Annotated in this window: 44 protein-coding genes (1 of these 44 only partly in view); 21 read left to right on the forward strand and 23 right to left on the reverse strand. The window is 44.0% G+C overall.

The genetic code is table 11. The annotated features are described in order from the left end of the window. Both ACHLI0_RS03835 and ACHLI0_RS03840 read right to left on the reverse strand, forming a co-directional pair. Positions 1–889, reverse strand: partial view of a PspC domain-containing protein gene (locus ACHLI0_RS03835; protein WP_022471437.1) — the 5' portion only. It extends 206 nt beyond the left edge of the window; the window shows 889 of its 1095 coding nt (coding positions 1–889); the start codon lies at positions 887–889; its stop codon lies beyond the left edge, outside the window. Positions 890–910: 21 nt separating this feature from the next. Continuing rightward, the gene (locus ACHLI0_RS03840) at positions 911–1237 is read right to left on the reverse strand and encodes a PadR family transcriptional regulator (protein ID WP_032813353.1); all 327 of its coding nucleotides are present in this window, start codon (positions 1235–1237) and stop codon (positions 911–913) included. 167 nt (positions 1238–1404) lie between these two features. Here ACHLI0_RS03840 and ACHLI0_RS03845 point away from each other — a divergent pair, with 167 nt between their 5' ends. Beyond that, positions 1405–1902, forward strand: a complete 498-nt coding sequence (locus ACHLI0_RS03845) for a GNAT family N-acetyltransferase (protein WP_250698744.1) — start codon at positions 1405–1407, stop codon at positions 1900–1902. A gap of 90 nt (positions 1903–1992) precedes the next feature. Here the strand turns inward: ACHLI0_RS03845 and ACHLI0_RS03850 are convergent, their stop codons facing one another. The 3 genes from ACHLI0_RS03850 to uvrA all read right to left on the reverse strand — a co-directional run bounded on the left by ACHLI0_RS03850 (position 1993) and on the right by uvrA (position 6930). Beyond that, positions 1993–3507 carry a peptide MFS transporter gene (locus ACHLI0_RS03850; RefSeq protein ID WP_117980027.1) on the reverse strand — a complete coding sequence of 505 codons (1515 nt, stop codon included), beginning with the start codon at positions 3505–3507 and terminating at the stop codon, positions 1993–1995. A gap of 75 nt (positions 3508–3582) precedes the next feature. After that, complete coding sequence (ybaK, locus tag ACHLI0_RS03855) at positions 3583–4062, reverse strand: Cys-tRNA(Pro) deacylase (RefSeq protein ID WP_490748486.1); 480 nt, start codon at positions 4060–4062, stop codon at positions 3583–3585. A 42-nt stretch (positions 4063–4104) separates the two neighbouring features. After that, positions 4105–6930 (reverse strand): excinuclease ABC subunit UvrA, encoded by a 2826-nt coding sequence (gene uvrA / locus ACHLI0_RS03860; RefSeq protein WP_032813763.1) that lies wholly within the window; start codon positions 6928–6930, stop codon positions 4105–4107. A gap of 157 nt (positions 6931–7087) precedes the next feature. Between uvrA and ACHLI0_RS03865 the strand changes: the two genes are divergently transcribed. Together ACHLI0_RS03865 and ACHLI0_RS03870 are read left to right on the forward strand one after the other, a co-directional pair. Continuing rightward, positions 7088–8854: a LysM peptidoglycan-binding domain-containing protein gene (locus ACHLI0_RS03865; protein WP_490748488.1), complete on the forward strand. Its 1767-nt coding sequence runs from the start codon at positions 7088–7090 to the stop codon at positions 8852–8854. Positions 8855–8861: 7 nt separating this feature from the next. Continuing rightward, a complete protein-coding gene (locus tag ACHLI0_RS03870; protein WP_055218619.1) occupies positions 8862–9584 on the forward strand; it encodes a porin family protein in 723 nt (240 codons plus the stop codon). A gap of 127 nt (positions 9585–9711) precedes the next feature. Here ACHLI0_RS03870 and ACHLI0_RS03875 read toward each other — a convergent pair whose 3' ends face one another. The 5 genes from ACHLI0_RS03875 to ACHLI0_RS03895 form a co-directional block, all read right to left on the reverse strand. After that, positions 9712–10155: a DUF4293 domain-containing protein gene (locus tag ACHLI0_RS03875; RefSeq protein WP_195591967.1), complete on the reverse strand. Its 444-nt coding sequence runs from the start codon at positions 10153–10155 to the stop codon at positions 9712–9714. Positions 10156–10261: 106 nt separating this feature from the next. Continuing rightward, on the reverse strand, positions 10262–10597 hold the full coding sequence (locus ACHLI0_RS03880) for a DNA-directed RNA polymerase subunit omega (protein ID WP_004299989.1): 336 nt from the start codon (positions 10595–10597) through the stop codon (positions 10262–10264). Positions 10598–10611: 14 nt separating this feature from the next. Beyond that, positions 10612–11415: an outer membrane protein assembly factor BamD gene (locus ACHLI0_RS03885; RefSeq protein WP_008763159.1), complete on the reverse strand. Its 804-nt coding sequence runs from the start codon at positions 11413–11415 to the stop codon at positions 10612–10614. Positions 11416–11647: 232 nt separating this feature from the next. After that, positions 11648–12073 carry an amino acid-binding protein gene (locus tag ACHLI0_RS03890; RefSeq protein ID WP_008763158.1) on the reverse strand — a complete coding sequence of 142 codons (426 nt, stop codon included), beginning with the start codon at positions 12071–12073 and terminating at the stop codon, positions 11648–11650. A 101-nt stretch (positions 12074–12174) separates the two neighbouring features. Next, a complete protein-coding gene (locus ACHLI0_RS03895) occupies positions 12175–13473 on the reverse strand; it encodes a phenylacetate--CoA ligase family protein (protein WP_413554940.1) in 1299 nt (432 codons plus the stop codon). Between the two features lie 135 nt (positions 13474–13608). Between ACHLI0_RS03895 and uvrB the strand changes: the two genes are divergently transcribed. Further along, positions 13609–15642: an excinuclease ABC subunit UvrB gene (gene uvrB / locus ACHLI0_RS03900; protein ID WP_008765082.1), complete on the forward strand. Its 2034-nt coding sequence runs from the start codon at positions 13609–13611 to the stop codon at positions 15640–15642. 277 nt (positions 15643–15919) lie between these two features. Here uvrB and ACHLI0_RS03905 read toward each other — a convergent pair whose 3' ends face one another. Next, the gene (locus tag ACHLI0_RS03905; RefSeq protein ID WP_070749998.1) at positions 15920–16624 is read right to left on the reverse strand and encodes an SGNH/GDSL hydrolase family protein; all 705 of its coding nucleotides are present in this window, start codon (positions 16622–16624) and stop codon (positions 15920–15922) included. 314 nt (positions 16625–16938) lie between these two features. On the opposite strand from ACHLI0_RS03905, the gene ACHLI0_RS03910 reads away from it, so the two are divergent. The 4 genes from ACHLI0_RS03910 to ACHLI0_RS03925 all read left to right on the forward strand — a co-directional run bounded on the left by ACHLI0_RS03910 (position 16939) and on the right by ACHLI0_RS03925 (position 19456). Further along, positions 16939–17607, forward strand: a complete 669-nt coding sequence (locus ACHLI0_RS03910; protein WP_413554939.1) for a DUF4919 domain-containing protein — start codon at positions 16939–16941, stop codon at positions 17605–17607. Beyond that, positions 17604–18248 (forward strand): SanA/YdcF family protein, encoded by a 645-nt coding sequence (locus tag ACHLI0_RS03915; RefSeq protein ID WP_008765079.1) that lies wholly within the window; start codon positions 17604–17606, stop codon positions 18246–18248. Before ACHLI0_RS03910 ends, ACHLI0_RS03915 begins: the two co-directional genes overlap by 4 nt. Before the next feature lie 35 nt (positions 18249–18283). Continuing rightward, entirely contained in the window at positions 18284–18760 is a 477-nt protein-coding gene (locus ACHLI0_RS03920; protein ID WP_490748494.1) for an alanyl-tRNA editing protein, read from the forward strand. Positions 18761–19027: 267 nt separating this feature from the next. Next, positions 19028–19456 (forward strand): Hsp20/alpha crystallin family protein, encoded by a 429-nt coding sequence (locus tag ACHLI0_RS03925; protein ID WP_008763145.1) that lies wholly within the window; start codon positions 19028–19030, stop codon positions 19454–19456. Between the two features lie 103 nt (positions 19457–19559). On the opposite strand, the gene ACHLI0_RS03930 is transcribed toward ACHLI0_RS03925, so the two are convergent. The 5 genes from ACHLI0_RS03930 to ACHLI0_RS03950 are packed head-to-tail and all read right to left on the reverse strand — an operon-like array spanning position 19560 to position 25440. Further along, entirely contained in the window at positions 19560–20675 is a 1116-nt protein-coding gene (locus ACHLI0_RS03930) for an ABC transporter permease (RefSeq protein WP_008765077.1), read from the reverse strand. A gap of 11 nt (positions 20676–20686) precedes the next feature. Next, complete coding sequence (locus ACHLI0_RS03935) at positions 20687–21790, reverse strand: ABC transporter permease (RefSeq protein WP_055218337.1); 1104 nt, start codon at positions 21788–21790, stop codon at positions 20687–20689. A 2-nt stretch (positions 21791–21792) separates the two neighbouring features. After that, on the reverse strand, positions 21793–23262 hold the full coding sequence (locus ACHLI0_RS03940) for an ATP-binding cassette domain-containing protein (RefSeq protein WP_490748496.1): 1470 nt from the start codon (positions 23260–23262) through the stop codon (positions 21793–21795). Beyond that, positions 23241–24155, reverse strand: a complete 915-nt coding sequence (locus ACHLI0_RS03945) for an HlyD family secretion protein (RefSeq protein WP_113748434.1) — start codon at positions 24153–24155, stop codon at positions 23241–23243. The genes ACHLI0_RS03940 and ACHLI0_RS03945 overlap by 22 nt, the downstream gene beginning before the upstream one ends. Before the next feature lie 16 nt (positions 24156–24171). Beyond that, complete coding sequence (locus ACHLI0_RS03950) at positions 24172–25440, reverse strand: TolC family protein (protein ID WP_490748497.1); 1269 nt, start codon at positions 25438–25440, stop codon at positions 24172–24174. A 161-nt stretch (positions 25441–25601) separates the two neighbouring features. On the opposite strand from ACHLI0_RS03950, the gene ACHLI0_RS03955 reads away from it, so the two are divergent. Then, a complete protein-coding gene (locus ACHLI0_RS03955) occupies positions 25602–26495 on the forward strand; it encodes a helix-turn-helix domain-containing protein (protein ID WP_008763139.1) in 894 nt (297 codons plus the stop codon). Positions 26496–26498: 3 nt separating this feature from the next. Here the strand turns inward: ACHLI0_RS03955 and ACHLI0_RS03960 are convergent, their stop codons facing one another. From ACHLI0_RS03960 to glmS, 5 genes are all read right to left on the reverse strand, one after another. Beyond that, positions 26499–27545, reverse strand: coding sequence for a mannose-1-phosphate guanylyltransferase (locus ACHLI0_RS03960; protein ID WP_032840735.1), 1047 nt, complete (start codon positions 27543–27545; stop codon positions 26499–26501). A gap of 260 nt (positions 27546–27805) precedes the next feature. Continuing rightward, positions 27806–31033, reverse strand: a complete 3228-nt coding sequence (gene carB, locus ACHLI0_RS03965) for a carbamoyl-phosphate synthase (glutamine-hydrolyzing) large subunit (protein WP_490748498.1) — start codon at positions 31031–31033, stop codon at positions 27806–27808. Between the two features lie 9 nt (positions 31034–31042). Beyond that, positions 31043–32197 carry a glutamine-hydrolyzing carbamoyl-phosphate synthase small subunit gene (gene carA, locus ACHLI0_RS03970; RefSeq protein ID WP_490748499.1) on the reverse strand — a complete coding sequence of 385 codons (1155 nt, stop codon included), beginning with the start codon at positions 32195–32197 and terminating at the stop codon, positions 31043–31045. 27 nt (positions 32198–32224) lie between these two features. Further along, positions 32225–34108, reverse strand: coding sequence for an amidophosphoribosyltransferase (locus ACHLI0_RS03975; RefSeq protein ID WP_196069071.1), 1884 nt, complete (start codon positions 34106–34108; stop codon positions 32225–32227). A gap of 38 nt (positions 34109–34146) precedes the next feature. Beyond that, on the reverse strand, positions 34147–35991 hold the full coding sequence (gene glmS, locus ACHLI0_RS03980; protein ID WP_008765067.1) for a glutamine--fructose-6-phosphate transaminase (isomerizing): 1845 nt from the start codon (positions 35989–35991) through the stop codon (positions 34147–34149). A 362-nt stretch (positions 35992–36353) separates the two neighbouring features. On the opposite strand from glmS, the gene gltB reads away from it, so the two are divergent. The 4 genes from gltB (at position 36354) to ACHLI0_RS04000 (ending at position 45281) form a co-directional block, all read left to right on the forward strand. Next, positions 36354–40964 (forward strand): glutamate synthase large subunit, encoded by a 4611-nt coding sequence (gene gltB, locus ACHLI0_RS03985; protein WP_490748500.1) that lies wholly within the window; start codon positions 36354–36356, stop codon positions 40962–40964. Positions 40965–41092: 128 nt separating this feature from the next. Beyond that, the gene (locus ACHLI0_RS03990) at positions 41093–42433 is read left to right on the forward strand and encodes a glutamate synthase subunit beta (RefSeq protein WP_490748501.1); all 1341 of its coding nucleotides are present in this window, start codon (positions 41093–41095) and stop codon (positions 42431–42433) included. Between the two features lie 206 nt (positions 42434–42639). Further along, complete coding sequence (gene asnB, locus ACHLI0_RS03995; protein WP_490748502.1) at positions 42640–44319, forward strand: asparagine synthase B; 1680 nt, start codon at positions 42640–42642, stop codon at positions 44317–44319. A 224-nt stretch (positions 44320–44543) separates the two neighbouring features. Continuing rightward, a complete protein-coding gene (locus tag ACHLI0_RS04000) occupies positions 44544–45281 on the forward strand; it encodes a glycerophosphodiester phosphodiesterase (protein WP_016267309.1) in 738 nt (245 codons plus the stop codon). A 125-nt stretch (positions 45282–45406) separates the two neighbouring features. Here ACHLI0_RS04000 and ACHLI0_RS04005 read toward each other — a convergent pair whose 3' ends face one another. Then, positions 45407–45703 (reverse strand): thioredoxin family protein, encoded by a 297-nt coding sequence (locus tag ACHLI0_RS04005; RefSeq protein ID WP_490748503.1) that lies wholly within the window; start codon positions 45701–45703, stop codon positions 45407–45409. Positions 45704–46107: 404 nt separating this feature from the next. On the opposite strand from ACHLI0_RS04005, the gene dapF reads away from it, so the two are divergent. The 6 genes from dapF to ACHLI0_RS04035 all read left to right on the forward strand — a co-directional run bounded on the left by dapF (position 46108) and on the right by ACHLI0_RS04035 (position 53308). Next, entirely contained in the window at positions 46108–46911 is an 804-nt protein-coding gene (gene dapF / locus ACHLI0_RS04010; RefSeq protein ID WP_490748504.1) for a diaminopimelate epimerase, read from the forward strand. A 64-nt stretch (positions 46912–46975) separates the two neighbouring features. Then, positions 46976–48208, forward strand: coding sequence for an LL-diaminopimelate aminotransferase (locus ACHLI0_RS04015; RefSeq protein ID WP_490748505.1), 1233 nt, complete (start codon positions 46976–46978; stop codon positions 48206–48208). 74 nt (positions 48209–48282) lie between these two features. Then, on the forward strand, positions 48283–49008 hold the full coding sequence (locus tag ACHLI0_RS04020) for a hypothetical protein (protein WP_490748506.1): 726 nt from the start codon (positions 48283–48285) through the stop codon (positions 49006–49008). Between the two features lie 152 nt (positions 49009–49160). Further along, on the forward strand, positions 49161–49517 hold the full coding sequence (locus tag ACHLI0_RS04025) for a P-II family nitrogen regulator (RefSeq protein WP_008763126.1): 357 nt from the start codon (positions 49161–49163) through the stop codon (positions 49515–49517). A gap of 88 nt (positions 49518–49605) precedes the next feature. Then, a complete protein-coding gene (locus ACHLI0_RS04030; protein ID WP_234118131.1) occupies positions 49606–51063 on the forward strand; it encodes an ammonium transporter in 1458 nt (485 codons plus the stop codon). 55 nt (positions 51064–51118) lie between these two features. Next, positions 51119–53308 carry a glutamine synthetase III family protein gene (locus ACHLI0_RS04035; protein ID WP_258972981.1) on the forward strand — a complete coding sequence of 730 codons (2190 nt, stop codon included), beginning with the start codon at positions 51119–51121 and terminating at the stop codon, positions 53306–53308. Positions 53309–53588: 280 nt separating this feature from the next. Here the strand turns inward: ACHLI0_RS04035 and ACHLI0_RS04040 are convergent, their stop codons facing one another. After that, positions 53589–54167 (reverse strand): HdeD family acid-resistance protein, encoded by a 579-nt coding sequence (locus tag ACHLI0_RS04040; RefSeq protein ID WP_113748420.1) that lies wholly within the window; start codon positions 54165–54167, stop codon positions 53589–53591. 172 nt (positions 54168–54339) lie between these two features. Between ACHLI0_RS04040 and ACHLI0_RS04045 the strand changes: the two genes are divergently transcribed. Together ACHLI0_RS04045 and ACHLI0_RS04050 are read left to right on the forward strand one after the other, a co-directional pair. Continuing rightward, positions 54340–56457 carry an RNA degradosome polyphosphate kinase gene (locus ACHLI0_RS04045; RefSeq protein WP_490748507.1) on the forward strand — a complete coding sequence of 706 codons (2118 nt, stop codon included), beginning with the start codon at positions 54340–54342 and terminating at the stop codon, positions 56455–56457. Further along, positions 56454–57380, forward strand: coding sequence for a Ppx/GppA phosphatase family protein (locus ACHLI0_RS04050; RefSeq protein WP_182423094.1), 927 nt, complete (start codon positions 56454–56456; stop codon positions 57378–57380). The genes ACHLI0_RS04045 and ACHLI0_RS04050 overlap by 4 nt, the downstream gene beginning before the upstream one ends. The last annotated feature ends 291 nt before the right edge of the window (positions 57381–57671 follow it).

A 57671-nucleotide genomic window follows, 5' to 3' on the forward strand; every position in this document is an offset into this window, starting at 1 on the left:
CAAGCAATGTCATCACAGGAGATATGGTAGCTATGGGCGTCCAGTCAATAGCCGGAAGCATTTCATAAAGCAGAGCTCCGCCGCCAACAAGCGCAGCAATCACCGCAAACACAAGAGCTACTATCACCACAGCGAGCACGAACAATACCGGACAGCAAATGATGACAAGAGCTACCAGGAATATCTTAAGAATGATAGCGGCGATCGTCACAAATACATCTCCTACTTTCTGCAGAAAGGTACGCGGTTTGTCCGAGTTCACAAAGTTATTGACCCCGTCGGCAACCCGTTCAAATCCGTCCGTCACCGTTTTGCCTATATTTTCTATGGTTACCGCTTCGCCACGCATACTCAGCTTCTCAGCTGCCGTACGTGCTTCGGGAATGATAATCCATCCTATAATATAAAGGATAATCATTGGGCAATAGGGAACAAACAATAATACGATCATCAGGATACGCACCAGCGTGATATCCCAGTCAAAATAAGCTGCCAGCCCGGAAGCTACTCCTCCAAGCAACTTATTATCCGGATCACGGAACAGGCGACGGGCTGTAGTGGTCCGTGTATATCCCTGACCGGAAGAAGCTGTCTGTTCCTTCTTATGCGGTTCGGATTCGTCATCAGATACACCAAAATCTTCCGGCTTGCCTACCCGGGCAATTATTTCTTCCACATCGGCAATGGTAATGACTTGCTTTCCTGCGGACACTTTCTCGGCAAACAGCTCGGCAATACGAATCTCGATATCATTCACAATCTCTTCCGCCCCCTCCTGTTTGCGAAAAAAATGTTTCAGGTTGGCCAGATAGTCGTCCAGCAAGCGGTAGGCATCATCATCTATATGATAGACAGTTCCTCCCAAATTTACAGTCAATGTTTTTTTCATTATTATTTCTTCTTTATCGAATTATCTACTAGCAATATGATTCACGGTTTCGTTCAGTTCCTTCCAGGATATCTCAAGCTCGCCTAAAAAGGCCTCTCCTTTTTCTGTGAGCTTATAATACTTGCGAGGAGGTCCCTGCGTGGATTCTACCCATTCATAACTCAACAAATCGTCATTCTTCAAACGTGTCAGCAATGGATATAAGGTACCTTCCACCACAATCAGCTGCGCCTCTTTCAACTTCTGAATAATATCAGAAGCATAAGCCGGCTCTTTGTGCAGTAAAAGCATGATGCAATACTCTAACATGCCTTTTCTCATCTGAGATTTTACATTGTCTACATTCATTGTTATTTTTCTTTTTGACAGGACAAATATAGGCATTACTTTAGTACCTTGCATTGCAAAGTACTATAATTTAATAATAATTAATTCATTAAGAAGTTTTCTCCTTATTATAAAAAGAAATAATAGCTATATTTGCAGCTCATAAAACCACAAAAAAGAAAATACGTATGTTTACTATTCGAAAAGCAGGGATAGATGATTGCGGTCTGATCAACCAAATGGCCGGTGAAGTATTTCCCGCCACTTACCAAGAGATCTTATCTCCCGAACAACTGGACTATATGATGGACTGGATGTACTCTCCCGAAAATATCCGGAAACAAATGGAAGAAGAAGGTCATGTTTATTTTATTGCGTATGAAGGGGATGAGCCCTGTGGCTATGTCTCCGTACAGCAACAGGAAGAGAATGTATTCCATCTGCAGAAAATCTATGTCCTCCCCCATTTTCAAGGCGCACACTGCGGTAGTTTTTTATTCAGAGAGGCTGTCAGATATATCAAGGAGGTGCATCCGGAACCTTGCTTAATGGAGCTTAACGTGAACCGTAACAACAAGGCTTTGCTGTTCTATGAACGGATGGGTATGAGAAAATTGCGGGAAGGGGATTTTCCGATTGGCAACGGGTACTATATGAATGATTATATCATGGGACTGGATATCTGAAAAGTAAGGTAACCATATACAAAATGCCCCGGAACAGATTGTTACTCAATCAATGTTCCGGGGCATTCGTTTATTTATTACCAAGCGGGCTTATTTCGCTACGCGTTCCAGCCATTTCAGCATGAAGATCATGGTAAACATTGAAATAGTACAAGCTACCACAAACACTGTCCATGTCATCCAGATAGGAATGGATTCATACAAAATAGCACCGATCACCAACAGCTGATTGCCAAGTGCAGTTGCACCTAACCATCCTCCCTGCATAATACCCTGATATTTCGGAGGAGCTACTTTAGACACAAATGAAATTCCCAACGGAGAAATATACAACTCAGCTACCGTCAAAATCAGATAAGTCAGCATCAACAAGAACGGAGTCACTTTCACCGGTGAAGTTCCTACAGCGATAATGTCCTTATGCAAAGGCAGATTGGCAAAATAAGAACCGACAGCCATTACGATAAAGGCCAATGCGGCAATACCCATACCAATTGCAATCTTCTTAGGAGTAGAAGGCTCTTTTCCACGTCTGCGCTGGCTGGCAAAGATTGCCATAATCACAGGAGTCAGGAAAACAACAAAGAACGGATTCAACGACTGGAATAACTCAGCGGAAATAGGCATACCAAACAAGTTAAGGTCAGTGTATTCCTTTGCAAAGTAAGTCAAAGTCAAACCATTCTGATGGAAAGAAAACCAGAAGAAGATAACAACTCCGAACACTGCGAACAGGGCATACATACGTTGTTTTACTTCCTGAGTACTCATTTCTACAGTAGCCGAAGATGCTGAAGACGCAGCAGCTTTCTTGCTGGGATCGGGGAAGTTTCTCTTATTCAGCAAATAGATAGTCAAAGAAATGACCATAGCAATGATAGCTACTCCAAATGCATAATGGAAACCTGTAGTAAAGACGTTCAGGTAATCGGATGCAAAAGCTGTATAATCCTGTACCGGAGCGTTGGAAGCTTTCTCTACCAACGTATGATAAGTTTCAGTAGCTTCGGGCGACAAAGTACCAGCCAAATGACCGTGACATAATGCAGGAAGATCAGCATCGTAATTATAACCGAAAGTAGACAACCACCAGTTACGTACACCTACTGCTGCAAACGGAGCAAAGATTGCACCGATATTAATGAACATATAAAACAAGGAGAAACCGGAGTCACGCATGCTGGCGTATTGAGGATTATCGTACATCTGCCCTACCAGAGCTTGCAGATTTCCTTTAAATAATCCGTTACCAAATGCAATCACAAACAAGCTGGCGCAAGTAATGACCAGATAAAAGGTCTGATTGTCTACTGGAGTCTTGGATGGAATAGCCAACAACAAGTATCCCACTGCCATCAGCACAATTCCCGTGAAAATAGTTCCTTTGTAGTTTCGTGTCTTATCGGCGATAATACCTCCAACCAAAGCAAGAATGTAAATGGAAAAATAGAAAGTTGAATAGATAAATCCCGCTTCTTTTCCATTCATTCCAAACTTAGCTTGCAAGAAAAGCACGAGGATCGCCATCATTGTATAGAAGCCAAAGCGTTCACCTAGATTGGCTAAAGCGGCTGCTATCAGTCCTTTAGGGTGTTTGTCAAACATAGATATAAATTTATTAATTAATGATTGATAATTTTTCTAATGACATATATTCTGCAAATATATACTTTTTTGGATTTATTCCTCAAACAAACGGCAAATTTCTGCCCTCGATTCACGGATTAAATCATCCGGTGCAAGCTTTATCTGCAGCCCCCGTACACCGGCACTTACATAAATATACGGAAATTGCCGGCAAGTTTCATGAATATAAGTAGGAAAATGTTTCTTCATGCCAATAGGTGAGCAGCCGCCCCGGATATATCCCGTCAGCGGAAGAAGTTCTTTCACCGGTATCAGATCACACTTTTTATTGCCGGAAGCCTTTGCTGCCAGCTTCAGATCGACTTCGTGCTCACCCGGAATGACGCAAACAAAATAACCGCTTTTGTCACCATGAAGAACCAGTGTCTTAAATACCTGTTCTATATTCTCGCCTAAGTTGGCAGCTACATGAATGGCACTCAGATCGTTTTCGTCAACTTCATAAGGAATCAGTTCATAAGCTATTTTAGCTTTATCCAGCAGACGCGCCGCATTCGTTTTATTGATTTTCATCTTGTTGTTTCTTTTTAGTAAGCCGACACTTATACTTCAATATTAAAGTCCTAATTCCTCGCGAAGAAACTTAGGAGTATAACCTTTCTGGCTCTTCGCAACCTCTTCCGGTGTCCCGTAGCTAAGGAGTACTCCCCCGCCCTTACCACCTTCAGGCCCCATGTCGATGATATAATCCGCCATCTTGATAACGTCCAGGTTATGTTCGATTACAATGACGGTATTACCTTTGTCCACCAACTTATTAAGTACCCCCATCAATACACGGATATCCTCAAAGTGAAGTCCGGTAGTCGGTTCGTCAAGAATGTAAAGTGTTTTACCGGTATCGCGTTTGGACAATTCTGTCGCCAGTTTTACACGCTGGCTCTCTCCACCGGAAAGCGTAGTAGATGACTGGCCCAATTTGATATAGCCTAATCCGACGTCTTGCAGAACCTTAATTTTATTCAGAATCTGTGGCACATTCTCAAAGAATTCGACAGCACGGTTTATAGTCATATCAAGCACATCAGCGATAGACTTTCCTTTGAAACGTACTTCAAGCGTTTCGCGATTATACCGCTTGCCGTGACAAACCTCACAAGGCACATACACATCTGGCAAGAAGTTCATTTCAATCGTCTTGTATCCATTTCCGGTACAGGCTTCACAACGACCGCCCGATACATTAAAAGAGAAGCGTCCGGGCTTGTAACCGCGAATCTTAGCTTCCGGAAGGCTTACGAACAAGTTACGGATATCGGAAAATACACCTGTATAAGTGGCCGGATTGGAACGGGGGGTACGACCAATCGGAGATTGATCCACGTCCACTACCTTATCTATGTTTTCCAGTCCTTCAATAGAATCGTATTCCAGAGGGTCTTGCAAAGAGCGATAGAATTTCTGTGAAAGAATCGGCTGCAAAGTCTCATTAATCAACGTCGATTTACCACTTCCGGATACTCCGGTCACACAAATCAACTTCCCTAACGGAAATTCAACATCTACATTTTTCAGATTATTTCCCTTCGCTCCTTTCAGCCAGATAGATTTTCCATTTCCTTTTCTTCGCTTGGCGGGTACTTCTATTTTCATCTCTCCGTTCAGATACTGCGAAGTCATCGTTTCGGTTTGAAGCATTTCTGACGGGGTTCCCGAGAAGACTACCTCCCCACCCAGACGACCGGCTTTAGGCCCCATATCAATCACATAATCGGCAGCCAGCATCATATCTTTATCGTGTTCAACAACGATAACCGAGTTTCCCATATCACGAAGCTCTTTCAACGAGCGGATCAAACGCAGATTGTCACGCTGGTGCAACCCGATACTCGGTTCATCCAAAATATAAAGCACATTCACCAATTGCGAGCCGATCTGTGTAGCCAGACGAATACGCTGACTTTCACCACCGGACAGGCTGACCGAGCTACGGTTCAATGCCAAATAATCCAATCCTACATCCAACAAGAATTTCAAACGCGTACGAATTTCTTTCAGAATCTCGGCTGCGATTTTCTTTTGTTTATCGGACAGAAATTGATCTACGTTCATCAACCAGTCATATAGCTCATTGATGTCCATATTGGCCAAGTCATTGATGTTCTTGTCATGAATACGGAAGTGCAATGCTTCTTTATTCAACCGGGCACCTTTACATTCCGGACAAACAGTGGTACGGGCAAACTGCTCCGCCCACTTCTGCGCGGTAGCAGAAGCATCCTTTTCCTGAAGCATCTGGATATATTTTACGACTCCTTCATAGGTTACAAAGTAATCGGAAGAAGTTCCTATCAGCGAACTCTTGATCTTGATCCGGTCATCCGAACCATATAATATTTCTTCAACCGCATCATCCGACAATTCCTTCACCGGAGTTTTTAAAGTAGCTTCATACTTCTCCAGCAAAGCACCGATCTGCCAGAAAATCATGGCATTCTTGTATTTTCCCAAAGGTGCTATCGCTCCTTCATAGATGGAAAGTTCACGGTCGGGAATCACTTTATCAACATCAATCTGATTGACCACGCCTAATCCTTTACATTTCGGGCACGCTCCCTGCGGAGAGTTGAACGAGAAGTTATGAGGAGCCGGTTCCCGATAAGACAGTCCGGTAACCGGACACATCAGGCGTTTACTGTAATGACGGACACTTTCTGTCTGCGCATCAAGAATCATCAATAAACCATCACCTTGGCGCATAGCAGTTGCCACGCTCTGTTTCAGCCGTTTATCATCTTTCTCAGCTACTATCAGTTTATCAATGACTACCTCAATATCATGATTCTTGTAACGATCGAGTTTCATGCCGTGTGTCACTTCACGCAGTTCGCCGTCTATCCGTACATAGAGATATCCTTTCTTTCGCACCTGTTCGAAAAGTTCTTTGTAATGTCCCTTACGCGAACGAACCAAGGGTGCGAGCAAGTATATTTTCTTTCCTTTATAATCTTTCAGGATTAAATCCAGAATCTGTTCTTCCGTATATTTCACCATCTCCTCTCCTGACAGGTATGAATAAGCAATACCTGCACGGGCATAGAGCAGACGAAGATAATCGTATATTTCCGTTGTTGTTCCCACGGTAGAACGGGGATTTTTATTCGTAGTTTTCTGTTCGATAGAGATAACCGGACTCAGCCCTGTTATTTTATCGACATCCGGACGTTCCAGATTCCCCAAAAAGTTGCGGGCATAGGCCGAAAAAGTCTCGATATAGCGGCGCTGTCCCTCGGCAAATATCGTATCGAAAGCCAAGGAAGATTTACCACTACCACTCAATCCGGTAATCACTGTCAAACTGTTACGGGGAATTTCAGCATCAATATCTTTCAAATTGTGCACACGGGCACCATACACATTAATATATTCTGTTTCTTGCATATTCATATCCTTCATAAACGGTACAAAATTAATGTTTCCGACTGAAATATGCTCCTAAAAAAGCACAATATTATTTTCTTAACTCAAATCTTATGAAGATATAGGGCATTATTCGTACCTTTGTTCCTTGATTTCAAGAACCAATAGTTATAAATTGATGAAACCGATAAGCCGAATATTCTTATTTTTGCTTTTTATAAGCGCCTCATACGCTATTAGTTATGCACAAGAGAACCAATCTTATTTCTTGCATACCATCGAAAAAGGACAGAGTTTATACTCCATTGCCAAGATGTATAATGTCACAACAAACGACATCATACGTCTGAATCCCGGATGTGATGAGAAAATTTATGCCGGACAAGCCATAAAAATCCCTAAAGGAAAAGAAAGCCAGAAAGGGGAAACCTTCCATACGATTCAAGCCGGAGAAACTTTATACAAACTGACTACCATTTATAATATATCTGCAAAAGCCATTTGTGAAGCCAATCCGGGATTAAGCGCCGAAAACTTCCGTATCGGTCAGGTTATTCTCATTCCGTTGGAACAAGAGCAGGAAACGGGAACTGCACAAGCACCGGCTGAAAAACCTGCTATACAGGGACCTGTACAATCCAGATGCAAAGATATGCATAAGGTAAAACGCAAAGAAACCGTATTCAGCGTAAGCCGCGAATATGGAATCAGCGAACAGGAATTGATTGCAGCCAATCCCGAACTGAAAAAGGGAATGAAAAAGGGACAATATCTCTGTATCCCCTATCCCAGTGCAACCACCATGCAACCGACAACTCCCAAAGAGGATCCGTACGCTATCCCCCCCAGTAACAATGAACTTTTCCGCAAGAGCAAAGAAGCCCCTCAGGCAATCTCTACTATTAAAGCGGCCCTGCTATTGCCTTTCCAGGAAGACAAACGTATGGTGGAATACTACGAAGGTTTCCTGATGGCGGTAGACAGTCTGAAACGTACGGGTACTTCTATTGATCTGTATGTATATGACTGTGGAAAAGATGTTTCTACATTAAATACTATTCTGGCGAAAAATGAGATGAAGAACATGAATGTCATTTTCGGTCCGATGCACCAGCAACAGATCAAACCTTTATCTACTTTTGCAGAAAAGAATGATATACGACTGGTGATTCCTTTCTCTTCAAAAGGGGAAGAGGTATTTAATAATCCTGCCATCTACCAAATTAATACTCCGCAATCCTATTTATATTCGGAAGTATACGAACACTTTACCCGTCAATTCCCCAATGCCCATGTTATCTTTATTGAGCCAACCAGCGAAGATAAAGAAAAAGCCGAGTTTATCAGCGGCATGAAACAAGAACTAAAGAGCAAGGGAATATCAATGAAAACCGTCAATGAGAACGCAACCAAAGATATGCTGAAGGAAGCTCTCCGCTCTGACAAAGACAATATTTTCATTCCGACTTCCGGCAAAAATGTCATGTTAATCAAGGTTCTTCCTCAACTGATTCTACTGGTCAGAGATACTCCGGAGCAGAATATTCATCTGTTCGGTTATCCCGAATGGCAGACATATACCCGGGATCACTTGGAAAGTTTCTTTGAACTGGATACCTATTTCTATTCATCGTTCTACACAAATACATTGTTTCCGGCTGCCATACAGTTCACCAACAATTATCACAAATGGTATAGCAAGGACTTGGTGAGTAAATTTCCAAGCTACGGAATGCTTGGTTTCGACACAGGCTTCTTCTTCCTGAAAGGCTTGTCACGCTATGGCTCGGAACTGGAAAACAATTTGCCGAAAATGAATCTGACTCCGATACAGACAGGATTCAAATTCGAACGTGTCAATAACTGGGGAGGATTCATTAATAAGAAAGTATTCTTTATCCGCTTCACGAAGAATTTTGAATTAGTAAAACTTGACTTCGAATAACACGAAAATGACAAAGATAAAATCACTTCTGATTGCCGCTTCCCTGATGATGGGATTTGCGCTTCCTGCCACCGCACAGATTGGCGAACCACGCCAGAACTTTTCTGTCGGATTTAATGGAGGTGTCAACTTAAACAGTGCTTCATTCACTCCTAAAATCAAACAGAACTCATTGATGGGTATTACCGGAGGTTTGACGGCACGCTACATTTCCGAAAAGTATTTTGCAATGATCTGTGGTGCGCAAGTAGAGTTAAATATCTCACAGCGCGGCTGGGATGAGTTATTCGAAATCATGGATGAAAATGGGCAGACCGTAGAAGATCCTACCCGCAAGTACACCCGAAAGATGACCTATCTCGACATTCCCTTCCTCGCCCACTTGGCTTTCGGCAATGAAAAAGGACTGCAGTTCTTTATCAATGCAGGTCCTCAGATCGGCCTTCTGATCGGTGAATCTGAAAGCATGGAGAATATAGATATGAACACCCTGACAAACACACAAAAAGCTGTTTACGGGGATAAAATCCAAAACAAATTCGATTATGGTATAGCCGGAGGCGGCGGAATAGAATTCAGAACAAAGAAAGCCGGTAGTTTTCTGCTCGAAGGACGCTATTATTTTGCTCTGTCAGACTTTTACAGCACAACGAAGAAAGACTATTTCTCCCGTGCGGCTCATGGCACAATTACAGTGAAGCTTACTTATCTATTCGATTTAAAGAAATAAGAAGCAGTACCCAAAAAGATCAGGCGCGAATCTCGCTCGAACCTACGGTTTATATTTCCGTGAGTCTGCGAAATTCGCGCCTGTTTTATTCTATCAGGAACTCCCAATGCGAGAGTTTCCCGCATCCTTATCGAAGTCTGTCTGCAGCCTTTACCATCACCTCGTCACGTCCGATAGCACGAATAGCCAACACATTCAGGACGATAGCCACCAATGGTAAGCAAAGCGCCCAACCAATACGGAACAGATTGGCATCGCTCTTCAATGCAAAATAGAAAGCAATGAAGGCAATATAATAGCCCACCAGCAACAAGCTATTGAAGATTGACATACGAATCTGCAACATTCGGTTCTTATACAGAAAAATAGTCGCAAAAGCTACCAGAGCGCTCAGCATCAGAATGCCAAATATCCCCCAAGTAGACTGGAAAATTCCATTCACGTCTATCCCCAGTGCTTTAAAAGGATGTTCTCCTGTAGTGTCAATAAAATATCCCATCGGTAAACACATTGCTGTAATCAGCAACCCTGTTACAATCAATAAGTAAAAACTTTGAATTCGCTGAATCATAAGTATTCTATAGTAGTTAAGTTAAACAATAATAGCCAAGCAATAAGGAATAGGAAAATGCTTCCCGCTTACTACTTGACTATCAATTCTTTCGTTAGAAAATAAATTACTGAAGTTTTTCTTTCTCCTTAGCCGGATTTCTATAATAAATTTTCCCTTCGATGTATTCCTGTGTAGCAATCAAGTCAGGTTTCGGCAATTTCTCATAATAACGAGAAATTTCGATCTGTTCTCTATTCTCGAATACTTCTTCCAAATTATCGTTGTAAGAAGCAAACTCTGCTAGTTTCTTAGAAAGATCGTTTTTAATTTCCACACTAATCTGGTTAGCACGCTTACCAATAATGGCAACAGTTTCATAAACATTCCCTGTGTCAGCACAGAGTTCCATCATGTCACGGGTTACCGTCGTAGCGGGAGCGTTCGTTTTTTTGTAGTCCATAAATCTATTTAAATTTAGTCTTTAATTACTTTCTGTGATTCATTGAATATTTTTTCAGCCTCTTTCAGGTATTTACTTTCCGGAAACTCATTCTTGAAAGCATAATATTCATCTATCGTTTCACGGTAACGATCCATCTTCTTATCTTCTACACTATAAATAGCCATTTCATGTCTGGCACGCAGAATCAATATGGAAAGTTCTTCGCGATAATCTGTATAAGGATAATCTTTCAGAGCATTCTGAGCTGTAATTACACAGGACTCATAGTTATTACCCAAATAGTTACCCAGATTATAATACAACTTTGCAGAATAGAGTTCTTTCAACACCAGTTTATCCTGCAAAGCAAAAATCATATCTTGTGCTTCCTGCTTCTTGGTACTGTTCGGAAAATATTCCATAAACATCTGCAGTTGCTGGATAGCCTGATAAGTGCTTGATTGATCCAAACGTGGTTCCGGAGTATCCAGGAACAGGGATTTACCTGCATGGAAACGTGCCAGTTCAGTGAAAGTACCACGAGGATAAGTGTTGAAATAGGTGATAAACGTCTGGGCCGCTGTCTGATAATCTTTCTGATTATAGTAACTCATACCCAACATATACAGAGACTCCTCCGCTTTATCGGTTCCCTTAAGGATTGTAATCAATTCGTTCAGCAAGGTAGCTGAGCGGTTATACTGCCCTTTAGCAAAATAGTTTTTGGCGGCCTCGTACTTGTATTCGTAATCGGTACTTTTCAGCAATTTATTGTACTCTCCACACGATGTCAGAGAGGCTGCTGCGAGCAAAGTTATAATGATATTTTTCTTCATCCTTTTAAAAAATATTGCGCAAAGTTACTTATTCGCGGGGAATTAACCAATTAATCTATGTTTTTTAATACATAAAAGGCGTTAAACATCGACGAAAAGAGAAAAAACGACGTCGAACAGGAAGCTATAAACAGTCAATAATAAACGGTGAACGATCAACAAGCGCGCTATGTCATTGGTATACCAGCGCTATCGTTCTTCGTTCACCGTTCGCTTATGGTCCGCCGTCCGGTTACAGCTTGTACAAATCACTTGCCGCCAACAGGTCGACTTTCTTTTCTTTCAGTACTTCAATACATTTATCCATATTACTAGGACGAATCACAACGTTTGCCACGTTATTATTGGCAAACGAATACATATACTCAATAAAGACTCCTTCTGCCGACAAGAATCCCAGCACTTTTGCCAAAGCTCCCGGCACATTCGGACAGCTAATGCCGACCACATCTGTTATATTCACGGCAAAATGATTATCTTTCAATGCTTTATATGCTTTATCCGGATCGGATACAATTCCACGCAAAATGCCAAAATCAGCATTTTCGGCGATGCACAAGGCAGAAAGATTGATGTTCTCTTTTGCCAGCACTTCAGTCACTTCCGTCAAACGGCCGGACTTGTTTTCCAAAAAGATAGAAAGTTGTTTTGCTACCATTATCGTAAAGTTTTAATTAAGTAATAAGTATTAGGTAATAGCCACATGGATTCTATGTTGCAGCTACGATAATACCTAATACTTATTACCTATTACCTATTTTAAATTTTTCTGTTATCAATCACTCGTTTAGCTTTGCCCACGCTGCGTTCAATGCTACGCGGTTCTACCAGTTTCACATTGACTCCCAGTCCAAGTACGCTTTGGAGACGGCTTGCCAGTTTCTTCTTCAACGCTAGCATGCGGTTAATCTCATCCGAATAGAAATCCGGGCGCACTTCTACCTGAAGTTCCATCGTATCGGTATTGTTTTCACGACCCACTATCAACAAATAATGTGGTTCGAATTCTTCCATCTCAAGAATGACGGACTCGATCTGAGTCGGGAATACATTGACACCACGGATAATCAGCATATCGTCACTACGTCCCAGGATGCGGTCCATACGAACCAATGTACGCCCGCAGGAGCATTTATCATAATGCAAGGCCGTCAAGTCACGCGTACGATAACGAAGCAATGGCATTCCCTCCTTCGTCAGGTGTGTAAATACCAGCTCGCCCGTCTGTCCGGGTTCTACCGGCTGCAATGTATTCGGATCAATAATTTCCGGGAAATAATGATCCTCATTCAAGTGCGTACCATGCTGACATTCACATTCGTAACCGACACCCGGTCCGGCTATTTCACTCAGTCCGTAGATATCATATGCTTTAATACCGAGTTTTTCTTCGATTTCATGACGCATATTCTCCGTCCAGGGCTCCGCACCCAAGGCTCCCACTTTCAGCTGGAATTCCTCCCGCGGATAGCCGGAATCTTTAATGGCATCCGCCAGATAAAGTGCATACGAAGGAGTACAGCAAAGAACCGTTGATCCAAAATCATGCATCAATGTAATCTGCTTTTCTGTATTACCACTGGACATCGGAATCACAGAAGCACCGATATTCTCAGCTCCGGCGTGTGCTCCCAGACCACCCGTAAAAAGTCCGTAGCCATAGGAAACCTGAAATATATCTGAGCGTCCTGCTCCATAAGCAGTAAAAGCACGCGATATACATTCTGCCCACGAAGCAAGGTCTTTGCGGGTATATCCCACTACCGTCGGCTTTCCGGTCGTTCCGGAAGAGGCATGAATACGCACGATCTGGCTCATCGGCACGGCACAAAGTCCGAAAGGATAATTATCTCTTAAATCATGTTTCGTGGTAAACGGCAGTTTCACGATATCATCAATCGTATTGATATCATCGGGGGTGATACCCATTTCCTGCATTTTCTTTCGGTAAAAAGGCGTGTTGTGATAAACGTAATCCACAATTTTCTTGAGTCGTATGCTTTGAATCTTGCGAAGACTTTCGCGGTCCATACACTCAATGGTCTCATTCCAAATCATGTTCTCTTGGTATTATTAGTTGTATGAATCTGTTTCATGATATTAATATGTTGCAAAGTAAAGGATTTATTTGGAAAAATGATTTGTTATCTCAATTATTTTGCCGAATATTGCTCCACTTTTTAGGATTTAACTATGAATTTTGAACTAACATCAGCTTACAAACCTACCGGAGATCAACCGGAAGCGATCGCCCAGCTTACTGAGGGGGTACTTCAAGGAGTTCCCGCACAGACTTTATTGGGGGTTACCGGATCGGGAAAAACGTTCACCATCGCCAATGTGATCGCCAACATCAACAAGCCTACGTTGATCTTGAGCCACAACAAGACATTGGCTGCGCAGCTATACAGCGAGTTCAAGGGATTCTTCCCCAATAACGCCGTAGAATATTACGTTTCATATTACGACTACTATCAGCCGGAAGCCTATCTGCCAAATTCAGATACCTATATAGAAAAGGATCTCGCCATCAATGACGAGATTGACAAGTTACGTCTCGCCGCTACCTCCTCCCTGCTTTCAGGCCGGAAAGATGTGGTAGTCGTTTCCTCAGTCTCCTGTATTTACGGTATGGGAAACCCGTCGGATTTCTATAAAAATGTAATCGAAATTGAACGGGGACGGATGCTTGACCGTAATGTTTTCCTGCGCCGTCTTGTGGACAGCCTGTATGTCCGTAATGATATCGATTTGAATCGTGGCAATTTCCGCGTTAAAGGAGATACGGTCGACATTTTCCTTGCGTACTCGGACACTCTGCTTCGTGTCACTTTCTGGGGAGACGAGATTGATGGTATAGAAGAAGTGGACCCGATTACCGGTGTGACTACCGCTCCTTTCGAAGCCTATAAGATCTACCCCGCCAATTTATTTATGACCACCAAGGAAGCCACTCTTCGTGCCATCCACGAAATAGAGGACGACTTGACCAAACAAGTAGCGTTCTTCGAATCTATCGGCAAAGAATATGAAGCGAAACGATTGTACGAGCGAGTTACGTATGACATGGAAATGATCCGGGAATTAGGGCACTGTTCCGGCATTGAGAATTATTCCCGTTATTTCGACGGTCGCGCTGCCGGCACCCGTCCTTATTGCCTTCTCGATTTCTTCCCGGATGACTTTTTGCTGGTTATTGACGAAAGTCATGTAAGCGTGCCGCAGGTTCGCGCCATGTATGGAGGCGACCGTGCCCGTAAAATCAATCTAGTAGAATACGGATTCCGACTGCCTGCCGCAATGGACAACCGCCCTCTGAAATTTGAAGAATTTGAGGAGATGACCAAACAAGTGATTTACGTCAGTGCTACCCCGGCAGAATATGAGCTGATACAATCGGAAGGAATCGTTGTAGAGCAAGTGATCCGCCCTACCGGTCTGCTTGATCCTGTTATCGAAGTACGTCCGAGCCTCAATCAAATTGACGACCTGATGGAAGAAATTCAGCTGCGCATCGAAAAAGAAGAACGGGTACTTGTCACGACACTTACGAAACGTATGGCGGAAGAGCTGGCAGAATACCTTCTCAACAATAATGTGAGATGTAACTATATCCATAGCGATGTAGATACATTAGAACGTGTGAAGATCATGGATGACTTGAGACAAGGCGTTTATGACGTACTTATCGGTGTCAATCTGCTTCGTGAAGGTCTTGACCTTCCGGAAGTATCCCTTGTCGCTATTCTCGATGCCGATAAGGAAGGATTCCTCCGTTCGCATCGCTCATTGACCCAGACTGCAGGCCGTGCTGCCCGTAATGTAAACGGAAAAGTAATCATGTATGCAGATAAAATAACAGACAGTATGCGGCTTACGATCGATGAAACAAACCGTCGACGCGAGAAACAGCTCGCTTACAATGAAGCGAACGGCATCACCCCACAACAAATCAAGAAGGCCAGAAACTTATCTGTATTTGGCAGTCCAAGTTCCGAAGCCGATGAGTTGCTGAAAGAAAAACACGCTTATGTGGAACCTTCTTCACCTAATATCGCAGCCGACCCAATCGTACAATATATGAGCAAAGCTCAAATGGAAAAGAGCATAGAGCGTACCCGCAAATTAATGCAGGAGGCCGCCAAAAAGCTGGAATTTATCGAAGCCGCCCAATATCGGAACGAGCTGCTGAAACTGGAAGATTTGATGAAAGAAAAGTGGGGATAAACGGCTTATAAACATCAATAAATCTATAAGAAACCCGTACTTTTGCTAATTAGTGTTATAAAAACACCTATTTAAGAGAAATAATTTGCAGATTTCGCAAAAGCCCGTATCTCTGCACTGTGTTTTTCATAGTATTAGATTTAAGGTTAACAAAGGTTGGAGCAAGGCGTTGCTCCTTTTTTTTATGCCCATATCCCATCTTAGCATCTTCCGATTCTACAAAAATACCCCTTGAAATCTTATCAAAGGGCATTTTTTATCTACACTCTATCTATAATTAAAGCGCTTTTTCAATAGCCTGTTTAATGAGTGCTTCCATAATATCATATCCTTCTCCTGTAGGATGTACCCCATCTTTCGTATATTGAGGATTCAAGGCCTTGTTATCGCCCACCACCATTGGCTGATAATAATTCACAAACGGAATTTTATTAGCTTTGGCGTAAGCTTCTATGCGGGCATTCAATGACTGAATCTTTTGAGGAGCATCTTTAATCTCCCGTCTCCACGGAAATTCAGCTGCCGGCAATACTGAAGTCAGAATCACTTTGATTTTATTTGCCTTCGCCAGTTCTGCCATAGATGCAATATTTCCGAATGTATAATCTTCATTATAAGCACCTGTATTTTCGGCTACATCATTTGTTCCTGCATTAATGACAACCAATGCCGGAGAAAGATTGATCACATCTTCCCTAAAACGAAGCAAGAACTGATAGGACGTCTGGCCACTGATACCACGACCGATATATCCATTCGTTTTGAAGAAATCAGGATGTGTCCTCACCCATCCTTCCGTAATGGAATTGCCCATAAAGACCACTCTTTTTTCCTTCTTTACAGGTTGTGCAAGTGCTGCATTCTCTGTCGCATAACGCTTGTAATTAGCGAACTCATGTTTCTGTGCATAGGTCTCTCCTACTGAGAAACTCAAACAAACGATGGCCAACAACATCCATTGACCCAGTCTTTTCTTTTTCATATACGTAGTATAAAGATTAGTAATTCAAATTGGTTGCAAAGATAAAAAAACTCTTTATATGAACGATCAAATACCGAATATCCGTTAAGCGGGAAGGGAAAATTCTTAATCTATGTTATATAACATAAGATTTTCCTTGGTTAATTTGCTAAGTTCACAGAAGTCCGTATCTTTGCAATGTGTTTTTCATAGTATTAGATTTAAGGTTAACAAAGGTTGGAGCAAGGCGTTGCTCCTTTTTTTATGCCTATACGCTTGGTTTCCTAAAAAAGAATGGTATTTTTGTGAATCATAATACCCTAAAAAACACTGTCATGAAAAAGTTCATTACCCTTTTCTTTATAAGCATACTTAGCCTTCAGGTTTATTGTTCCGCACAAGAAATATTAAAAGTGGATTATCCGGCCATCAAAGAGTACGTGACTAGTCACAATACGGAGTTTCAAAAGCTCATGCAACGTTTTGAAGAAAATGATACTTTACTCACCCGGCAAGATCATGCCATGCTATATTACGGGTATTCATTCACACCAGCTTACAAAGGAAGTATGGATGATTTTCAGGATTTCCGAAAGTTGATTAAAGAAGAAAAGTATGAAGATGCTTATAATATCGGCAAAGAATTACTAAAAAAGAATCCGGTATCTCTCCAATTACTATATAATATGTACGGAATAGCCGGTTTGCTCCAGAAAGATATCCGGGAAATAAAACACTATTCAAAGAGATACGCAGCCCTGCTTACTATGATTGCGCTTACAGGTGACGGTACAAGCGAAGAAACCGCATTTAAGGTTATCTGCGTAAATGACGAATACCAACTGCTGAATATGTTATTCAAGATGGAGAACATGAAAGGTCAATCGCTAGTCAATAAATGTGATCTGATAGAGTTTGATAAATGCCAGTACTATGAAGGAAATCAAATGTATTTCGACATTAGCCGTTCCCTTGATTATATGAGTGAATTATTCGGAAAATGAAAAAAAAGTTATTCTATATCACACTGATAATTGCCATACTTTGTGTTATCAGTATCTTTATCTGCGACTGGACCATCAAGAAGAATGCAGCCTCCTGCATCTATACTGAAATCAGTGATATTCCTGCAAACAATGTAGGTCTGCTTCTCGGCACCTCTTCTAAGCTGAAAAGCGGGAATAATAATTTATATTTTGACTATCGCATTGATGCGGCGGTTGAATTGTACAAGGCAGGCAAAATTAATTATATTCTTATCAGTGGAGATAATCGCAAAGAAGATTACAACGAACCGGAAGAAATGAAGAAAGCGCTTATGCAAAAAGGTGTTCCTGAAAAGTCTATCTATTTAGATTATGCCGGTTTTCGTACCCTTGACTCTGTTGTGCGTGCTAAAGAAGTATTCGGTCAGACCCGTCTGACCATCATTTCTCAACGATTTCACAATGAGCGGGCTATTTATCTTGCCGAAAAGAATGGGATTACCGCCATCGGTTTTAATGCCAGGGATGTAGACGTCTATGCAGGATTGAAAACCAATATCAGAGAATTATTTGCAAGGGTCAAGATGTTTATCGATTTAGCGATAGATAAGCAACCGCATTTCCTGGGAGAAAAGTACAAACTGCCATCCGGCAAATAAGAAAATATCAAAAACAAAAAGTTATTGAAATAATTATGGAACAACAACCTCAACTCAATGATCACAACAAACAGGAGTACCCTCCTATGCATACAGCAGAACATTTACTAAATGCCACTATGGTAAAAACTTTCGGTTGCCCTCGCTCAAGAAATGCCCATATAGAAAGGAAAAAGAGCAAGTGTGACTATATCCTTCCTGCTTGTCCTACAGATGCGGAGATACAAGCGATAGAAGATAAGGTAAACGAAGTTATCAGTCAAAATCTGCCCGTAACTGTTGAGTTTATGACTCATGAGCAGGCTAAAGCCATCGTAGATCTGAGCAAACTTCCTGCTGACGCCAGTGAGACTCTTCGTATTATACGCATAGGAGATTATGACGCCTGCGCCTGTATAGGGTTACACGTGTCCAATACCTCAGAAGTAGGAACCTTCAAAATCATCAGTCATGATTACGATGAAGAAAGGCAAACTTTAAGATTAAGATTCAAACTCATTGATAAGAAATAGATTATCAAATTAATATCTATATTATATAAAATAAACATATCGCGATTACATTTTGTCACCAAACAGGCAAAATTGGCATTATTAAAATGACAAATAGACATTTTTAGTCTCAGAATTCTTTTGGCATAAGGTTTGCACTAATAGCAGTGAACGACGGTTCGAAAGCAGACAGTAAGAGTCGGGATGCTCCCCTCTGCGGAAAGCAACGAACCGAAATTCAAGAGTGAATAAACCGAATGTTTAACTAAAAGATAGGAGACTAAGATTATGATGCCTGTTAGAAGAACTCAAAGTTGGTTACCAAGTATTTTTAACGATTTCTTTGATAACGATTGGATGGTAAAAGCAAATGCAACTGCACCTGCAATCAATGTTTTTGAAACAGAAAAAGAATACAAAGTTGAACTGGCTGCTCCGGGAATGACAAAAGAGGACTTCAATGTTCGCATTGATGAAGACAACAACCTCGTTATCTCCATGGAGAAGAAGACTGAAAACAAAGAAGAGAAGAAAGAAGGTCGCTATCTACGTCGCGAATTCTCTTATTCTAAGTTTCAGCAGACCATGATTCTGCCGGATAATGTAGATAAAGAAAAAATTTCTGCCGCAGTAGAAAACGGGGTTTTGAGCGTCCAACTTCCTAAGATTTCTGAAGAAGAAGTGAAGAAGGCCGAAAAGCAAATCGAAGTAAAATAATACAGTAACCACGATTCATCCCAAGGGGTGAAAACAATAATAAAAACAGCTCTTTTCCAACCAATAAGGATAAGAGCTGTTTTTTATATAATCAAATTCTCAACTATTGATTTTTCCGATAACTGATCACCGCCCAGGTATTGAACCCCAGTGCAAAAAGAAACAAGACTCCTATTTCAGGCAGCAGTTCCAACAAGCTGCTTCCTTTGAGGTATACCATACGCATTCCTTCCATAAAGTACTTCAAAGGATTGAAATAAGTGATCACCTGTGCCCATTCAGGCATACTGCTCACCGGAGTGAATAATCCGCTCATCAACATCAGAATCAGCATAAAAAAGAACATTACAAACATAGACTGCTGCATAGTTGCCGAATAATTGGATATAACGAGCCCGAAGCCGGACATAACGAATACAAACAAAATCGCCAAAAAATAAATCACGATGAAATGCCCTACAGGAGTTATTCCATAAAGCAGCCAGGCTAACAAAAAGCACAAAGTCAATACGATAAAGCCTGTGATCCAGTAAGGTAAAAGTTTAGCCAGAATAAAAGTAAATTTCGGTACAGGAGTCACATTAATCTGTTCGATCGTTCCTACCTCCTTCTCACTAACCACATTCAGGGCGGGCAAAAATCCGCATATCAAAGTCAACAACATTCCCATCAAAGCAGGAATCATATAAAGTTTATAATTCAGATTCGGGTTAAATAATCCCTGCATATCGATACGAATGGAAGGGGCACTGCCCGACGCAGATACGGCATCAGGATATTCTGCACGTAACTCGGCTGCATAGTTATTGATAATAGTGCCCAGATAAGAACTGCCTAGCCCTCCTTTCGTTCCATTTACCGAATTGGCTGCAATCAGTATATGGGCTTCTCCTTTGTTCATCCAGTCCCGCTCCAAGTGCCTGGGGATCTCCATTATAATATCCGCTGTTCCCAGTTCAATATTCCGTAATCCATCCTCATAAGATGCCGGTACTTCCGTCAGACGGAAATAGGTAGAAGCCGCAATCTTATTCACCAGCCGCTGAGAAATCACCGAATGATCATTGTCTACAATATTCAGCTGGATATTCTTTATTTCCATATTCACAGCCCAAGGCATCAATAACATGATCATGCAGGGAAAGATAAGAATCAATCTCGGCAGAAACGAATTGCGAAGCAACTGTTTAAACTCTTTTTCTATCAGAAATTTTATCATAATAAATTCCTTTATTCCAATCGATATTTAAATTTCCTGATACTGATGGTAATAAGCCCTACTGCCATCAGCAACAAAATACCAATCTCTTTAAGTACCAGTACAACCGGCACTCCTTCAATCATCAGTTTGCGCACAGCCTGAATATACCAGCGGGCGGGAATAATGTCCGATATGGCCCGGAGAATCACCGGCATACTTTCTACCGGAAAAATCATTCCGGACAAAACCATGGTGGGCATCATCAATATCATTCCGGAGGCCAGCATGGCTGCCACCTGTGTACTTGTCACAGAGGAAATCAGCAAACCCAAAGCCAGCGACACGAAAATAAAGAGCAAAGACACCATCACCAGCCAGAACAAACTCCCCACTACCGGCACATCCAGTACAAAGACTGAAAGCAGCAAAATGGTTGTCAGATTGACAAAAGATAAAACAAAGTAAGGTACTGCCTTTGCCAGTACAATAAATAATGGTTTTACCGGAGATACCAGCAATACTTCCATCGTGCCCGTCTCTTTTTCACGAACTATGGAAATAGAGGTCATCATCGCGCAAATCAGCATTAAAATCAATCCCATGACTCCGGGCACAAAGTTGTAGGCACTCTTCATCTGCGGATTATACAGCAATTTGACATCCGGAGTCAAACGTGAAACGGACACATTGGGAGGCAACATCTCCTGCCCTGCCGAAGAAACAATGCTGGCTGCATAATTACTCTGCGAGGTAGACATATTGGGATCGGTTGCATCGACTATCAGCTGCACACGGGCGTCTCCCGTATAAAGTCCGTCGGCAAAACGCTCTCCAAATACAATCGCCATATCGATCTTATTTTTCCGAAAGGCAGTTTCCATCTCCTGCGGAGAATGAAAACGGGTAGTAACTGTGAAATACTCACTCGCATCCAGCCGGTCTATGATTTTCCTAGTCACCATATCATTCGAAGGATCGAGAACAGCCAGTCGGACATTCTTCACCTCCGTACTGATGGCAAAACCAAACAAAATAATCTCTACGACCGGCATTCCCAACAGGATCAGCATGGTACGCCGGTCACGGAAAATATGATAAAATTCTTTCTTTACAAAAGCAATAAATTGTTTCATAATCAATCCGCTTTACGCACCGCATGGCGGGCAAGTTGTTGAAACACATCATCCATTGTCTCCACACCAAACTGTTCTTTCAGCCGGGCCGGTGTATCCAGTGCCTTGATCTGGCCGTCCACCATAATCGATATTCGGTTGCAATATTCCGCTTCATCCATATAGTGCGTGGTAACAAATACAGTGATTCCCCGATCGGCAGCCTGATAAATCAGCTCCCAGAACTGCCTGCGAGTAGCAGGATCAACTCCTCCGGTCGGTTCATCAAGGAAGACTATTTTCGGCTCATGGAAGATAGAGACAGAAAAGGCCAGTTTCTGTTTCCAACCCAAGGGAAGGCTTTTCACCAACGTATCCCGTTCGTCTGCAAACCCCAGGCGTTCTAACAATTCATCTGTCTTTTCTTCAATCTCCATCTCCTTCATCCCATAAATTCCGGCAAAGAGACGGATATTCTCCCAGACTTTAAGATCCTCATACAAAGAGAATTTCTGACTCATATATCCGATATGCCTTTTGACTTGTTCGGCTTCCCGAAAGATGTCATAGCCTGCCACCTTTCCTACTCCCGAAGTCGGACGGCTCAATCCGCAAAGCATACGCATCGCAGTCGTCTTACCTGCCCCATTGGCTCCAAGAAAACCGAAAATTTCTCCCCGCTGCACTTGAAAAGAGATATGATCGACTGCCGTAAAATGTCCGAAGGATTTGGTCAGCTGCTCCACCTCGATAACAGGAACTGCCATCTGTTGCGCCTCCTCCCGTTCCAAGGGTGGCGGACAAAGAATGGAAGCAAACTTCTGAAGGATCCGGTCGGGCGTATCGATTCCGTGCACCTGCCCGTGATTAATAAAAGCAATCCGGTCGCATTGACGAGCCTCATCCATAATAGGAGTGGAAACAATGATTGTAATCCCCTGTTTTCTCAAATTACAGAGCATCTGCCAAAATTCTTTTCGCGACACAGGGTCTACACCCGTAGTCGGTTCATCTAGAAATAAAATATCAGGTTTATGAATCAGGGAACAGCTCAATGCCAGCTTCTGCTTCATACCTCCCGACAAAGCACCTGCCCTTCTTTTCTTAAAGGGCTCGATCTGCTGATAAATATCTTTAATCAAATCATAGTTTTCCTGTATCGACGTATGAAATACCGTAGCAAAAAATTCCAGATTCTCTTCTACCGAAAGGTCCTGATAAAGCGAGAACCGTCCGGGCATATATCCTACTTTCGTACGAATCTGCTTGTAATCCGTCACCACATCCAGTCCGTTGACAGTTGCCGTACCTTTATCAGCCAGCAGTAAAGTGGTCAGGATGCGGAATAAGGTACTCTTCCCCGCCCCGTCAGGACCGATCAGCCCGAAAATTTCTCCCTGCTCTACCGCAAAAGAAATCTCTTTCAGTGCCTCTACTTTCCCATAGCTCTTGCTGACTTCCTTTACAACGACTATGGGTTCTCCTTTTTCCATACCACACCTCCATACATACCAATCTTCAACGAACCGTCATTTTTCACGGCAATCTTCACTGCGTATACCAGATTGGCACGTTCATTTTTAGTCAGAATCGTTTTGGGGGTAAACTCCGAACGGTCCGAAATCCAAGTGACCACACCGGGATAGGCTTTCTGTTCCGAATTTCCATAATCGGAATACACCGTCACTTCATCCCCCAATTTTACTTGGGACAATTGCTCTGAAGTAACATAAGCCCGCAAATACATCCGGTCTACCTCACCCACTTTAAACAGCGGTTTGCCAACGGATGCCAGTTCTCCCGCTTCCGCATATTTTGCCAGTACCGTACCTTCAATAGGCGACTGAATATGGCACTTGTTCAACTGGTCTTCCACCTGTGCCACTTGTATACCGACCGAATTTCCCTGTTCCGTCAGACTGTTCGTACTCTTCATCAATGAGGATTCCTGAGCAATCAACTGCCGCTGAAGCAAGGTTACCTGTGCATCCCAGTCATCTAGTTGTTTCTGATTGGCAGCTCCGGCAGCAAGCAGGTTCTCTACCCGCTTCTTTTCCCTTTGCGCTGTAGTAATTTGCTGTTTGGTAGCAGCTATCTGTTTGGCCAGATCGGGACGCTGGCTTTCCACCGATTTCATGCTTGCTTCCAGTTGCAACTTTTTCAGATATAACTGGACGGTATCTACCAGCCCGACTTCTTCGCCGGCTTTCAATCTCGTTCCTTCTTCCACTTCCAGTTGCAGCAGTTTTCCCGCCGCTTCAGCGGAAACGATCACTTCCGTAGCCTCAAAGGTTCCCGTTGCATCATAATCGGGCGTTCCATTTCCACAGGCAGAAAGCAACCATACTGCCATCCCGTATATTCCTATTTTTGTCATTCGTTTCATATCCGAAAGATTTTTATTAATGATTAGTAGTATATTTCAATTGATAGATACCCATCAACCGTTGAATCTCATGCATTGCCTTCGCCTGACGGGCAAGACTTTCATTCGTCAGTTCTCTGAGCATCTCTGTTACTGTCAACGTACCATTCGCAACTTTGGCTTCCGCAGCCCGACGAATATTCGTACGCAACCGGATAATTTCATCATCATCCTGCATCTGCTTCTCCAACGAACGGACAGACTGATCTTGCTGCGTCATTTCCAGTCTCGTATTAAAAAGAAACACATCCCGATTGCTATCCAGTTGCTTCCGTTTATTTTCAATCACCCGACGGTCATTCTTCAGCGTATACAGACTCCCGAAATTCCATGAAAGCCGGACACCTGCAATATAATAAGGAGAAAATTCATTCTTCAGCATATTTAATCCCGGATTACCGTAAGCTCCCTGCACAAACAATCCGAAATGAGGAAGATGGCGCACATTCAAGGCTTTCTCTTGTACCTGCAAACCGGCTCCCTGTGCGTCAAACCACGACAGTTCCGGTCGGCGAATCTCACTGACAGCCGACAGTTCGTTTTGAGGAACAGGCTTCTCCAATACTGTCTCCGTCGAAAGCACCTCTCCCATCAATAACGAAAGCATCTTCAAATAAGCCATACGGGAAGAAGTCAGTTCCACTCTCTTCTGGCGGGTATTCAATTGCTCCACTTTCACAGCATCCAGATCGGCCTGATTGGCTATTCCATTGTCCACATAAGCTGTAATCTGACGGAAGTTCCGTCCCAGTTCATCTTGCAGCAAGGCATTCTGAGCCAACTGCTCATCCAACATAAGAATTCCAAAATACAAATCATTCACACGGCCATTCAACGCATACATATCGACGTTCAACTTTTCCCTGTCAATCTCCGCTTCCGCCGTAGCCTTTTTCTTCTGCATCCGGATTCCTCCGCCATCCCATATCTGTTGCTGTAACTCCAGCATCACCTGATACTGGTCTTTGGCCATCCCTTTGATATCCACACCGGGAATGGCAATGGGTAACTCCGTCACATCACTTTGATAAGACGCCTTTGCCGAAAGAGCAAACTGAGGCAAGTATCCCCTCGCCGCATTTTCCAGATTATATTCTTTCGTCTTCTCCACTAAATCATATTGACGCACCAACGGATAGTTATCCTGCGTTTTTTGCTGACATTCTTCTAGTGTTATATGCCCGTTCTGCCCATACATTCCGGGCATGAACAGTAAAAGCGAAAGACTAAAAATAATTCTTTTCATACGCATTTTTTCTATGAATTCTTCAAAAGACAAAGATAGACCTTTAAGTAATAGTTTCACATTCTGATAGTTGGAAAATATGTCCCAATAGTTCGATTCATCCTAAAAAAAGAGAAGATTCAAGGGCTATTTCTTATCTTTGCCGGAAAAGAACTGAGAAAATGGAACAGAAGAAACCGATGGAATTAGGCCTCCAACTGTTGAAGGATATAAATATAGTACGTCACAACGAATTTCGCTTCATCAATGCCGAATTCGGATTTGTGACAAGTTTCTCAAAAATGGAAACGACTATCTTCAGTGTCGGACAACCGTACCGGCTACAGGAAGGCCGTATTGCTATTGTCACTAATGGCTCGGCACGTGTTTTAATCAATCTGATCGAATATATTTTCCTGCCCGACCATATATCCCTGATAGCTCCCAACTCTATCATACAAATCATAGAAGTATCTCACGATTTTGATGCTCACATGATGGCAGTAGACCTGAACTTTCTGCCGATATCCGGAAAGGAAGAATTCTTCACCCATTTCCTCCAACAAAAGAAAAATCTCCTGTTTCCACTGTCTACCGAAGAACAAATACAGATAGAGAATTTTGTGACGGTCATGTGGAGTGTATTGCAAGAACCTGTATTCAGAAAAGAGGTCATTCAGCATTTACTGGTAGGATTACTATATAATATAGAGTATATAGCCAAAAGCAAAGGGCAGGCCGAACTCAGTCCATTAACCCATCAAAACGATATTTTTCAGCGCTTCATTTCTTTGGTCAACACCTATAGCAAGACAGAACGGAATGTCAGTTTCTATGCGGATAAACTTTGTCTCACTCCCCGTTATCTGAACACTGTAATCCGGCAAACCAGCCAGCAAACAGTAATGGACTGGATAAACCAGTCCATTATACTAGAGGCTAAAGTATTGCTAAAACATAGCAACCGCCTTGTTTATCAGATATCAGATGAATTAAACTTTCCCAATCCGTCTTTCTTCAGCAAGTTTTTCAAACGAATGACCGGAATGACGCCTCAGGAATATCAAAAGAATTAAGGATTACTTTGAAAACTCCTTTATCCGCTGTTCTTCCTCCAGTTTACAAATCAACAGTGTATTATCTTTCTCAGCAATGATATATCCATCCAGACCCTGAATAACGACCCGTTTCTCTTCACTGGTATGTACGATGCAGTTCTTGCTTTCGTACAAACGGACATCGGCCCCTACCGTAGCATTTCCGGATTTATCTTGTGGCAACAGTCCGCGGAGCGCTCCCCAGGTCCCCAAGTCCGACCAACCGAAAGAAGCCGGAAGTACATAGATTTCCTGTGCTTTTTCCATTACGGCATAGTCTATGGAAATAGCTTCGCAGGTTGGGAACAGCTTTTTAATCGTTTCATTTTCCTTCTCCGTATAGAAATCGGGGAAAATACGATCGAAGATTTGCGCTATGCCCGGAGCATATACACGCATCACGGAAGTGATAGTACGCACATTCCAAACAAAAATTCCTGCATTCCAGAAGTAGTTACCCTCGGCCAGATATCTGTCGGCAGTCTCCCTGTCCGGTTTTTCCTTGAATGCATCTACCGTAAAAATCTCTTTATCAGTCATGATCTGATCTCCGGCAGCAATATATCCATATCCGGTTTCCGGGCGAGTCGGTTTGATACCCAGCGTTACGATAGCACTGCTGTTGTCAGTAAAACGAAGTGCTTTCTCTACTACCCGGCGGAATTCACCTGTATTGATAACCAATGCATCCGACGGAGTCACCACCACATTGGCGTTCGGATGTTTTTTCTTGATTTTCCAGCAAGCATAGGCGATGCAGGGAGCAGTGTTTCGTGCACAAGGCTCTGCAAGGATATTGCTTTCAGGAATCTCCGGCAATTGCTCCCGGACAATATCAATATATTTCTCGGACGTCACTACCCACACATTTTCCCGTGGACAGACGCCATCAAAACGATCAGCAGTCAGTTGAATCAACGTACGCCCGCATCCCATTACATCAATAAATTGCTTGGGACATTCCGGTGTACTCATCGGCCAAAAACGACTACCGATGCCACCAGCCATAATTACGATATGATTATCCATGCTCATATTACTCCCCTGTTTTAGAATATTTGTGAAATAATTGCGCAATTTACACCAATTTGTCCAATCATGCAACTTATAGACATTAAAAAAAGATAGTGACACTATACAGGAAGGATAGTGTAAGCATACTGACAGGATAGTGACACTATCCCATGCTTATAGTGACACCATCCCAAAAACAGAAATTCATAAAAAAAGCCGCCCCCGAATGCACGGGAACGACTTTTCCAACTTATTATACAACAATTTATTATTTCTTACTTATACTCTTCCCAGCTCTTGATGGCAATATCATCAACGGTCATCGTACAGAAAGCATTGATAAATGCACTTGCCAGACGGGCGTTCGTTATCAACGGCACGTTCAGGTCGATAGCCGCGCGACGTATTTTATATCCATTATCCAGTTCTCCGGCAGTCAGGTTCTTCGGGATATTGACTACCATGTCAATTTCCTTATTATGAAGCATTTCCAATGCCTGCGGATGTCCTTCTTCACTCGGCCAGTAGACAAGCGTACTTTCAATGCCGTTCTCAGCAAAGGTTTTATGAGTACCGCCGGTTGCAAAGAGTTTGTATCCCTTGTTTACCAACATACGTGCTGCATCCATCATATCAGCCTTCTGCTTCATTGTACCTGTAGAAAGCAGGATGTTCTTTTTAGGAATACGGTAGCCGACAGACAGCATGGCTTTCAGTACGGCACAGGAAGTGTCACTTCCGATACAGCCGACCTCACCTGTAGAAGCCATATCCACTCCCAATACAGGGTCAGCTTTCTGCAAACGGTTGAAAGAGAACTGCGAAGCCTTAATTCCCACATAGTCCAGTTCAAAGAGATTCTTTTCCGGTTTCTCCACAGGAAGACCCAGCATCACTTTGGTTGCCAGCTCAATGAAGTTTATCTTCAGCACTTTGCTGACAAACGGGAAAGAACGGCTGGCACGCAGATTACATTCGATTACCTTAATATCATTATCTTTTGCCAGGTATTGGATGTTGAACGGACCGGAAATATTCAATGCCTTGGCAATCTCACGGCTGATGCGTTTGATGCGACGGACAGTTTCCACATACAACTTCTGAGGCGGAAACTGAATAGTGGCATCACCGGAGTGTACACCGGCAAACTCAATATGTTCGCTGATTGCATAGGCTATGATTTCGCCATTCTGCGCCACAGCATCCATTTCTACCTCCTTCGCATGTTCGATAAACTGGCTTACTACCACCGGATGCTTCTTTGATACATTGGCAGCCAGTTTCAGGAAGCGTTCAAGCTCTTCCTGATTGGAGCAGACATTCATCGCAGCACCCGAAAGCACATAAGACGGACGAACAAGAACCGGGAAACCGACTTCATCGACAAACTCATTGATATCCTCCAGCGATGTCAACTCACGCCAGCGTGGTTGGTCTACACCGATACGGTCGAGCATCGCTGAGAACTTTTCACGGTCTTCGGCATTGTCGATGCTCTGAGCGCTTGTTCCCAGTATGTGAATGTTCTGGGCATCCAGACGCAAAGCAAGATTATTCGGAATCTGACCACCGGTAGATACGATGACACCATGCGGATTTTCCAGTTCAAGAATATCCATTACCCGTTCGAATGTCAGTTCATCAAAGTAGAGACGGTCGCACATGTCATAGTCTGTAGATACCGTTTCCGGATTATAGTTGATCATAACACTGCGCCAACCTTCCTTGCGAATGGTATTCAGAGCCTGCACACCGCACCAGTCAAACTCTACAGAAGAACCGATACGGTAGGCACCGGAACCCAATACGACGATGGATTTATGGTCACCCAGATAATGTACATCGTTTGCCCCTCCGCTATAGGTCAGATACAGATAGTTGGTCTGCGCTGGATATTCGGCAGCCAGTGTATCGATCTGTTTTACCACCGGAAGGATACCGGCAGCCTTACGATACTTGCGGACATACAGGCTTCCATCTTCCATATCACCTTCATAACCGATGGCACGGGCAATCTGGAAATCGGAAAAGCCCTGAACTTTAGCCTTGCGAAGCAGTTCCACAGGCAGATCGGCAATCTGTTTATGATTATTTCCCCATTCGTGCATTTCTTCCGAAGTCTTCATTATATTCATCAACTTCTGAAGGAACCATTTGTCAATCTTCGTCAGTTCATGCACCTGATCGATGGTGTATCCTGCACGGAAGGCTTTTGAGATCACAAAAATACGTTTATCGGTCGGTTCGCGCAGTGCTTTGTCGATATCGGGGATTACGAGTTCTTTGTTTTCCACGAATCCGTGCATTCCCTGTCCGATCATACGGAGGCCCTTCTGAATAGCTTCTTCAAAAGTACGTCCGATTGCCATCACTTCACCTACCGACTTCATGGAAGAACCCAGTTCCTTGTCTACACCATGGAATTTTCCCAAGTCCCAACGTGGAATCTTACATACCACATAGTCCAAAGCCGGTTCGAAGAAAGCAGAAGTAGTCTTTGTCACCGAGTTCTTCAAGTCGAAGAGTCCGTAGCCGAGTCCCAGTTTGGCAGCCACGAATGCCAACGGATATCCGGTTGCCTTAGAGGCCAGGGCCGAGGAACGGGAAAGACGGGCATTTACTTCGATGACGCGATAATCTTCCGATTCGGGGTCGAAAGCATACTGTACATTACATTCGCCGACAATACCGATGTGGCGGATAATACGGATAGCCAGTTCACGGAGTTTATGATATTCACTGTTGGTCAGTGTCTGAGACGGAGCAATAACGATAGACTCACCGGTATGAATACCCAGCGGGTCAAAGTTCTCCATATTACAAACTGTAATACAGTTGTCGAAACGGTCGCGGACGACTTCGTATTCTACTTCTTTCCACCCCCGAAGCGATTTTTCCACCAACACTTGCGGAGAAAAAGAAAAGGCTTTTTCTACCAGTACATCCAGTTGCTCTTCATTGTCACAGAAACCGGAGCCCAGACCACCCAGCGCATAAGCCGCACGGACAATGACCGGATATCCCAGTTCCTTCGCTGCACGACGGGCATCTTCCGCATTTTCTACGGCTTCACTTTTAATGGTCTTGACATTGATTTCGTTCAGTTTCTGTACAAAGAGTTCACGGTCTTCCGTATCCATAATGGCTTGTACGGGAGTACCGAGTACTTTTACATTATACTTTTCAAGGATTCCTTCTTTATATAAAGCAACTCCACAATTCAGCGCGGTCTGTCCGCCGAATGCCAGCATAATACCTTCCGGCTTTTCCTTCTGGATTACTTTCTCTACAAAATACGGAGTGACCGGAAGGAAGTAAATTTGATCTGCCACTCCTTCGGATGTCTGTACGGTAGCAATATTCGGATTGATAAGAATGGTTTCAATCCCTTCTTCTTTCAAGGCTTTGAGTGCCTGCGAACCGGAATAGTCAAACTCACCGGCTTCACCGATTTTCAAGGCACCGGAACCCAGCAGCAATACTTTTTTTATATTTTCTTTCATGATAGTCGGTTATTTAAGCAGGTTTACAAATTCATCGAACAGGAATTCCGTATCCGTAGGACCACTTGCAGCTTCGGGATGGAACTGTGCAGAGAACCAAGGATTTTTCTTGTGTTTGATTCCTTCGTTAGAACCATCATTCATATTGATGAACAGCGGTTCCCAATCTGCCCCCAGCGTATTATTGTCTACCGCATAACCATGATTCTGCGAAGTAATAAAACAACGTTCCGTACCCACCATGCGTACCGGCTGGTTGTGGCTACGGTGTCCATATTTAAGTTTGTAAATCTTTGCCCCTCCGGCTTTCGAGAGCAACTGGTTGCCCATGCAAATTCCAAAGATGGGAAGTTTCTCGTTCGCCATTGCCTTGCGGATATTCTGCACAGCTGCGTCGCAGGTATCCGGGTCACCCGGGCCGTTGGAGATAAACAGCCCGTCAAATTCGAGTCCGTTAAAATCATAATCCCAAGGTACACGGATCACTTCTACACCACGCTTCAACAAGCAACGGATAATATTGGTCTTTACACCGCAATCCACCAAAACAACCTTCTTTAATTGACAATTGACAGTTGACAATTGACAATTAAGCTGCGCGATGGACATGGTTAATGGAAAAGAACGGGATGTTCCATCGGGAAGATAGGAGATTATTTCTTTGCAGGAAACACGGTCTACGTAATTCACGGCAGCGTAATTGTCCATTGTCAATTGTCCATTGTCAATTTCATTGTCGAAGACGATACGTCCCATCATGACTCCGTGTTCACGAAGTATTTTGGTCAGTTCGCGCGTATCGATGCCTGTGATGCCCGGTACTTTCTCACGTTTCAGCCAGTCGCTGAGGCTTTCCATTGCGTTCCAGTGGCTGTACTCAGAAGAGTAGTCACTTACGATGATCGCTTCGGCATGAATCTTTTCACTTTCCATGAAAGTAGCAAGTCCGTTGGGTTCGATGGTAAAAGGAGGAACTCCGTAGTTACCCACCAAAGGATAGGTAAGAGTCATCAACTGTCCGGCGTAGGAAGGGTCAGTAAGGCTCTCCGGATATCCGGTCATGGCGGTGTTGAAAACTACTTCGCCCGCCACCGGCTTCTCGTAGCCAAACGACTTACCGGAAAACCGGCTCCCGTCGTCAAGGATTAATGTCACATTTCTCATTCTTATTTTTGAATCGTTGTATGGTTGTTAGAATTGATACATCTGCTCAATGTAGTTGATGAATGCCTGATTCACCATTTTCACACCACCCGGCGTGGGATAGTTTCCACTGAAGTACCAGTCTCCCTGATGGTTCGGACAGGCTTCATGAAGTCCTTCCAGCGGTTGGTAGACGATTTCCACTTTCGCTTTCGTTCCCTTCGGTGTCAGGAGTTCTACCATCTTGGCAGATATTTCTTCATCGGTGAACGGTGCATAGATATCTTTCACGTAATTCACCATTTGTTCTTTCGGCAATCCTACCTGATCTTTCGATTTCCGGTAGGCGGCAGCAATCACATCCTTCATATCCCGCTCTTTCAGGAGTTCGATGGCTGCTTTGAAAGCGATAAATTCGCTCATCTTCGCCATATCGATGCCGTAATAGTCCGGATAACGGACTTGTGGAGAAGAAGATACAATCACGATCTTCTTCGGACCAAGACGGTCGAGAATGCCGATGATACTTTGCTTCAAGGTAGTACCACGCACAATGCTATCGTCGATAATCACGAGATTGTCGACACCGGAAACCAGACTTCCGTACGTGATGTCATATACGTGGGCAGCCAGATCATTCCGGCTGTTTCCTTCGGCAATGAATGTACGGAGCTTAATATCTTTGATGGCAACTTTTTCACTGCGGATACGGCGGGAAAGAATGACCTCCAGCTCTTCCATATTGGGATGATGCCCCAATGCCGCAATCTGCCGTACCTTCTCTTCATTCAGATAGTCATCCAGCCCTTGCAGCATTCCGTAGAAGGCAACTTCGGCCGTATTCGGAATAAAGGAAAATACAGTATGATCCAGGTCGTTATTAATGGCTTTCAGAATATTCGGAACCAGTTTTTCTCCCAGGAGTTTCCGTTCTTTATAGATATCTACATCGCTGCCACGGGAGAAGTAGATACGTTCGAACGAGCAGGCGTGCCGCTCGCGGGGCTTGTTGATTTGTGAAGTCCGCAGTCTGCCTTCTTTGCTGATCAGCAATGCCTGCCCGGGTTGCAGTTCCTTGATTTTTTCTACGGGAACATTCAAAGCAGTCTGAATCACCGGACGCTCGGAAGCCAGTACGGCTATTTCATCATCCTGATACCAGAAAGCGGGACGAATACCCCACGGATCACGGATAGCAAAAGATTCGCCACTTCCGGTGAGGCCGCAGATCACATATCCCCCATCCCACTCACGGCTGGAAGTACGCAATACGTTGGCCAGTTCGATATGTTCTTCTATATAATGGGTGACTCCCATCCCTGTCAGTCCTTCGGCTTCGGCAAGGTTGAAGAGGCGTTCCACTTCACGGTCAAGACGGTGTCCCACTTGTTCCAACATGATATAGGTATCGGCATACTTGCGGGGATGCTGACCGATAGCGGTGATGCGGGCAAAGATTTCGTCTACATTCGTCATATTGAAGTTTCCGCAGAGAGCCAGATTTTTGGCACGCCAGTTGTTTCTTCTTAAAAACGGATGTACGTACGAGATTCCGGATTTTCCGGTGGTAGAATAACGCAGATGCCCCATATATACTTCACCCGCAAAAGGCAAAGTACGTTTGGCATAAGCCGCATCATGCAACTGTTCGGGAGTGAGGTCCTTGAAATTGCTCTGTACAGCTTCGAAGATTTCGGTGATGGCACCGGAACCTAACGCGCGTTCGCGAAACATATATTCCTCACCCGGATTTGCTTCCAGCTTCACGCATGCCAGTCCTGCCCCTTCCTGCCCCCGGTTATGCTGTTTCTCCATCAACAGATAGAGCTTGTTGAGACCGTACATCCATGTTCCGTACTTTTTCTCGTAATACTCCAGGGGTTTGAGCAGGCGTATCATGGCAACGCCACATTCATGTTTCAATTGTTCCATTAATCTATCTCTTACTATTTGACTATTTACATTTTAAACTACTCGACTGTTACCGACTTAGCCAAATTTCTAGGTTGGTCTACATCCATTCCCTTACATACTGCAATATGATAGGCAAGCAACTGGAGAGGTACCGTAGTAATTAACGGATCAAGGCACTCGATTGTTTCCGGAAGTTCGATACTGCAATCGGCTATTTTACTGATCACCGTATCGCCCTTGGTTACAAATGCAATCACCTTTCCTTTTCGTGCCTTGATTTCCTGAATATTGCTAAGTACTTTCTCATACAGCCCGTTTTGGGTAGCAATGACTACTACCGGCATTTCGGCATCAATCAGGGCTATCGGTCCGTGCTTCATTTCGGCAGCCGGATAACCTTCGGCGTGAATATACGATATTTCTTTCAATTTCAATGCACCTTCCAAAGCAACCGGATAACTATATCCGCGTCCGAGGTAAATAAAGTTATGCGCATAGGTGAAAGTTTTCGACAGTTCCGCCAGCTTATCATTCAGTTTCAATACTTCCTTCATTTTGCCGGGAATGCTATTCAATTCCCGTACAATGTTCAGGTATTGTGTCTCGTCTATCGTACCTTTCTCCCGGGCGAGAGTCAATGCCAACATGGTCAGCACAGTCACCTGTCCGGTAAATGCTTTGGTCGATGCCACTCCGATTTCCGGTCCGACGTGGATGTACGACCCCGTATGCGTAGCGCGGGGGATGGAGGAACCAATCGCATTACAGATACCATATATAAATGCACCCCGACTTTTTGCCAGTTCCACTGCCGCCAGCGTATCCGCTGTTTCTCCACTTTGAGAAATGGCAATCACCACATCGTGCTCATCGATCACCGGATCACGGTAACGAAATTCGGAGGCATACTCCACTTCTACCGGAATACGGCAGAAACTTTCAATCAGATGCTTTCCGATCAATCCCGCATGCCACGAAGTACCGCAAGCCACAATAATAAAGCGTTTGGCGTTCAGCAACTTTTCTTTATAGTCTATTACTGCCGAAAGCACCACGTTATTGGCTTCCACATTGATACGTCCACGCATACAATCGTGAATACAGTCCGGCTGCTCAAAAATCTCCTTCAACATGAAATGCGGATAACCGCCTTTTTCCAGCTGACCAAGCTTCAATTCTACTTTTTTCACTTCGGGAGTCATCTCCACATTGCTGAGATCGACTACCTTCAATTCTTTTCCCCGATTGATCACCGCTATCTCACCATCTTCGAGATACACCACCTTATCTGTATATTCTACAATCGGTGTGGCATCCGAAGCAAGGAAAAACTCATCTTCACCAATACCTACCACCAGCGGACTGCTTTTTCGGGCCGCAATGATTTCTTCCGGATGTTCTTTATCAAGAATCGCAATCGCATAAGCACCAATCACTTCATTCAAAGCCAACTGAACGGCAGTAAGCAGATCGACCCGATTGGTAACTTTCATATATTCGATTAATTGAACGAGCACCTCGGTATCGGTACTACTTTTAAAGACGTAGCCTTTGGCTTGGAGTTTTTCTTTGAGAACGGCGTAATTTTCAATGATACCGTTATGAATGAGAGCGAGTTTTTCGGAAGAAGAGTAATGAGGATGAGCATTAACGGAACAAGGTTCCCCGTGAGTAGCCCAACGGGTATGGGCAATTCCGACTGTACCGGAAATATCTTTTTGTGTGACGAAATTTTCAAGTTCGGAGACTTTCCCTTTCGTCTTGTACACATTTAACTGTTGGTTATCACTGATCAATGCTACCCCTGCACTGTCATATCCACGATACTCCAGTCGCTTCAGCCCTTTAATAAGGATGGGGTAGGCTTTTCTTTTACCAATATAGCCTACTATTCCACACATATTATGATATTTTTATTTCGGGTGCAAATATACACATTCCAAATGACACAAAGATAACTTTTTCAATATTTATTTGACATAAGCACATAAAAAAGTTGCAAACACATCAAAACGTTAAATAATATATTATTTTAAGCTCAAAAAGAAACAAATTACAATCAAAACAAAATAAAACCGGACAGACTGATAAATTATAAGCAAATCAGAGTATTTTGATTACAAATTAAAAGAATAAAGAAAGGGGTTCTTATTTTGTGTCACACAAAATAAACAATACTCTATCATTATGAAATTAAATTCTTAATTTTGCCAAACAATTTGATACATCAAATAGGTATTATCATACAATAAAGCTAGAAAGAATGAAGAAACAAGAACTTTTTAACAACGCAACAGGAAAATTCCCCTACCAACGACAGCCCGGACAAATGGGCTTGTATGACGCGGCATACGAACACGATGCCTGCGGGGTTGGTATGCTGGTGAACATTCACGGAGAAAAGTCACATGACATTGTTGAGTCGGCTTTAAAGGTATTAGAGAATATGCGTCACCGTGGCGCTGAGGGGGCGGATAACAAAACCGGCGACGGTGCAGGTATTATGTTACAGATTCCGCATGAGTTTATTTTACTGCAAGGCATCCCCGTACCCGAAAAGGGACGGTACGGTACCGGTCTGCTTTTTCTGCCGAAAAACGAGAAAGATCAGGCAGCTATTTTTAGTATCATTATTGAAGAAATAGAAAAAGAGGGACTTACATTGATGCATCTGCGCAATGTCCCCACCTGTCCGGAAATTCTGGGTGAAGCGGCTCTGGCTAACGAACCGGATATCAAGCAGGTCTTTATTACCGGTTTTACGGAAACGGAAACCGCCGACCGCAAACTGTATCTGATTCGCAAACGGATAGAGAATAAAGTCAGATTGTCAGCTATTCCGACGAGAAACGATTTTTATGTCGTTTCGCTCTCGACCAAAAGTATTATATATAAAGGTATGCTCTCGTCATTGCAGCTACGCAACTACTATCCTGATCTGACGAATAGTTACTTCACCAGCGGACTGGCTCTGGTACACTCCCGTTTCAGCACCAACACTTTTCCGACATGGGGACTGGCCCAACCTTTTCGCCTGCTGGCGCACAACGGTGAAATCAATACTATTCGTGGCAACCGCGGATGGATGGAAGCCCGTGAAAGCGTACTCTCCACTCCTATGCTGGGAGAGATCAAAGAAATACGCCCGATCATACAGCCGGGCATGAGCGACAGTGCTTCTCTGGACAATGTGCTGGAGTTTCTGGTCATGTCAGGATTAAGTCTGCCTCATGCAATGGCTATGCTCGTACCGGAATCTTTCAACGAGAAGAATCCGATCAGTGAAGACCTGAAAGCATTCTATGAATACCACTCTATCCTGATGGAACCTTGGGACGGACCGGCAGCCTTGCTTTTCAGCGACGGACGTTTTGCAGGTGGTATGCTCGACCGCAACGGCCTGCGCCCTGCCCGCTACCTGATCACTAAAAACGATATGATGGTAGTGGCATCCGAAGTGGGCGTAATGGACTTTGAACCGGGAGATATCAAGGAAAAAGGCCGCCTGCAACCGGGCAAGATTCTATTGATCGATACAGAGAAAGGGGAAATCTACTATGACGGCGAATTGAAGAAACAACTGGCCGAAGCGAAGCCTTACCGTACATGGCTATCGACTAACCGTATCGAACTGGATGAACTGAAAAGCGGTCGTAAAGTGCCTCATCACGTAGAAAACTACGACCGGATGCTCCGTACTTTCGGCTATTCAAAAGAAGATATCGAACGACTGATTATGCCGATGGCGAGCGCGGGTGCCGAACCCATCCACTCAATGGGTAATGACACGCCGCTGGCTGTACTTTCCGATAAGCCACAGCTACTCTACAACTATTTCCGCCAGCAATTCGCACAGGTTACGAATCCGCCGATCGACCCGCTACGCGAAGAACTGGTAATGTCTTTGACGGAATATATCGGAGCGGTAGGCATGAATATCCTGACTCCCAGCGAGAGTCATTGTAAAATGGTGCGTCTGAACCATCCGATTCTAAGCAATACACAACTGGATATTCTATGCAATATCCGCTACAAAGGCTTTAAGACTGTAAAATTACCAATGCTGTTTGAAGTATCCAAAGGGAAAGCCGGATTACAGGAATCACTGAACAACCTTTGCAAAATGGCGGAGGAATCAGTTACGGACGGAGTAAACTACATTATACTGACCGACCGTGACGTGGATGCAACTCATGCCGTTATCCCTTCATTGCTGGCAGTAAGTGCCGTGCATCACCATCTGATATCTGTCGGCAAACGTGTGCAGACGGCATTGATTGTAGAGAGCGGAGAAATGCGCGAAGTAATGCACGCCGCTTTACTACTCGGTTTTGGAGCCAGTGCACTGAATCCGTATATGGCATTTGCCATCCTCGACAAGCTGGTAAAAGAGAAAGATATTCAACTGGACTATGCTACCGCTGAGAAAAACTATATCAAATCTATCTGCAAAGGTCTGTTCAAGATCATGAGTAAGATGGGGATTTCCACTATCCGCTCTTATCGCGGTGCAAAGATTTTCGAAGCTGTCGGACTCAGCGAAGAGTTGAGCAAGGCTTATTTCGGCGGACTCGGTTCACCCATCGGAGGTATCCGCCTGGAGGAAGTGGCAAGAGACGCAATCGCTTTCCACGATGAAGGAGTTGAAGGAATGGAAAATGGAGAATTGAAAATGGAAAATGAAGCACCGCACGGCAACTCTCAATTTTCAACTTTCAATTTTCCATTATTAAAGAACAACGGACTGTACGCCTTCCGCAAAGACGGAGAAAAACATGCGTGGAACCCGGAAACCATCAGCACATTGCAACTAGCCACCCGCTTGGGCAGCTACAAGAAATTCAAAGAGTTCACTCATTTGGTAGACGATAAGGAAAAACCTATTTTCCTGCGTGACTTCTTAGGATTCCGTCGCAATCCTATATCCATCGAACAGGTAGAACCGGTAGAGAATATTCTCCGGCGTTTTGTAACGGGTGCCATGTCTTTCGGATCTATCAGCAAGGAAGCTCATGAAGCAATGGCGATTGCCATGAATACCATTCACGGACGCAGCAACACGGGTGAAGGTGGCGAAGATGCTTCCCGTTTCCACCCGCTGCCGGACGGAACTTCCATGCGAAGTGCCATCAAACAGGTAGCTTCCGGACGCTTCGGGGTCACCGCCGAATATCTGGTGAATGCCGATGAGATACAAATAAAAATAGCGCAGGGAGCTAAACCAGGGGAAGGCGGACAGCTTCCGGGATTCAAAGTGAACGACGTCATAGCCCAAACACGCCATTCCATTCCGGGAATCTCACTGATCTCTCCTCCTCCCCATCATGATATTTATTCGATTGAGGATTTGGCGCAATTGATATTTGACTTGAAAAACGTTAATCCACAAGCCAAAATCAGTGTCAAACTGGTAGCAGAAAGTGGCGTAGGTACCATTGCCGCAGGCGTGGCAAAAGCAAAAGCGGATTTGATTGTCATCTCCGGTGCCGAGGGTGGTACGGGAGCCTCTCCCGCTTCATCCATCCGTTACGCCGGTATTTCTCCAGAACTGGGACTGAGCGAGACACAGCAGACCTTGGTTCTGAACGGTCTGCGGGGACAAGTCGTCCTGCAAGCCGACGGTCAACTGAAAACCGGACGCGACATTATCTTAATGGCATTAATGGGCGCCGAAGAATATGGTTTCGCCACTTCCGCCCTGATCGTGCTGGGATGTGTGATGATGCGCAAATGTCATCAGAATACTTGTCCGGTAGGAGTAGCCACACAGAATGAGGAATTACGCAAACGCTTTCACGGGCGCAGCGAATATCTTATCAACTTTTTCACCTTCCTGGCACAGGAAGTCCGTGAATATCTGGCGGAAATGGGATTCACCAAAATGGATGATATTATCGGACGCACGGACTTGATTGAACGCAAATCCGACGAAAACGATCCGAATCCGAAGCACGCTCTGATTGACTTCACCAAGCTACTGGCACGTGTGGATAACAGTGCAGCCATCCGTCACGTCATTGATCAGGATCATGGTATTTCTACAGTGAAGGATGTGGCAATCATTGATGCTGCCCTAGAAGCAATAGAACACGAAAAAGAAGTTTCATTGGAATACACAATTGCCAATACGGACCGTGCGACAGGTGCCATGCTCTCCGGTGTCATTGCCAAAAAACACGGAGAGAAGGGATTGCCGGAACACACCTTGAATGTGAAATTCAAAGGCTCTGCGGGACAGTCGTTCGGTGCCTTCCTCGTACCGGGAGTCAATTTCAAGCTGGAAGGTGAAGCGAATGATTATCTGGGTAAAGGATTGAGCGGCGGACGCATTGCCGTATTACCGCCTATCCGCAGCAACTTCGAAGCCGAAAAGAACACGATTGCAGGCAACACCCTGCTCTATGGTGCAACCAGCGGTGAAGTTTATATCAATGGCCGCGTAGGCGAACGTTTTGCCGTGCGCAACTCAGGAGCTGTTGCCGTAGTGGAAGGTGTAGGCGACCACTGTTGCGAATATATGACCGGAGGCCGTGTAGTGGTTCTGGGGCAAACCGGACGAAATTTTGCCGCCGGTATGAGTGGCGGTGTGGCTTACGTATGGAACAAAGACGGTAATTTTGACTACTTCTGCAACATGGAAATGGTTGAACTGTCACTGATCGAAGAAGCCGGTTACCGCAAAGAACTGCACGAACTGATTCGTCAGCACTACCTGTACACCGGTTCGAAACTGGCACGTACCATGCTCGATGACTGGAACCATTACGTAGATCAGTTTATCCAGATAGTACCTATCGAATACAAAAAAGTACTACAGGAAGAGCAGATGAGAAAGTTACAGCAAAAAATAGCAGATATGCAAAGAGATTATTAATTCAAGTATTAGGTATTAAGTATCAGGTATTAACCGTAGCTTCAAACATCCTTAATCCATATAGTTAATATTTATTGCTTAATACTTAATACCTATTACCTAATACTTACCACTTATTACTTAACAAGATGGGAGATCCTAAAGCTTTTTTAAATATACCTCGGCAAGAGGCGGGATACCGCCCCGTTAGCGAGCGCATCACTGACTATAGTCAGGTAGAACAGACATTGAATACGAACAGCCGCAAATTACAGGCATCACGGTGTATGGATTGCGGAGTACCTTTTTGCCACTGGGCTTGTCCGATAGGCAATAAACAGCCGGAATGGCAGGACGCTTTATTCAAAGGAAAATGGAAAGAAGCGTATGAAGTGCTGTCATCCACTTGCGACTTTCCTGAATTTACAGGACGTATCTGCCCTGCCCTTTGTGAGAAGTCCTGTGTACTGAAGCTATCCTGTGACCAGCCGGTGACTATCCGTGAAAATGAAGCTGCCATTGTAGAAGCTGCCTTCCGCGAAGGATATATACAGGTGCAGCATCCCCAAAGGAATGGCAAAAAAGTAGCAGTTGTCGGTGCCGGTCCGGCCGGATTGGTAGTTGCCAACCAACTGAATCTAAAAGGATACACCGTAACGTTATTCGATAAAGATGAAGCTGCCGGAGGCTTATTACGTTTCGGTATTCCAAACTTCAAGCTGGACAAAAACGTAATCGACCGCCGCATGAAAATACTTGCCGCAGAAGGTATTCAGTTTGAAATGGGAGTAGAAATAGACGTTAACCATTTGCCGGAGGGATTCGATGCATATTGCATTTGCACGGGTACACCGACTGCCCGTGATTTAAATATTCCGGGACGGGAGTTGAAAGGAATCCATTTCGCACTGGAAATGCTGGCGCAACAGAACAGGATTCTGGAAGGACAAACTTTCCCCAAAGACAAACTGGTGAATGCCAAAGGCAAAAAAGTACTTGTGATCGGCGGTGGAGACACCGGTTCGGACTGTATCGGAACCAGTGTACGACAGGGAGCAACCAGCGTCACACAAATTGAAATTATGCCCAAACCTCCCGTTGGGCACAATCCCTCTACGCCCTGGCCGCAATGGCCGGTAGTTTTCAAAACGACCTCCAGCCATGAAGAAGGCTGTACCCGTCGCTGGTGCCTGACTTCCAATCAGTTTTTGGGAAAGAACGGTAAAGTAACCGGCGTCGAGGTGGAAGAAGTAGAATGGATACCGGCAACAGATAGCGGACGTCCGACCATGAACCTCACAGGGAAGAAAGAAGTAATCGAAGCAGATATGGTACTGCTGGCCATGGGGTTCCTGAAACCGGAACAACCGAAATTTGCAGAAAACGTATTCCTTGCCGGAGATGCAGCTACCGGAGCAAGCCTCGTAGTACGGGCGATGGCAGGAGGACGAAAGGCTGCTGCGGACATAGATCACTATTTGGTGAAGTAACCCTTACAGCAAGGAACGCCATGAAGTTTATAGACTATTATTTATTCGTTTGACCTAGGTTGAACGAAACAACAACCTAGGTTGAACTAAAAGATGACCCAGGTCAAACGAAAGGAAAAGCCAGGGAAAACGAATAAATAGTAACGAACCGACTTTTAAGAAACAGAGAATCAACAAATTATATTAACTTCCAAATACTCAAAGTTATGTGTGGAATAGCAGGTATACTCAACATAAAAACTCAAACCAAAGAGCTAAGAGACAAAGCACTGAAAATGGCACAGAAAATCCGTCATCGCGGACCGGACTGGAGCGGTATCTACGTAGGTGGAAGCGCCATTCTGGCACACGAACGCCTCTCGATAGTTGACCCGCAAAGCGGAGGACAGCCCTTATACTCCCCCGACCGGAAACAAGCGCTCGCCGTGAACGGTGAAATCTACAACCATCGGGATATCCGCGCCCGCTATGCCGGACAATATGATTTTCAGACCGGAAGCGACTGTGAAGTGATCCTTGCCCTTTACAAAGATAAAGGTATCCACTTTCTGGAAGAGATCAGCGGAATTTTCGCCTTTGTACTTTATGATGAAGAAAAAGACGAGTTCCTCATTGCCCGTGATCCTATCGGAGTCATACCTTTATATATAGGTAAAGACAAGGATGGCAAAATCTACTTCGGCAGTGAACTGAAAGCACTCGAAGGATTCTGTGATGAGTACGAACCATTTCTTCCGGGACATTACTTTTACAGTAAAGAAGGCAAAATGAAGCGTTGGTATACACGCGAATGGACAGACTATGAGTCTGTAAAAGACAATGATGCCAAAGTCAGTGATGTAAAAGAAGCATTGAAAGATGCCGTTCATCGCCAGCTGATGAGTGACGTTCCCTATGGAGTACTTCTTTCAGGTGGTCTGGACAGTTCTGTGATTTCAGCTATCGCCAAAAAATATGCAGCAAAACGTATTGAAACAGACGGAGCAAGTGACGCCTGGTGGCCTCAACTACATTCTTTTGCCATCGGTCTGAAGGGGGCGCCCGATTTGATAAAGGCACGTGAAGTGGCAGAATATATCGGTACGGTTCATCATGAAATCAATTATACGGTTCAGGAAGGACTGGATGCTATCCGGGATGTTATCTATTTTATCGAGACGTATGATGTGACTACGGTACGTGCCTCCACTCCCATGTATTTACTGGCACGTGTCATCAAATCGATGGGGATCAAAATGGTATTGAGTGGTGAAGGTGCCGATGAAGTTTTCGGCGGTTACCTTTACTTTCACAAAGCTCCCACTCCGAAGGATTTCCATGAGGAAACGGTACGCAAGTTATCAAAGCTGCATATGTACGATTGCCTTCGTGCCAATAAGAGTTTATCAGCCTGGGGTGTAGAGGGACGTGTCCCATTTCTGGACAAGGAATTTCTGGATGTAGCGATGGCGTTGAATCCAAAAGCTAAAATGTGCCCCGGAAAGGAGATTGAAAAACGAATTGTACGTGAAGCTTTTGCCGATATGTTACCGGAAAGCGTAGCATGGAGACAAAAAGAGCAGTTCAGTGATGGTGTGGGATATTCGTGGATTGATACCTTAAAAGAGATTACAACGGCTGCCGTCAGTGATGAACAGATGGAACACGCTGCCGAACGTTTCCCGATTAACACTCCGCAAAATAAGGAAGAATATTACTACCGGAGTATCTTTGAAGAGCATTTTCCAAGTGAAAGCGCAGCTCGCAGCGTACCAAGTGTACCAAGTGTGGCCTGCTCTACAGCAGAAGCGCTGGCATGGGATGCAGCTTTCCGTAACCTGAATGAACCAAGCGGCAGAGCAGTGAGAGGAGTACATGAAGAAGCCTATGCCGAAGAGGTAAAATAAATTTGTTGAAAAAATTTTAGATATCTGAAATAAACTCATATCTTTGAATATATATTCATCAGTTTGTAAAGTCAGGAATAAAAAGTATAGACTTCTATGCATAAAAAGCTGTCAATTAACGCAGATTAGCATAATAACAGGCTGATCTGTGTTTTATTTTTTATAATTTTGGACTCATAAACTTTTTAAATGTACTATCAATGAAGATAAAAAGAATTATTCTAATGGTTGCTCTTATCATTTCAGTAGCTAGTGTCCAGGCGCAAAAGTCGCAAGTTATCGCTCATCGTGGCTACTGGAAAACAGCAGGTTCTGCGCAAAATAGTATCACAGCACTTCAAAAAGCCGATTCTATCCATTGCTATGGCTCCGAATTTGATGTATGGCTTACCAAAGACAATAAACTGGTTATCAATCATGACCCTGTCTATAAAATGAAATACATGGAGTATTCCAAAGGTGACGCTCTTACAGGACTGAAACTGTCGAACGGAGAGAACCTGCCCAGCCTGGAACAGTATCTGGAAGCTGGTAAAAAATGCAATACCAAACTTATATTGGAACTAAAAGCACTTAACAGCAAAAAGCGTGAAACGAAAGCCGTACAGGAAATTCTTGCCCTGGTAACAAAGATGGGACTGGAAAACCGTATGGAATATATCACTTTCTCACTGCACGCCATGAAAGAGTTTATCCGCCTGGCACCTGCCGGAACTCCGGTATTCTATCTCAACGGCGAGCTATCTCCCAAAGAACTGAAAGACCTCGGTGCAGCCGGACTCGACTATCACATGGGAGTAATCAAGAAACATCCCGAATGGATCAAAGAAGCCCATGATCTTGGACTGAAAGTCAATGTATGGACTGTAGATAAAGCAGAAGACATGAAGTGGCTGATAGACCAAAAGGTGGATTTCATTACGACCAACGAGCCGACTGTGGCACAGGAAATACTGAAATAATTACTCCCTGAAAATGTAAAAAGCCGACAGAGGCTTTTTGCAAATATTCGATAGATACAAGAAGCACCATTATACATATTTATTTGCTGTATAATGGTGCTTCTTACATAAAATTCAAATAGGACTTATTTGAAATCTTCCAATACCTCTTTCAACTCTCCTATGGTCAACTCTCCTACCTGCCTCCACAACTCATGTCCTTTATGTAACAGAAGGAACGCAGGCACCGTATCTATATTATGAGAATCGGCTACAGTTTTATTTTCCTCGATATTCACGTTAATCAATTCAACGACTCTCCGTTCATAAGTACGGAGCACAGGGCCTATCCATTCGTAATGAGGTGACCAGTCGGCATAAAACACAACCAATACCAAATGGCCGCTCTGCGCCGCAACTTCCAATTGTTTCTCTATATCCATATTGCTACATTATTATATTTATTAGTGACTAAACAATGCTATAACAAAAAGGTTCTGTACCACTGCAAACAAGCAATATGATATATAAAAGCGAAAATCACTAGCATATCGACCTATTGTAAAAGCGAAAATTCACATTTTAGATCGAATACAAGGACTGATTTACCCCAAATATTCTTCATATATTAGGATATGCAAAACAAATAAGCTAAATAACAGTTTATTAATATAAGGGTGTGTATAATTTCAATTTATAACGAAACATGGCTTTATATCCTGCGATTGTAAGTTTATATAAAATAAATAGAGATTAGACATCTTTTTATCAAAAGATAAATCAAAAAGTCATATCTTTGCATTGTAATAAAACAAAAGGATACAACAACCAATTAATAAAGAACAAAATGACAACCAAGATTAAGTTCACAAAAATGCATGGAGCAGGTAATGACTACATATATGTAGATACTACCCGATATCCGATAGCAGACCCTGAAAAGAAAGCAATCGAATGGAGCAAGTTTCATACGGGAATTGGAAGTGACGGACTTATATTGATTGGCAGTTCTGACAAAGCAGATTTCAGTATGCGTATATTTAATGCAGATGGTTCGGAAGCAATGATGTGTGGCAATGGAAGCCGTTGTGTAGGCAAGTATGTATACGAATACGGATTAACTGCCAAAAAGGAAATCACACTTGACACCCGTTCGGGCATTAAGGTTCTGAAATTACATGTAGAAGGAGGAAAGGTAACGGCAGTTACTGTAGATATGGGTAGTCCTCTGGAAACGGAAGCGGTAGATTTCAGCGATCAATTTCCTTTTCAGTCTACCCGGGTATCAATGGGAAACCCGCATCTGGTAACTTTTGTAGAAAATATTACCCAAATCAATCTGCCGGAAATTGGTCCGCAGTTAGAAAATTATCATCTCTTTCCGGACAGGACAAATGTAGAGTTTGCTCAGATCGTAGGTAAAGACACCATTCGGATGAGAGTTTGGGAAAGAGGTTCAGGAATCACCCAGGCCTGCGGAACAGGTGCTTGTGCCACGGCTGTAGCCGCTGTTCTCCACGGATTGGCAGGAAGAAAATGTGATATAATAATGGACGGGGGAACCGTCACCATCGAATGGGAAGAAGCAACGGGACACATATTGATGACAGGACCGGCAACTAAAGTTTTTGATGGGGAGATGGAGGGATAGGTAATAGGTAATAAGTATTAGGTAATAGGTAACAGGTTTTGCAGAAACTTAAAACAATAACAATATGGCATTAGTAAACGAACATTTTTTGAAATTACCGGGGAGCTATTTGTTCTCGGATATAGCGAAGAAGGTAAATACATTCAAAATAACGCATCCGAAGCAGGATATTATCCGGTTAGGTATCGGAGATGTCACCCAGCCGCTTCCCAAAGCATGTATCGAGGCTATGCACAAAGCAGTGGAAGAGTTGGCAAGGAAAGATACGTTTCGCGGATATGGTCCTGAGCAGGGATATGATTTTCTGATTGAAGCTATTATAAAGAATGATTTCGCCCCACGTGGCATTCATTTCTCACCATCAGAAATATTCGTCAGCGACGGAGCAAAAAGTGATACCGGAAATATCGGCGATATCCTTCGCCACGACAATAGTGTCGGTGTAACAGACCCTATTTATCCGGTATATATTGACAGTAACGTCATGTGCGGACGTGCCGGAGTGCTGGAAGAAGGAACAGGCAAATGGAGCAATGTAACTTATATGCCTTGTACAAGTGAGAATGACTTCATTCCGGAGATTCCCGACAAACGGATAGACATTGTTTACCTCTGCTACCCGAACAACCCGACAGGGACGACACTGACCAAACCGGAACTAAAAAAGTGGGTAGACTATGCATTGGCAAATGATACACTGATTTTGTTCGATGCCGCATACGAAGCCTATATTCAGGATGCGGATGTCCCCCACTCCATATACGAAATCAAAGGAGCCAAGAAATGTGCTATTGAGTTCCGCAGTTTCTCAAAGACAGCCGGTTTCACCGGAGTACGTTGCGGATATACCGTAGTCCCGAAAGAACTGACAGCTGCCACACTGGAAGGCGACCGGATTCCACTCAACAAATTATGGAACCGCCGCCAGTGCACTAAATTCAACGGTACTTCGTACATCACACAACGTGCAGCGGAAGCCGTCTACAGTGCAGAAGGCAAAGCACAGATTAAAGAAACGATTAACTATTATATGACCAATGCGAAGATCATGAAGGAAGGACTGGAAGCTACCGGATTGAAAGTATACGGAGGAGTCAATGCTCCCTACTTATGGGTGAAAACCCCGAACGGACTCTCTTCCTGGCGATTCTTCGAACAGATGTTGTATGAAGCCAACGTAGTAGGAACCCCCGGTGTAGGTTTCGGCCCCAGCGGTGAGGGATATATCCGACTGACAGCCTTCGGCAATCACAACGATTGTATGGAAGCAATGAGAAGAATAAAGAACTGGCTTTGATAGTATTTTGCGCGCTACTATATAACATTGGACCGTACATCCACATTTTTCTAACTATTAAAGGTAAAAAGACGATGAAAACGACGATTAACAAAAAATTGAGGGGCATAGCAGTAGCGTTATTACTGATCGGACTTGTGCCATCCGGTATGATGGCACAGGATAAAGTAGAAGCCTCCGTAGGAGCAGATTTGGTAAGTGGTTATATCTGGCGTGGTCAGGATTTAGGCGGAGTCAGCATCCAGCCTTCATTAGGAATCTCTTACAAAGGACTTTCACTCGGAGCATGGGGATCGGTAGGGTTTGAGTCATCGGATACTAAAGAGTTCGATTTGACTCTCGGTTATTCAACCGGTGGTTTCAGCATCTCGGTAACGGATTACTGGTTCAACACTCAGGTACCTTCCAACAAGTATTTCAAATATGGCGCTCATTCAACCGCTCATGTATTTGAGGCACAGGTAGGATATGATTTTGGTCCGCTGGCAGTCAACTGGTACACGAACTTTGCAGGTGCCGACGGAGTTAAAGAAAATGGGAAAAGGGCTTATTCTTCCTACCTCGCACTTAGTGCACCGTTCAGCCTTGGAGGACTTGACTGGACAGTAGATGTAGGAATGGTACCTTGGGAGACGACTTTTTATAATGTATACACAAGTGGATTCTGCGTTTCCGACATCAGTCTCGGAGCTGTCAAGGAGATCAGGGTTACTGATTCATTCTCGGTTCCGGCATTTGCCAAAGTATCAGTAAATCCACGTACGGAAGGCGCTTACTTCACATTCGGATTAAGTTTTTAAGAGAGAGAGAGTTTATATAGTCAAAGAGCGTATAGGGAACAGGAAGGTAGTTAGAGTTTAGATTTTATCGGTTTGTTGTATGGTAACCTGCGATGGCTGCCACCTCCCCTATACCTCTTCTTTTTACAGGTCAACACTAATATTTAAGGTATATGAAAAAGATTGAAGCTATCATCCGTAAAACCAAATTCGAGGACGTGAAAGACGCCCTGCTCGAAGCGGACATTGAATGGTTCTCTTACTACGATGTAAGAGGGATCGGTAAAGCACGGCAAGGACGTATCTATCGTGGAGTGGTATATGATACCAGCACTATCGAACGTATTCTGGTTTCTATTGTAGTACGCGACAAAAATGCAGAAAAGACCGTACAGGCTATCATCAAAGCCGCACAAACCGGAGAGATCGGTGACGGACGCATTTTCGTCATTCCTATCGAGGACGCCATCCGCATCCGCACCGCCGAACGTGGCGACATCGCTCTCTATAACGCCGAACAGGAACGCTAACCGACACCCGGCAACCGGCAAGGTGCCGGGCCAGATTTCCTTTCGGATGATAATATTATAAAAACAGGTATTAAATAAGATAATCATTATGGATAAAACATATAAGAGACACAGCTTCACAAAGCTGTGGATAGCCACTGCTATGTTCATTTTCTGCTGTTTCGCAACCAGTGCTTTTGCACAGGAAGCAGTTGATGCAGATACTTTTATGACAGCTACGGAGACAATTACTGAAGTCAGAACTACACCTGAAATTGCTGAAGCCGCCACTGCTTCCGCCGAAACAACTCCCGATACGATCGGGGAACTGGCATTAGGATTGAATACAGTCTGGATGCTGCTTGCGGCAATGCTTGTATTCTTTATGCAGCCGGGGTTTGCATTGGTTGAGGCGGGTTTTACCAGAGTCAAGAATACCGCCAACATTTTGATGAAGAACTTTGTGGATTTCATGTTCGGTTCCTTGCTCTACTGGTTCATCGGTTTCGGTCTGATGTTTGGCGCAGGAGGTTTCATCGGAATGCCACACTTCTTTGATCTGTCATTCCTCGACAGTGATTTACCCAGAGAAGGATTTCTGGTTTTCCAGACAGTATTTTGCGCAACGGCAGCCACGATTGTATCGGGAGCGATGGCGGAACGCACCAAGTTCTCCATGTATCTGGTCTATACCATCTTTATCAGCGTACTGATTTACCCGATTTCCGGTCACTGGACATGGGGTGGCGGCTGGCTGATGAACGGAGAAGAAGGTTCGTTCATGATGAATCTTTTCGGAACGACGTTCCATGACTTTGCCGGTTCAACGATTGTCCACTCCGTTGGTGGTTGGATTGCTTTGGTAGGCGCTGCTATTCTTGGTCCCCGTATCGGTAAATATGGCAAAGACGGTAAGTCAAGAGCTATTCCGGGACACAATCTGACGGTTGCCGCACTGGGTGTATTTATCCTTTGGTTCGGATGGTTCGGATTCAATCCCGGATCACAGTTGGCAGCAAGTACTGAAGCAGATGCAATGGCTATCTCTCATGTATTTCTGACAACAAATCTGGCGGCATGTGCCGGTGGTTTCTTTGCACTGGCGATGAGCTGGATGAAATATGGCAAACCGTCTTTATCACTGACACTGAATGGTGTTTTGGCAGGTTTGGTAGGTATCACAGCCGGATGTGACGCTGTAGCTCCCTCAGGAGCAGTATTAATCGGTGCCATTTGTGGTGTAGTCATGATATTTGCAGTCGACTTTATTGACAAGGTATTGAAGATTGACGATCCTGTCGGTGCTTCTTCTGTACACGGGGTTTGTGGTTTCTTGGGAACAGTGCTCACAGGATTGTTTTCTACCAGTGAGGGGTTGTTCTACGGACATGGAGCCGGCTTTCTGGGTGCCCAGCTTTTCGGTGCGGTTGTTGTCGGAGTCTGGGCGGCAGGTATGGGATTCATTATTTTCAAGGTACTCGACAAGGTTCACGGGCTTCGCGTTCCGGCACGTGTCGAAGAAGAAGGTCTCGACATCTACGAACACGGAGAATCTGCTTACAACTAAGCTAAAAAAGAAAATTTCACTCTAACATATTTAACAACAAATCAAATTAGGTATTATGTCAAAACTAAGATTCAGAGTCGTAGAGACAGCTTTCAAGAAGAAAGCGGTTGAAGTAGCAACACCTGCCGAACGCCCTTCGGAATACTTCGGTAAGTATGTGTTCAACAAGGAAAAGATGTTCAAGTACCTTCCAAGCAAGGTATACAACGCACTGATTGACGCTATTGACAATGGTGCCCCGCTAGACCGCAGCATCGCCGATGAAGTAGCTGCCGGAATGAAGAAATGGGCTGTCGAAATGGGTGTCACTCATTATACTCACTGGTTTGCACCGCTCACCGAAGGTACGGCAGAAAAGCATGACGCTTTCGTCGAACATGACGGCAAGGGAGGCATGATGGAAGAGTTCACAGGCAAACTGCTGGTACAGCAGGAGCCGGATGCTTCTTCTTTCCCGAATGGCGGTATCCGTAATACTTTCGAAGCACGCGGATATAGCGCATGGGACCCATCATCACCCGCATTTATCGTAGATGATACGCTTTGCATCCCGACTGTATTTATCGCATATACGGGCGAAGCCCTTGATTATAAAGCACCGTTACTGAAAGCTCTGCGTGCCGTAGATAAAGCCGCAACTGCCGTCTGCCACTATTTCAATCCTGAAGTAAAGAAGGTCGTTGCTTATCTGGGATGGGAACAGGAATACTTTCTGGTAGATGAAGGTTTGTATGCCGCACGTCCGGACTTACTTATGACAGGACGCACATTGATGGGACATGACAGTGCCAAGAACCAGCAGTTGGAAGACCACTATTTCGGTGCCATCCCTACCCGTGTGGCCGCATTTATGAAAGACCTTGAAATTGAAGCGTTGAAACTGGGTATTCCTGTAAAAACCCGTCATAACGAAGTAGCTCCGAACCAATTTGAGTTAGCTCCTATCTTCGAAGAATGCAACCTGGCAAATGACCATAACCTACTGATCATGTCATTGATGCGTAAAGTCAGCCGCCGTCACGGTTTCCGTGTATTGCTTCATGAGAAGCCGTTCAAGGGTGTCAACGGTTCCGGCAAGCACAATAACTGGTCACTGGGAACCGATACAGGTATCCTGTTGATGGGACCGGGCAAGACGCCGGAAGATAATCTGCGCTTTGTCACATTCGTAGTGAATACGCTGATGGCAGTTTACCGTCACAACGGATTACTGAAAGCTTCTATTTCCAGCGCTACCAACGCTCATCGCCTGGGAGCCAATGAAGCACCTCCCGCTATCATCTCTTCTTTCCTCGGCAAACAGTTGTCACAGGTATTGGATCATATCGAGAACAGCACCAAAGACGATCTGATCAACCTTAGCGGAAAACAGGGAATGAAGCTGGATATTCCCCAAATCCCCGAATTGCTGATTGATAATACAGACCGCAACCGCACCTCTCCTTTCGCTTTCACCGGAAACCGGTTTGAGTTCCGTGCCGTGGGTTCTGAGGCTAACTGTGCAAGTGCCATGATTGCATTGAACGCTGCCGTAGCAGAACAGCTGATGAAATTCAAAAAGGATGTAGACGCTCTGATCGAAAAGGGAGAACCGAAAGTTTCCGCTATCCTTGAAGTAATTCGCGGATATATCAAAGAATGTAAGGCTATCCACTTCGATGGCAACGGCTACAGCGACGAATGGAAAGTAGAAGCCGCCCGTCGAGGTCTGGACTGTGAAACAAGTGTTCCCGTTATCTTCGACAACTATCTGAAACCGGAGACAATTGCTATGTTCGAAGCAATCGGTGTGATGACGAAAAAGGAACTGGAAGCCCGCAACGAAGTAAAATGGGAAACTTACACGAAAAAGATTCAGATTGAAGCCCGCGTATTAGGTGACCTGGCAATGAACCACATTATTCCGGTCGCTACTCAATATCAGACGGATCTGATTAATAATGTCTATAAAATGCAGTCCTTATTTCCGGCAGATAAAGCAGGCAGACTATCTGCCAAGAATCTGGAACTGATCGAAGAAATCGCCGACCGCACCGCCTTCATCAAAGAGCACGTAGATGCAATGATTGAAGCCCGAAAAGTGGCGAACAAGATCGATAGCGAACGCGAAAAAGCGATCGCTTACCACGATACAATCGTTCCGGCACTGGAAGAGATTCGTTACCACATTGACAAGCTGGAACTAATCGTAGACAACCAGATGTGGACACTGCCGAAATACAGAGAACTGTTGTTTGTAAGATAAAAAAGAAATGAAGGTGTGTCAAAAGTAACTAAATTCCCCTCCTTCCTGAAGGAGGGGTGGCTGGAAGCCGGGGTGGTAGGTGTACTTCACAGTTGAATATCAATAGCTTATGTATTCACCTACCACCTCCCCCTACGGGTACTCCTCCTTCCCGAAGGAGGAGAGTTTAGTTACTTTTGACTTTTGACACACCTACATTAAGATAGAAATTATCTATTTCTTTTGTTGGTTGTTTTAAGTTTGCAGGGGAGGGGTACCGTGACGGTAGTCCTCTTCTTTTTTATTCTATAATCTTAGCATCCTCAATATCCTCATCGTGAGGCGTAACCGGAGTCTTAGGACGACGGCGTGCAAACTTAAACCAGTTGATCAGTTCGGACAGAGAATAAACCAAGCTACTGATACCGATAATAATGAAAGCAGTATTACGTGCTCCCGTCGGATTGAACAGCGCAATAACACCTGCGATAAGAATCAATGAAGGTACCAGATAGAAAATGCCCGGAACAGGTGTCCAGCGACGGGCCATCGACAAAGAAGCGATCTGCTGCACACCTCCCATGATCAGGATAAAGCCTAAAAGGAACATCAGGACGTCCGCAAAAAACTCAGGCATCACAATCAGCCAAAGTCCGAATAACAAACTGCCGATTCCCTCGATAGGAAAGCGGGGAGCCGGTTCATGTTCCGATCTTTTCCGTCCGAAAAAGCTAAAAAGACTGATGACACCGGGAATTAAAAAAGCCACTCCTATCGTAATGACAATATAACTAGCTGCTGTATTCGGCCAAAGTACCAACACCAGACCTATGACAAGCGCAAACAAAATGCGAACCAGAGAGTAATTCATTGTTTTCATATATTCTATATTTTTTAACGAAGTACATTTCAATACTTTTGCGAATATAAGTGTTTCTATTCACATATAAAAATAACAAACGTAGATTGTAATAAGTTCGTAACAAAATCGTTATAGCCATTACACCTCACTTAGATACTTTTGCAGAAAATTAATAAACAGGTTTTTCATCATGAAATCAAGCGAAACAAAAAAGAAGTGCCCTTATGTAGAACGTGACATCAGCTGGATGTACTTCAATCAGCGTATCCTGCTCGAAGCTGCCCGTCCGGAAGTACCTCTTCTGGAACGCCTGACTTTTCTTGGCATCTATTTCAATAATCTGGATGAGTTTTTCCGTGTCCGCGTAGCCACGCTGAACCGGATCATCGAATATGCAGATAAAAACATACAGAAAGAACAAGAAACGGCTACACGCACACTGAAGCAGATAAGCAAACTACACAACCGCTTCTACGAACAATTTGAAAAAACTTTCGCTTCTATCATGGAAGAACTGAAGAAGGAGAACATCTGCGTCATCAAAGACACCGAAATGACGGATGACCAAAAGACATTTATCACCTCCTTCTATCGCAATAAACTGAATGGCTCCACCACCCCTCTTTTCCTCAACGGAGCCCGACCGCTGGACGACCAGACTGACGAAGATATTTATCTCGCCATCCGCCTGCTTCGTAAAGACGAAACAGGAAAAATAAAAGAGAAAGATTATGCAGTGATCGAATTGCCCACTGAAGAATATGGCCGTTTTATCCAATTGCCGGACTCGGAGGGGAAAACATATCTGATGTTTCTCGATGATGTGATCCGCTATTGTCTACCGTTGATTTTTGTCGGCATGAAATATACGGATTACGAGGCATATACCTTTAAATTCACCAAAGACGCGGAAATGGAGATAGACAGCGACCTGCGGACAGGCGTACTTCAGAAGATTTCAAAAGGAGTGAAAAGCCGGAAGAGAGGAGAACCGATTCGATTCGTTTATGACGAACAGATTCCCAAAGATTTACTGAAAAGATTAGTTGACCGGCTGAATGTAGACAAAAACGACACCCGTGTGGCAGGAGGACGCTATCATAACTTCAAAGACTTGATGAAATTTCCGGTGTGCGGTCGCTACGACTTAAAGTATCCCGTCTGGGAACCGGTTTTCAAGCCCGAACTAAACGGCAAAGAAAGCCTGCTCACATTGATTCGTCAGAAAGACCGTTCCCTGCATTATCCATTCCATAGCTTCGATACTTTCATCCGCGTACTTCGTGAAGCAGCCATCAGCAAAGAAGTTAAAAGTATCAAGATGACACTTTACCGGCTCGCTAAAGAATCAAAAGTGATCAAAGCACTGATCTGCGCAGCCAAAAACGGGAAGAAAGTAACGGTGGTCATCGAACTACTGGCACGTTTCGACGAAGCATCCAACATCAACTGGAGCAAAAGAATGCAGGACGCAGGCATCCACGTTATCTTCGGAGTGGAGGGACTGAAGATTCATTCCAAACTGGTACATATCGGTACCCGTCACGGAGACATTGCCTGCATCAGCACAGGAAACTTTCATGAAGGAAACGCACGTATGTATACCGATTATACCATCATGACCGCCCATCGCCCGCTGGTACGGGAAGTGAATGCCGTTTTCGATTTTATCGAGAAACCATACACTCCCGTCAATTTCAAAGAATTACTGGTTTCGCCCAACGATATGCGCAAACGTCTGATTGCTCTCATCAACAAGGAAATAAAGAACAAGGAACAAGGGAAAGAAGCCTATATTCTGGCAAAAGTAAACCATATTACCGACCGTGCGCTTATAGAAAAACTCTACGAAGCCTCGACAGCCGGAGTTCAAGTGGAACTGGTAGTACGCGGCAACTGTTCGCTGGTGACAGGCATCGCAGGTATCAGTGAAAATATCCATATCAACGGTATTATCGACCGATATCTTGAACACTCCCGTATCTTTATCTTTGCCAATGGCGGAGAAGAAAAATATTATATCGGTTCTGCCGACTGGATGCCCCGCAATCTTGATAACCGGATCGAAGTACTGGCTCCGGTGTACGACAAAGATGTACAGGCAGACTTAAAACGAATTGTCTGCTACGGATATCGGGATACGGCCAAAGGGCGTATCGTAGACGGTACCGGAGAAAACCGACCTTGGGAAAACCGGCCTTCCACACTCTGCAAAGACTTCGCTCCTGCTCTTGCCGAGGCAGAGACAGCCACTGTCGTATTCCGTTCGCAAGAAGAATTATATAGAAAATACAAGAATACATTATGATAAGTATGAAGAAAGTTAATTATGCAGCTATCGACATAGGTTCGAATGCCGTACGGCTATTGATAAAATGCGTAAACGAAGAAAACGCTCCCGAATTAATGAGCAAGGTACAACTCATCCGTATCCCCTTACGACTGGGAGAAGATGCTTTTACCATGGGGGTTATTTCTGCTGAAAAAGAAAAGAAACTGATCCGGCTGATGAAAGCCTACAAACAGTTGATGAAGATATATGACGTAGTAGATTACCGTGCCTGTGCTACGTCCGCCATGCGTGACGCACGCAACGGAAAGGACATCGCCCGACAAATAGCCAGGAAAACAGGTATCCGCGTAGATATCATCGACGGACAAGAAGAAGCACACATTGTATATGACAACCATATCGAGCAACTTTTTGCTTCCGGACAAAACTACCTGTATGTAGATGTCGGTGGTGGCAGCACCGAGATTAATCTGATCAGTAACGGTGAACTGAAAAATTCCCGTTCATACAATATCGGAACGGTTCGTATGCTCAGCGGCATGGTGAAAGAAGAAGAAAAAGAGGCTTTACGCACCGACCTCATAGGGCTTGCTGCGGAATACGCGCCTATCAGCATCATCGGTTCGGGAGGAAACATCAATAAACTTTTTCGTTTGGCAGACAAGAAAGACAAAAAGGCTTCTCTCCTACCCGTCGAATCGCTACGTGAAATTTACGAAGCATTGCAAGCTCTTCCTGCCGAGCAACGTATCAAACAGTATAAGCTAAAACCTGATCGGGCGGATGTCATCGTTCCGGCCGCAGAGATATTTCTGGAAGTAGCTACGAATGTGAAAGCTACCGGAATCATTGTACCTACCATCGGACTGTCCGACGGGATTATCGACAGCCTATACACTCAGAATATGAATACACCTGTCGCTCCACAGGTTCAATAAATAGATAAAAGGCTCCTGATGCGAATAAGTTGTCATTCGGATATCAGGAGCCTTTTTTATAATTTCCATCTTTCTTCATGTATAAAATGACTGTTTGTAAGATAAGTCTGTTTTTGACAGTTTGTAATTCGTAATGTATCAAGAAGAGCTTCTTTAGCCGGTCATACTACTATTGATATTTTTTCGCGATTGTAGGGCAATTAGCATATATCAGAAATTCAGCAGTTGCATCCAATCCCGTGCTTATTAACGAATAATAGTCTACTTACATATCTATATGATTACATTTTC

The organism is Bacteroides sp. RCH18, assembly GCF_058231005.1.

Coding starts and splice junctions, on each gene's coding strand:
- ACHLI0_RS04035 (WP_258972981.1), top strand. CDS start 51,119: ATGTCAAAACTAAGATTCAGAGTCGTAGAGACAGCTTTCAAGAAGAAA.
- ACHLI0_RS03845 (WP_250698744.1), top strand. CDS start 1,405: ATGTTTACTATTCGAAAAGCAGGGATAGATGATTGCGGTCTGATCAAC.
- ybaK (WP_490748486.1), bottom strand. CDS start 4,062: ATGAAAATCAATAAAACGAATGCGGCGCGTCTGCTGGATAAAGCTAAA.
- ACHLI0_RS04020 (WP_490748506.1), top strand. CDS start 48,283: ATGAAAACGACGATTAACAAAAAATTGAGGGGCATAGCAGTAGCGTTA.
- ACHLI0_RS04040 (WP_113748420.1), bottom strand. CDS start 54,167: ATGAAAACAATGAATTACTCTCTGGTTCGCATTTTGTTTGCGCTTGTC.
- gltB (WP_490748500.1), top strand. CDS start 36,354: ATGAAGAAACAAGAACTTTTTAACAACGCAACAGGAAAATTCCCCTAC.
- ACHLI0_RS03865 (WP_490748488.1), top strand. CDS start 7,088: ATGAAACCGATAAGCCGAATATTCTTATTTTTGCTTTTTATAAGCGCC.
- ACHLI0_RS03880 (WP_004299989.1), bottom strand. CDS start 10,597: ATGGACTACAAAAAAACGAACGCTCCCGCTACGACGGTAACCCGTGAC.
- ACHLI0_RS04045 (WP_490748507.1), top strand. CDS start 54,340: ATGAAATCAAGCGAAACAAAAAAGAAGTGCCCTTATGTAGAACGTGAC.
- ACHLI0_RS03975 (WP_196069071.1), bottom strand. CDS start 34,108: ATGGAACAATTGAAACATGAATGTGGCGTTGCCATGATACGCCTGCTC.
- ACHLI0_RS03940 (WP_490748496.1), bottom strand. CDS start 23,262: ATGGAAAAAGGAGAACCCATAGTCGTTGTAAAGGAAGTCAGCAAGAGC.
- ACHLI0_RS03910 (WP_413554939.1), top strand. CDS start 16,939: ATGAAAAAGTTCATTACCCTTTTCTTTATAAGCATACTTAGCCTTCAG.
- ACHLI0_RS03990 (WP_490748501.1), top strand. CDS start 41,093: ATGGGAGATCCTAAAGCTTTTTTAAATATACCTCGGCAAGAGGCGGGA.
- uvrA (WP_032813763.1), bottom strand. CDS start 6,930: ATGCAAGAAACAGAATATATTAATGTGTATGGTGCCCGTGTGCACAAT.
- ACHLI0_RS03930 (WP_008765077.1), bottom strand. CDS start 20,675: ATGATAAAATTTCTGATAGAAAAAGAGTTTAAACAGTTGCTTCGCAAT.
- ACHLI0_RS03955 (WP_008763139.1), top strand. CDS start 25,602: ATGGAACAGAAGAAACCGATGGAATTAGGCCTCCAACTGTTGAAGGAT.
- ACHLI0_RS03915 (WP_008765079.1), top strand. CDS start 17,604: ATGAAAAAAAAGTTATTCTATATCACACTGATAATTGCCATACTTTGT.
- ACHLI0_RS04005 (WP_490748503.1), bottom strand. CDS start 45,703: ATGGATATAGAGAAACAATTGGAAGTTGCGGCGCAGAGCGGCCATTTG.
- glmS (WP_008765067.1), bottom strand. CDS start 35,991: ATGTGTGGAATAGTAGGCTATATTGGTAAAAGAAAAGCCTACCCCATC.
- ACHLI0_RS03960 (WP_032840735.1), bottom strand. CDS start 27,545: ATGGATAATCATATCGTAATTATGGCTGGTGGCATCGGTAGTCGTTTT.
- ACHLI0_RS04030 (WP_234118131.1), top strand. CDS start 49,606: ATGGATAAAACATATAAGAGACACAGCTTCACAAAGCTGTGGATAGCC.
- ACHLI0_RS03870 (WP_055218619.1), top strand. CDS start 8,862: ATGACAAAGATAAAATCACTTCTGATTGCCGCTTCCCTGATGATGGGA.
- ACHLI0_RS03920 (WP_490748494.1), top strand. CDS start 18,284: ATGGAACAACAACCTCAACTCAATGATCACAACAAACAGGAGTACCCT.
- ACHLI0_RS03885 (WP_008763159.1), bottom strand. CDS start 11,415: ATGAAGAAAAATATCATTATAACTTTGCTCGCAGCAGCCTCTCTGACA.
- ACHLI0_RS03905 (WP_070749998.1), bottom strand. CDS start 16,624: ATGAAAAAGAAAAGACTGGGTCAATGGATGTTGTTGGCCATCGTTTGT.
- carB (WP_490748498.1), bottom strand. CDS start 31,033: ATGAAAGAAAATATAAAAAAAGTATTGCTGCTGGGTTCCGGTGCCTTG.
- ACHLI0_RS04050 (WP_182423094.1), top strand. CDS start 56,454: ATGATAAGTATGAAGAAAGTTAATTATGCAGCTATCGACATAGGTTCG.
- uvrB (WP_008765082.1), top strand. CDS start 13,609: ATGAATTTTGAACTAACATCAGCTTACAAACCTACCGGAGATCAACCG.
- ACHLI0_RS03895 (WP_413554940.1), bottom strand. CDS start 13,473: ATGATTTGGAATGAGACCATTGAGTGTATGGACCGCGAAAGTCTTCGC.
- ACHLI0_RS04025 (WP_008763126.1), top strand. CDS start 49,161: ATGAAAAAGATTGAAGCTATCATCCGTAAAACCAAATTCGAGGACGTG.
- carA (WP_490748499.1), bottom strand. CDS start 32,197: ATGAGAAATGTGACATTAATCCTTGACGACGGGAGCCGGTTTTCCGGT.
- asnB (WP_490748502.1), top strand. CDS start 42,640: ATGTGTGGAATAGCAGGTATACTCAACATAAAAACTCAAACCAAAGAG.
- ACHLI0_RS03925 (WP_008763145.1), top strand. CDS start 19,028: ATGATGCCTGTTAGAAGAACTCAAAGTTGGTTACCAAGTATTTTTAAC.
- dapF (WP_490748504.1), top strand. CDS start 46,108: ATGACAACCAAGATTAAGTTCACAAAAATGCATGGAGCAGGTAATGAC.
- ACHLI0_RS03945 (WP_113748434.1), bottom strand. CDS start 24,155: ATGAAACGAATGACAAAAATAGGAATATACGGGATGGCAGTATGGTTG.
- ACHLI0_RS03850 (WP_117980027.1), bottom strand. CDS start 3,507: ATGTTTGACAAACACCCTAAAGGACTGATAGCAGCCGCTTTAGCCAAT.
- ACHLI0_RS03935 (WP_055218337.1), bottom strand. CDS start 21,790: ATGAAACAATTTATTGCTTTTGTAAAGAAAGAATTTTATCATATTTTC.
- ACHLI0_RS04000 (WP_016267309.1), top strand. CDS start 44,544: ATGGTTGCTCTTATCATTTCAGTAGCTAGTGTCCAGGCGCAAAAGTCG.
- ACHLI0_RS03890 (WP_008763158.1), bottom strand. CDS start 12,073: ATGGTAGCAAAACAACTTTCTATCTTTTTGGAAAACAAGTCCGGCCGT.
- ACHLI0_RS03950 (WP_490748497.1), bottom strand. CDS start 25,440: ATGAAAAGAATTATTTTTAGTCTTTCGCTTTTACTGTTCATGCCCGGA.
- ACHLI0_RS03875 (WP_195591967.1), bottom strand. CDS start 10,155: ATGATTCAGCGAATTCAAAGTTTTTACTTATTGATTGTAACAGGGTTG.
- ACHLI0_RS03840 (WP_032813353.1), bottom strand. CDS start 1,237: ATGAATGTAGACAATGTAAAATCTCAGATGAGAAAAGGCATGTTAGAG.
- ACHLI0_RS04015 (WP_490748505.1), top strand. CDS start 46,976: ATGGCATTAGTAAACGAACATTTTTTGAAATTACCGGGGAGCTATTTG.